Raw genomic sequence first — 50,513 nt, 5'->3', positions numbered from 1 at the left:
CGCCCCAGGCGCTGCTGGCCGCCGCTTCCCAGCCTGGCATCGACGCCGGCCCCGCCCGCAAGGGCGGCACCCTGGTCGCAAGCTGGGGCGGCCTGGAGCCGCAAGCCCTGTTCGTGCCGGGCGGCGGCGGCTCCAGCCCGTTCCAGACCGCGACCAAGGTCCTGGAACGCCTGCTCAAGCTGGACGCCGACCTGAAGTTCCAGCCTGCGCTGGCCCTGTCCGTCACGCCTGCGGCCGACTTCCGCAGCTACACCATCAAGCTGCGCGAAGGCGTCACCTGGCATGACGGCGCGCCCTTCACCTCGGCCGACGTCGTCTACAACGTGCTGCAACACTGGAAGCCGATCTCCGCTGGCATCGCGCTCAAGTCGCTGACGGGCGCCACTGCGTCCGATCCGCTGACCGTGGTGCTTAGCTTCGACGCGCCGGTGCCGGAGTTCTTCCTGAAGTCCACGCTGGCCGGCCAGTTCCAGCTGCTGCTGCCCAAGCACCTGTACGACGGCCGCGACATCATCACCAACCCACTGAACAACACGCCGGTCGGCACCGGCCCCTGGAAATACGGCAAATGGGTGCGCGGCAGCCATGTCGAATACCTGCGCAACGACGGCTACTGGAATGCGGGCCAGCCCAACCTGGACCGCCTCATCATCCGCTGGTGGGGCGACCCCGCCACCCGCGGCGCCGCGCTGGAGACCGGCGAGCTGGGCCTGGCCTACTCCAACCCGGTGCCGGCGCGCGACATCGACCGCCTGCTCAAGACCGGCAAGGTGGTGGTGGACACGCGTGGCTACCAGAACTCGGCCTGGACCGTGACCGCGGAATTCAACCAGCGCCGCGACATCGTCAACCGCCGCGAGGTGCGCCAGGCCATCCTGCACGCCATCGACCGCCAGTTCATCGTCGACACCATCTACTACGGCCGCGGCAAGCCCGCCATCGCCCCGGTTTTCAGCAGCAACCCGCTGTTCTACACCGAGGACGTGCCGCGCTATCTCTTCGATCCCAAGAAGGCTGCCGCGCTGCTGGACGCCGCCGGCCTGCCGGTCAAGGACGGCAAGCGCTTCACCGTGAACCTGGTGGCCGCCGCCTGGTTCGAGGAAAACGCCAAGCTCGGCCAGTACCTGAAACAGGCGCTGCAGGACGTGGGCATCGAGGTCAAGCTGGATTCCGTGGACCGCGCCACGGCGCTCAAGCGCATCTATGGCGACTATGACTACGACATCGCCGTCTCCAACTTCACGGCGCCGCTGGAACTGGTGCCCACCGTGACCCAGTTCTACACCACCGACGGCATCGTCAAGGGCGCCGCCTTCCGCAACGCCACGGGCTATTCCAATCCCGAAATGGACGCGCTGGTCGCGAAGCTGACACAGGAGACCGCCCCGGACGCGCGCCGCGCGCTGGCGCACCAGTTCGCCCGCCTGGCCTCCACCGACGTACCCCACGTACCCTTGGTGGAGATCCAGTCGTTCACGCTGGCCGGCAAGAACGTGCGCAACTTCACCACCGGCGCCAACGTCCAGGGCGAGAGCCTGGCCGACGTCTGGCTGCAGGCCTGAGGCGCGCATGCCGATCCGACTGATCTTGCGCCGGCTGGCCCAGGCCATCCCGCTGCTGCTGGGCGTGGTGGTGCTGAACTTCGCGCTCATCCAATCCGTGCCTGGCACCTTCCTGGACGTGATGACGGCCGAGCAGCAGGTCACCGATCCGGCGCTCATCGAGCGCTTGCGCGTGACCTACGGCATGGACCAGCCGCCCGTGGTGCAACTGCTGAAGTACATCGGCTCGGTGGCGCGCGGCGACCTGGGCTACTCCTACCGCCACAACCTGCCGGTGCTGGACGTGATCCTGGCGCACCTGCCGGCCACGCTGCTGCTCATGGGCGCCAGCCTGGCCATAGCGGTGCTGGTGGGCATGGCGGCCGGCATCGTCTCGGCCGTCAAGGTCAACACCTGGTGGGACAGCGCCGTGTCGGTGTTCGCGGTGCTGTGCTTTGCCGCGCCCAGCTTCTGGCTGGGCATCATGCTGATCGTGCTGTTCTCGGTGAAGCTGGGTTGGTTTCCGGTGGGCGGCATGGTCACCATCGGGCTGGCCGGCGGCGCCTGGCGCCAGGCGCTGGACGTGCTGCATCACCTGGCGCTGCCGGCGCTGGCGCTGGGCCTGTTTTATTCCGCCGCCTATGCCCGCGTGATGCGCGCCTCGATGCTGGAAGTCAGCCGCATGGACTTCGTGCGCACCGCCTACGCCAAGGGCCTGACGCGCAGCGCCGTGGTGTTGCGCCACGTGCTGCGCAATGCCTTCCTGCCGATCGTCACGCTGTTGGGGCTGCAACTCGGCGCGGTGCTGGGCGGCAGCATCGTGGTCGAAGCCGTGTTCAGCTGGCCCGGCATCGGCGCCGTGCTCTTCGACAGCGTCATGAGCCGCAACTATCCCGTGGTCCTGGGCATCCTGGTGCTCAGCTCCTTCGTGGTGATCATCGCCAATATCGCCGTCGACCTGATCTACACGCGGCTGGACCCGCGCATCAAGGCTGCCTGACATGTCCGCATCCCCTACCCTTGCACCTCCCCTGCCCGCGGCGCCCTCGCACCGCCGCGCCTCCTTTGCCTCGCGCTTTGCCCGCAACCGGGGCGCCGTCGCCGGCGCCGCGCTGCTGGCGTTGGTGGCCTTACTGGCGGCCGGCGCCGGCTGGCTGTACCCGGCCGATCCGCTGCGCATCGTTGGCGCGCCGGAGATCTGGCCGTTCGAGTCCTGGCGCCATCCGTTGGGCACCGATTCCATGGGCCGCGACATCGCCGCCATGATTGCCCACGGCGCGCGCGCCACCCTGCTGATCGGCCTGGTGGCCGCCGCCACCGCCACGCTGATCGGCGTGAGCGTGGGCGCGGCCGCCGCCTGGGCCGGCGGCTGGGTAGACGAAGGCCTGATGCGCGTGGCAGAACTGTTCCAGATCATTCCCAACGTCGTGTTCGTGCTGACCGTGGTCTCCATCCTGGGGCCGCGCATCGAACACATCACGCTGGCGGTCGGGCTGGTGTCGTGGCCGCCCATCGCCCGCCTGACCCGCGCCGAGTTCCTGTCCTTCAAGGAACGCGAATTCGTGCAGGCCTGCCGCGCGCTGGGCATGAGCCCGCTGCGCATCGTCGCCGCCGAAATCCTGCCCAACGCCCTGCCACCCGTCATCGTCATGTCCTCGCTGGTGGTGGCCGGCGCCATCCTCTACGAATCGGTCGTGTCCTTCCTGGGCCTGGGCGATCCCAACATCGCCAGTTGGGGCCGGCTGGTCGGCGAAGGCCGCAGCCTGATCCGCTCCTCCTGGTACATCTGCGCCGTGCCGGGCGTGGCCATCATGCTTGCGGTGCTGTCGCTGAACCTGGTCGGCGACGGCCTGAACGACGCGCTCAATCCCAAGCTGCAAAAGCGCTGAGCCGCATATTTTCGGAAACATCCATGACGCATTCCCTGCTCAACTTGGGCCATTTGGCCGATCCCGAACAGTCCTCGGGCCTTCCTGCCATCATCGATCTGCGCCTGCCCGAGGCCCCGCTGCATTACACCCATGCCCAGGTCCGCCTGCTGGCGGGCGGCGTGGCAGCGTGGCTGTCCGCACGCGGCCTGCCGCCAGGCAGCCGCATCGCCATCGCCTCACTGAACCGGGCCGAATACCTGATCGCCTATTTCGGCATCATGCGGGCGGGCTACGTGGCCGTGCCCATCAACATCAAGCAGTCGCAGGAGAACATCGACTACATGCTGCGCGATGCCGGCATCGTGCTCGCGTTGGTGGACGGTCCGCGGCGCGCCGCCTTCGAGGCCAAGGTGCCCGTGCTGGACTTCGACGATGCCGGCCCGCAAGGCTTTGCCGCGCAGATCGCGCCCACGGACTTCGGCTTTGTCAGGCCGCAGGCCGACGACGTCGCCCAGATGCTGTACACCTCGGGCTCCACCGGCAAGCCCAAGGGCGTGCCGCTGACCCATCGCGGCCAGCTCTGGGCGCTGGCAGCCACTTCCGGCGCCGTCGTCGCCCGCGCCGGCACGCAGGAACGCTATCTGCTGGCCCAGCCACTATTCCACATGAATGGCCTGTTCATGGCCAAGCGCGCCTTCGCCGGCAACAGCCTGCTGGTGATCCAACCCTCGTTTGACGTGGCCGCCTACGCCGACGCGCTGGAGCGCTACCGCATCTCGGTCCTGACCGCGGTGCCGACCATGTTCGCCCGGCTGGTCAAGGACCCGGCGCTGTTGCAAGGCCGCGACCTGTCGGCGCTGACCCGCGTCATGCTGGGCTCCGCCCCCATGACCGTGGCGCTGCTGGAGCGCATCCAGCGCGCCTTGCCGGGCGTGCGCGTGACCCATGGCTACGGCACCACCGAGGCCGGCCCTGCCATATTCGGCCCGCATCCCGACGGCCTGCCCACACCCGCGCTGGCGTTGGGCTACCCGCTGGATCCCGCCCAGGTGCGGCTCGCGGACGGCCCCAGCCCGGACCAGGGCGTGCTATTGATGAAAAACCCCGCCGTGCTGGCGGGCTATCACAACCTGCCCGAAAAGAGCGCCCAAGTACTCAGGGACGGCTGGTACAACAGTGGCGACGTGCTGCGGCGCGACGCCGACGGCTTCTATTACTTCGTGGGCCGCGCCGACGACATGTTCGTCTGCTCCGGCGAAAACATCTATCCCGTAGAAGTCGAGAAACTACTGGAATCCCATCCCGACGTGCGCCAGAGCTGCGTGGTGCCGCTGGCCGACGAGGAACGCGGCCATATCCCGGTCGCCTTCGTCGTGCGCCGCGACGGCAGCCAACTGCACGCCGACGCGCTCAAGCGCCACGCGCTTGAGCATGGCCCGGCCTACCAGCACCCGCGCCGCATCCGCTTCTTGGATGAACTGCCCTGGGCCGGCACCAACAAGGTCGACCGCAACGCGCTACTGCTTGCCGCGCGCCAACTCGAAGCGCGGCAAGCATGGACCCAACCCGACACGGAGACCGCATGAACAAGCTTGAATCCCCCGACAGCCTGACGGGCAAGACCGCCCTGGTCACCGGCGCCAGCCGCGGCATCGGCCGCGCCATCGCGCTGGCCCTGGGCCGGCGCGGCGCGCGCGTCGCCGTCCACTACAACGCCGCCAGCGATGCCGCAGATGAGGCCGTGCGCCAGATCCGGGCCGCGGGTGGCGAAGCCTGGACCCTCCGGGCCGACCTGTCGCAAGCCGACGCCGCCGCGACATTGGCGCTGGACCTGCGCGCTTCGCTCAAGGAACGCTATGCCGACGATGGCCTGGACATCCTGGTCAACAACGCAGGCGTGGGCCTGCGCGCGCGCCTGCCCGATGTCACGCCGGAAGCGTTTGACCGGGTGCTGCAAGTCAACCTGAAGACTCCCTTCTTCCTGATCCAGCAAACCCTGCCCTTCCTGCGCAACCACGGCCGCATCGTCAACATCTCGTCCATGGGCACGCGCGCCGCCTACCCCGAGATGAGTGTCTACGCGCCCGCCAAAGCCGGCCTGGAGGCGCTGACCCTGCTACTCGCAAACGAACTGGGCGAACGCGGCATCACCATCAACGCCGTGCTGCCCGGCGCCACCGCCACCGACCTCAATGCCCGCGCCCGCGACCCGGAGCAAAGCAAGGTCATTGCAAAAACCATTGCGCTGGGACGCGTGGGGCAACCCGAGGATATTGCGGACATCGTGGCGTTTCTGGCGTCGCATGAAGGGCGGTGGATCACTGGACAGAACATAGACGCGACTGGCGGGCAGCGGTTGTAAGGTGCACCTTGAAGGCCGCCTCGCCGCCTCGATTCATGCAAGCGGTCTATTTCAAGACGAGCTCATATTGAAGGAGATCTTCCGCTGAAAAGCAGCAGAAGATCACCTCTTGCACGGACGAGTCCTTAGCGAGGCTTTCGCGGACGCTTCCAACGGCCACCTCTGCCGCCAGTTCGATGGGATAGCCGTATATGCCCGTACTGATGCTAGGGAACGCAATCGTAGCGACAGCCCTTTCTTCCGCCAGCGCTATGCATCGGCGATAGCAGCTGGACAGCAGTTCAGGTTCCCCGCTATCTCCGCCCCTCCATACAGGACCCACCGTATGAATAATGTATCGAGCGGAAAGGCGATAGGCTTTGGTCACCTTCGCATCCCCGGTCTTGCAACCGCCAAGCAGCCTGCATTCATGCACAAGGTCCGGCCCTGCGGCGCGATGGATGGCGCCATCGACTCCACCGCCGCCTAGCAACGAGGAGTTTGCCGCGTTGACGATGGCATCCACCTGAAGCTTCGTAATGTCCGAATGGATTGCACGTAGGTTTGTAGGCATGTTGGTGCTCCTGGTAACTGCGTGCGCAGTTGCCACAGTTGCGAACGGTGATGCCAGTCTACAATTTCGCCGGCCTCATACCGTCAAAATTGTAGACCGACACCCATTCCTCACATGAAACGCCGCTATCTGAATGCCCTGCTGATCACCCTTCTCGCCAGCTTCGGCGTGGCTGTTGGTCCGATGCAAGCCCAGGCCCAATCGACGCCAAAGATGCAATCTGGCGAGGGACGCCCATATGAAATCATCGACAGCGAAGTATGGGACGTTCCCGACCCCGTGTCGGGCCGCGGCTACCAAGTCTTCGTTGCCTTGCCGTCGTCGTATGCCAAGCAGCCGCAGCGGCGCTACCCGGTGCTCTATGTGACCGATGCCGATTATGCTTTCCCGGTCATCCGGCAGTTGGCTCGTCGTCTGAACGTCGAAGGGCCACAGATCGAGGACTTCATCCTTGTAGGCCTGTCTTATGGCAAGGGCGAAGACGGCGGAGTCAGCCGCCAGCGCGACTACACGCCGACCCCGAACGGCCCAAGCACTGCGCCAGCCCATGCGATCCATGGCCAGGCGGGCGCCTATCAACAATATCTGCGCGATCAGGTAAAGCCTTTCGTCATGGCTCGCTATCGGGTCGATCCGGCGAGAGCCCTCTTTCTTGGCCATTCCTACGGCGCACTGCTTGGAGCGCAGATCCTTTTCACCGAGCCCGGCATGTTCAACAGCTATATCCTGGGCAGTCCGTCTCTCTGGTACGACCAACGATATGCCTTGAAGCTCGAAGCGCGCTATGCCCGGCAGCATCAGGACCTGACGGCGAACGTTTTTCTTTATGTCGGCGCCTACGAGGCCCTGCGCAAAGGTGACCGGCGCTACAACCAGACGGTGGACATGGTCGCCGACAACCGGGCGCTGGAGACGGCGTTGCAAAGCCGGAAATATCCAGGCTTGAAACTGAAGTCCGTGGTCCTGAACGACGAGGACCATCTCACCGTCGCGCCGCGCGGCTTCACGCAGGCCCTGAAGTATCTGTTGCCGGTGCGCTGAGCAATTACACAGATCTGGCCTGAATCCACGTCGGGTACGCCTGCCCTAGATCGCAGGCCCCTTCAGTTCGATCTGATTGCCGTCGGGATCGAAGCAATAGATCGAAGGCCCTTCGCCTTCCGCGCCATATCGCATTACGGCCTTGTCCGCCGTTACGCCGAAAGTTCGCAGATGCTCCAGGATGGCCGTTTCATCGAACGGATCGACCCGCAGGCAAAAGTGGTCGAGATTGTGCCGGTCTTTCCCTGGGGCTCCGCCGCCTGCCGCCCCCAATGGTCCTTGCACGTCGACCAGATCGATCATGGAGCCGCCTGCGCCCAGATGGATCATGGCGTACTCATCGTTTTTCTTCTTGATGGAACAGCCTAGCACCTTGGTATAAAACTCCAGGCTACGCGCCATGTCTTGCACTCTCAGGACGACGTGGTCCAAGTGCTTGATCTGAAATACCGGCATGATGATCCTCCTGGGCAGAGTGAGATTCGGTTGGATATTGCCAACGCCAGACAGATGGCGGTCCTCAAAGGGATGATCGGAACTTCACGAACACGAGCTCGGGGTCGCCATCGTCCAGATTGTCAATTTGGCCACTTCTGATAAAGCCAAGCTGCCTAAGCAATTGGCGCATCGCGAAGTTTGAAGTATTTGTCGACGTAAACAGTTTTCCTCCTTGGCATTGCAGCTCCAGAGCCTGCATGATTGCCGTGGCGACGCCACGGCGTCGCGCCGAACTCTTGACGACGATCAGCGGGATAAAGTCGTGCTCGAAGAACGAGTGGTCAAGCACCCCATAGCCGATCAGCGCCAAAGCATCCTCCGCTTCCATCGCGACCCAGCAATGGCCAGCAGCCACCGCATGGGCGATAAATTTCCTCCTGTCCGGTTCTTGCTTGGCGATAGGATCCATTTCAACGATCGAATCGATGTCTCCGCGCTGGGCTATTCGAACGATCGTTTGGGGAGACATGGTCGGCGCGCATCAGGATTGGAGGATTCTCAGTCTACCGTGCCAGAAATGCCAGGCCGCATTTTCCCTATTGGCGATTTCGCCGGGGCAAACCCTTGTTACGCGGAAGGTTGAAAGCTGCGGGCCATGAGGATTGTTCCCGGCCGGATTCGTCGGCTGCCGCGCTTCCGGGCCTAGGGATGCATGGTTTCACCGCGATTCAGCATGCCGATGAACTCCTCGATCTTGCGCGCCCGTGTTGCCGGCTGTTTGGCATTCTGTATCCGGAACAGGATGGCGTAGCGGTTGCGGCCGTTCAACGTCGCAAAGAACGCACGGGCCTTGGGATTGGCGTCCAGTGCGGCCTGCAGGTCGTCCGGCACGACTGAATTGCTGGGCGAGGCATAGGCAGCTGCCCAGCGGCCATCCTGTTTCGCATTCTCGATTTCCCGCATGCCCGAAGGAAGCATTCTGCCGGCGGCGATGAGCGCTTCGGCCCGATCCGTGTTGAGCTTGGACCAGATACTTTTTGCGGAGCGCCGAGTGAAGCGCTGCAGCCAGGTTTTATCGCTTTCAGCCTGCTTTTGGCCGTCGATCCAGCCATGGCAAAGCGCGCTTTCCAGCGCCTGTTCGTAGGTCAATGTCCGCTGCCCGGCGCCCTTCCTGGCAAGGCGCAGCCATATCCCGGTCGAGGTGCAGCCGTTCTGCGTCAACCAGTTTTCCCATTCGTTCTGGTCTAGGAATGTCAGACGGGGTTCAGTCATGGAGCGATCCAAGTGCCTGCATTCAAGCAGCGGGCCGTTTCTTGTTCACTGCAATCTCGTAGCTTACCGATAGGCGCGGATTTCTGGGCTGAGCCATGCCAGCCCAACCTCAATAACACCCTCGCCCCGCCCCGCCGACTGCTGCACCGCCGCTAGAACCGATCGAGCTTCAGCCCAGCCGCCAGATAATCGACAAACGCGCGCACCTTGGCAGGCGGAAGCCTGTTCTCCTGCCAAAGCGCGTGTATAGGAACCGGCTTGGACTCGAAATTTTCCAGTATGACTTCCACCTGCCCCGCATCCAGCAGCTGCCTGATCTGCCACAGCGGCGAATAGCCGATACCGAGCCCGGCGCTGACCGCGGAATAGATCGCCGCCATCGTATTGGTCCGGAACGGACCCTGGACCCCGACGTTGCGCCGCTTGCCGTCTATCTGAAAGGCCCATTGCCCCGGCCCTTGATCGACGCTCCTGACGATACAGGCATGCTGGCGCAGTTCCGACGGATGCGCGGGACGGCCGTGCTGTTTGAAGTAGGAAGGCGCTCCGAATACGACTCTGCGCAAGGCTCCCAGTCGCCGCCCTTGCAAGCCGGAGTCCGGCAGATCGGCGATGCGCACGACCAGGTCGAGGCCTGCGGTGGCAAGATCGACAAAGGCATCCGTCAGTTGCAGATCGACCTCGATCTGTGGGTATGCGCGCATGTATTGCGCGATGATTGGAACCAGGAAGTCCGGGCCGAACAGGACCGGGGCGCCGACGCGCAACAGGCCCGACGGCGCGGCTCGACGGTCGGCGACTTCCAGCCGGGCCTCGCCTATCTCTTCCATTGCCGGTTTCACCCGCCGGAAGAAGGCCTCGCCCGCCTCGCTGAGCGAGGAATGCCGCGTGGTGCGATGGACCAGTTGAACGCCGACATCCTCTTCCAGCGCTGCGAGAGAACGGCTGACGGCTTGTAGCGAGCGGCCAAGGTTTCGCGCGGCCTTGGTCAGGCTTCCGGTTTCAGCGATATGGATGAACGCTTCCAGGTCTTCGAGGCGGCTCATTATTTATCTCGATTATCGTGATTCACATTCAATTTCTACAAGCATTGTTCCACTAATCGGTAGAAAATACACTGCCTTCGTACTCACACACATACGAAGGAGAAACCCCGTGAACGGCACTCAACCTATCGTTTTGGTCGTCGGAGCCACCGGCAAATTCGCAAGCCTGGTGGTTCCTGAATTGCAGCGGCGCAAGGTCACGGTCCGGGCGCTCGTGCGCGACGTGGCACGCGCCACCAGGGCCCGCTCGCTGGGCGCGACGGAGACCGCCATCGGCGACCTCCGCGACGTCGACAGTCTCGCGGCCGCCACGCATGGCGTGGACGGCGTGTTTCATATCGGCCCGGCGTTCGCCGCGGACGAAGCACCGATGGGGGTCGCCCTGGTCGAGGCGGCCGAGCGCAGCGGCGTGAAGAAGTTCGTCTTTTCATCGGTCATCCAGCCGACGAACATGCGCCTGGCCAATCACGCCAGCAAGATTCCGGTTGAGGATGCCCTCTATTCCTCACGGCTGGAATATACGATCCTGCATCCCGCCAACTTCATGCAGAACATCGGTTTGGCCTGGCCATCGATCCGCGACCATTCCAGATACGCCGAGCCTTTTCCCCGGGACACAAGAATCGCTCGCGTCGACTATCGCGATGTGGCCGAGACTGCCGCAATCGCCCTGACCGGGGACAGGCTGGCCTACGCGACCTTGGAGTTGTGCGCCGGCATGTACAGCCGCACGGACATCGTCGCGGCATTGACCGAGGAATTGGGATCTCCGGTCGCAGCGCTCGAGCTCGGATTCAGCGCATGGGCGGAAGGCGCGCGCCTGCCTTATGGCGATCCACAGCTGCGTTTACTGTCGAAGGTTTTCGATCACTATCGCGCCTATGGGCTTGGCGGAAATAGTCTGGCACTAAGGGCTGCGCTCGGACGCGAGCCCCGCTCGCTGCGCGCATACATCAAGGACCTGATCGCCGAGAAAAACTCGGCTCGAAACGGCGGGGAGTATTGAAATGTCCAAGAACCCGACTAGGTCCACCCTGAAAAAACTCCCACCGCGCTATGCCCCCTTCCTGATGCCGCTGGTTCTTTCGGTTTTCATGTCGGCCATCGTTTCCGCAGTGGCGACTGCCACGAGCGTGGGCGTGGGCTCCGACTTTGTCATCAACTGGCCCAGCGCCTGGGGCGCCTCCTGGATCGTGGCTTTTCCCAGCCTCTTGCTCCTGCTGCCTTTCGTGCGCAGGATAGTCGCCTGGATGGTCGTCCAGCCCTAGGCTGGGCCGCGCCGGCATCAATCCCGCGTGGCTGCGCCGGCGTGCGTCAACCGGCTGGCCACGCAAGCATCGCGGCATCGATGATCATGTTGAGCTTCTTCACGCCGGCGCCGTCGCGCGCCTGGATCGACAGGCCTTCGAGCACGGTCGTGTAGAACGCGGCAAGCTGACGGACATCGGCGCACGGCGCGAGGTCGCCCTCGGCAATGCCTTGCGCCAGCCGGTCCCTCAGCATCGATTCCCCATCCTTCCGGTTCGCGGCAAGAAACGCGCGCACGCTTTCGTTTTCGGGCGCACCCAGCAGCGATGACAGCACGATCATGCAACCACGCGGCCCCTCGGCCACGGCATAGGCGCGCGCGTTCGATCGCAGCATGGTTTCGACGGCCTCGCGGGCCGTGCGGGCTGCGCTGAGGCTCTGCGACGTCGCCCGCCCCTCGACACGGTCGTAGAGTTCGACTGCCTGCCGGAAGATCTCTTCCTTGCAACCGAAAGTCGCATAGAGGCTGGGTTTGTTGACGCCGGTGGCGCTGACGAGATCCTGGATCGAGGTGCCTTCATAGCCTTGCGTCCAGAAGGTTCGCATGGCCGCCAGCAAAGCCAGGTCTTTGTCGAACTCCTTCGGACGCCCGATTTTCGGCGCGGCGGCCGATTTTGTTTGCTTGCCAGAATTCACGATTCAATTATCCGCAGGCCCGCCACGCCAACGCCGATCAGCCCCAGGAACAACAGTTTGGCCAATGACATCTGCTCGCCGAGCACCAATGTTCCGAAAACCGCCACGCCGAAAGCGCCGATACCCACCCAGATTGCGTAAGCAGTGCCCACTGGCAGATGCTTCAGGGCCAAGGCGAGCAGCACCAGGCTCAGCATGGCGACGCTGATGCCGATCAGGCTCGGCCAGAATCTCGTCAAGCCGTCTGCCTGCTTCAGCGCCAAGGCCCAGACGATTTCAAGCACGCCGGCCAGAACCAGGAGTCCCCAGGCCATTTGCATCCCCATTGCTGTTTGACTGCGATTGGATCATGCCATCAAGGGCTCCGGTCACCCCGAAATCCTAGGCAGTGAAGCCTCCATCAATCGCGAACGATGCTCCGGTGATGAATTGGCTCTCGGCCCCTGCTAGATACGCCACGGCGGCCGCAATTTCCCCGGGTTCGGCATAGCGCTTGACCGCCATGAGCTCCAACTCGGCGGCCACCGTCGGGCCATCGGCGGGATTCATATCCGTGTCGGTCGACCCCGGATCGACAATGTTGACCGTAATGCCGCGGCCGCCGACCTCGCGTGCGAGGCCCTTGGTGAACCCGATGAGGGCGGACTTGCTCATTGCATAGAGCGTCACTCCTCCATACGGCACGCGTTGGGCGAAGCAGGAGCCGATGGAGATGATGCGCCCGCCCGACCCCATGTAAGCCAGCGCGGCTTGCGAGGCCACGAACACCGCCCTGGCGTGAATCGCCAGGGTGTCGTCGATTTCTTCGAGCGTGGCGCCCTCGACTGGCCCGTAGGGGAAAACGCCGGCGCTATTGACCAGTATGTCCAGCCTGCCCAGTTCTCGGGCAGCCTGCTCTACCGCCGCCCGGACGGCGGCCGGATCGCGGCTATCCGCCTTGATGGCCAAGACCTTGGCGCCGGTGTTGCCAAGTTCTTTGGCGTAGTCTTTTGCCGTCTGATCCGACTTGGCGTAGGTGAAGGCGACATCGGCGCCCCGTTCTGCGAACCTTCGAACGATGGCAGCGCCGATGCCGCGCGTCCCCCCGGTGACCAGCGCAACCTTGCCTTGGAATTCCATCGCGAAAGCTCCTTTTATACCGATCGGTTCAAAAAATGCTACGCGAAGCGGAATTCGTCGTCAAGCATCACCGCCCGCGCAGATAGCCATCCCGCGTTTGCGGCAGCTTCATCCCAAGCACGGCGGAAGCGACCTGGGTACGCAGGATCTGCGCGGTGCCGCCCGCGATCGTGAACATGCGCGCATCGCGCACGTGGCGTTCCAGCGGCAGGTCGCGCCCGTAGCCGGACGAGCCATGCAGCTGCAAGGCGTCGTTGGTCACGCGCTGCGCCGTTTCGGCGGCAAAGATCTTGGCCTGCGCGGCCAGCGACAGATCCGGAAAGCCGAAGGTCCGCGGGGTGCCGCTGCGCGCGGCCGCGTGCAGCATGTGCCGCGCCGCATTCAGCTGAATGGCCATGTCGGCAACCATCCACTGCAAGCCCTGGAACTCCGCTATCGGCCGGCCGAACTGCTGGCGTTGCCTGACGTAGTCGACGGCCTCCTCGAAGGCGCCCTGCGCGATGCCCAACGCCACCGTACCCGCGCCCACGCGCTGGGCGTTGTAGGCCTGCATCAGACCGGCGAAGCCGCGCTTGAGCCCCTCGGGCGGGACTACCAGCATGGACTTGTGCACCTTGAGGTCATGGAACTTGATGTAGGTCTCGGGTATGCCTCGCACGCCCATGGCGTAGGAGCGCTTGGCGATCTCCAGCCCATCATCCGCGCCGTCCGGTTCGCGCACGTGGATGAACGCGCCTATGCCCAGATCCTCGCCATCGTCGATGACCCGCGCAAAGATCAAATGCAGGCGCGACACCCCGCCCCCGGTGATCCAGTACTTCTCGCCGTTGATGAGGTAGTCGTCGCCCTGGCGGACCGCCCTGGTGCCCATTTCGCTGGCCGCGCTGCCGGCCTGGGGCTCCGAGATGCAGATGGCGGGCTTGTCGCCCCCCAGCACGCACCCGGCGGCCAATGTCTTCTGCTCATGGCTGCCGTACTGCATGATGGCGCCGATTGCGCCCATATTGGCTTCGACCGCAATGCGCCCCATGGTGGCGCAGGCGCGGGCCATTTCCTCCACGACCAGGACGGTATCGAGATAGCTCAGCCCCTGCCCGCCGTATTCCCGTGGAATCGTCATGCCCATGAAGCCGCTTTCGCGCAGCAGCCGGACATTGTCCCAGGGATACTGTTCGGACTCGTCCGTGGCCGCAGCCGTCGGTTTGAATACGGTCTGCGCCAGTTCGCGCGCGCGCTGCTGCAGCGCCAATTGGTCTTGGGAAAGTTCAGTCATCGTTCATCCTTGCTACGTGCAAAACTCCGGTCAGGCCGAAAGGCCCGCCGGCATCAACCCACCTTGATATCCGCGCGCCGCGCCACCTCGGCCCAGCGTTCGACCTCGCTGCGCGTCAGCGTCGCCAGTTCCTGCGGCGTGCCTCCGCCCGCATCGGCGCCCAGCGCGATCCAGCGCTGCACGAATACTGGATCGGCAAACGCGCCGTTGACCGCCGCGTTGAGCACGCGCACCACGTCCGCGGGCGTGGACGGCGGCGCATAGATGCCATACCAGCTGGTCGCGTCGTAATTGGCCGCGCCGCTCTCCGCCGCCGTGGGCACGTCGGGCAGGCTGGGCGAGCGCACCTTGGAGGTCACGGCGATCGCGCGCACGCTGCCGGCCCGGATGTGCTGGATGGCCGAAGGCATGGTTTCGAACATCATGTGCACGTTCCCCGCAATGATGTCGACGATCGCCGGCGCTGAACCGCGATAAGGCACATGCATCATCTGCGTGCCGGTGACGTTCTTGAAGTATTCGGCCATCAGGTGCTGCATGGTGCCCGCGCCCGGCGTGGCATAGCTGTACTTGTCCGGATTGGCCTTCAGCAGCGCCACCAGCTCCTGCACGTTCTGCGCGGGCAGATCCTTGTTGACGATCAGCGCATGGTTGACGCGCCCCAGAAAGCCCACGGCGGTCATGTCGCGAATGTCGTACCCCAGCTTCGGATACACGGACTGGGCGATCGCATGATGCACCGCGCCGAACAGGATCGCGTACCCGTCGGGACGGGCCTTGGCCACGGCGTCCGCTCCCAGCGTGCCGCCAGCGCCGCCACGGTTTTCCACGATGACCGACTGGGCCAGGCTCGCGCGCATCGGCTCGGCCAGTTGCCGCGACAGGATGTCCACGGTGCCGCCCGGCGCGTAAGGCGCAACCAGCCTGATGCTCTGCGACGGGTACTTGCCTTGCGCAAATGCCCGGCTCAATGGCGTCAATGCGGCAAGCGCCAGCAACTGTCTCCTATCCATGCCTCTCTCCTCGTGTATCCGCCCTCGTCCGGGGCGGTGTTGTCTAAGGTGTGTGACGTCAACCCTGCCGACTGGCGCCCGACCAATCGGCCTGGATCTGCCGCGCGTGCTCGTCCAGGCGGGGCGGCGCCCTGCGGTAAGAAACGGGCGTAGCGGACAGCTTCAAGGGGTTCGCCAGCAGATTCAACTCGCCGCCTTGCGCCCATGCGCAAGGCATGCGCAGATGCGCGCCGCGGGCCTGGACGTGCGGATCATTGAACACATCGCGCAAATCGTTGACCGGGCCGCAAGGCACGCCCACGGCTTCCAGCTGTTCCAGCCAGGTCTTTCTTGGGCGCAGGGTCAGCGCTTCCTGTACCCGCTGGCAAAGCTCGGTGCGGTGGGCGACCCGGGCGGCGTTGGAGGCATAGCGCTCGTCGTCAGCCAGGCCGGCCACGCCGGCCACCTCGCAAAAGCGCCGGAACTGCGCATCGTTGCCCACGGCCAAAATCATGGGGCCGTCCGCGGTGTCGAACACCTGGTAAGGCACGATGTTCGGATGGCCGTTGCCCAGGCGCGCGGGCGGCTCCTGCGCGGCAAGATAGTTCGTCCCCGCGTTCACCAGCCACGCAATCTGGCTGTCCAGCAGCGAGATGTCGATGTGTTGCCCCGAGCCGGTCAGGTCCCGGTGGCGCAACGCCGCCAGGATGCCGACGGCGGCATACATGCCTGTCATCACATCCGCGATGCCCACGCCTACCTTCATGGGCGTACCCTGCGGCTCGCCGGTAAGGCTCATGATCCCGCCCATGCCCTGGATCAGGAAGTCGTAGCCGGCGCGCTTTGCGTAGGGACCCGTCTGGCCGAATCCCGTGATGGAGCAATAGACCAGGCGCGGATACCTGTTCTTGAGCTGTCCATAGTCCAGGCCATACCTGGCCAGGCCGCCAACCTTGTAGTTTTCGACCAGCACATCGGCATGCCCCAGCAGTTGGTGCAACCTGTCGCGGCCCGCTTCAGTGGCGATGTCGAGCGCGATGGACCGCTTGTTGCGGTTGGCGCTCAGGTAGTACGCGCTTTCCGCCGTCGCGCGGCCGTCCTGGTCGTTGATGTACGGCGGCCCCCATTTCCGGGTGTCGTCGCCCTCGCCCGGCTTTTCCACCTTGACCACGTCCGCGCCCAGGTCGCCCAACAGCTGCGTCGCGCTCGGGCCAGCCAGGATGCGCGAGAGGTCCAGGACACGCACGCCGCTGAGCGCGGAAGCTTCCACTGACTGCATACGCCTTCTCCATCAGAGTCGATCGATGCAGTCTAGAATTCGCAATCTTCACCTTCAATTGAGTTTTTTTTCAATATGAAGGCAAACATGGCGCACGTACCGGGCCGTGGCCGCGCGGCGCTACTTGACCGGGAACTTCAGCTTGGGCGCGGCCTCCCTGACCATGGCCCAGAAGGCATGCGCGGCGGGCGACAGCTTGCGTTCGTTCAGGCATGCCAGGCCCATCCTGCGCTTGGAGGCAGGGCTTATTTTCCGGTAGACCAGTCCCTCGTAAACCTGCGGCAGCACCAGCGACGCGAGCACCGAGATGCCCTGTCCGCGCCTGACGAACTCCAGGATGGACATGATCTGCGAGAGGTCGTGCGCGATATGCGGCTTGGCGCCAGCGCGCTCGAACATCCGCGTAATGACCGGTTGCGAGCCCGCGCGCGTCATGATCAGCGGATAGTCGATCAGGTCCTTCACGGCGATCGTCTTGCGCTCGGCCAGCGGATGCCCGACGGGCAGCACTACCATCAGTTCATCGGTGACCAGCGCCAGCGTGTCGAAGTCGGGTTTGGGCAAGGCCACCACGCCTATTTCGATGCGGCGCTCCACCAGCGCGCGCTCCAGCTCAGGATCCGGCTTCTCGGTGACGAAGACGTCGACGCCCGGATAGCGGGCTTTGAACATTTCCAGCAATTGCGGCAGGATGTTCAGCGAAGAACTCGCGCCCAATGATCCGAGATTCAGCAGGCCCGAGCGCAGGCCGGCGCTGGCGCTCGCCGTGGCCCGCACGATCTGCAAGGAGGCAAACACATCCCTGACATGCGGCAGGACCTGCTGCCCGGCATAGGTGAAGTGCACGCCCGAGGCATTGCGGTCGAGCATGGGCGCTCCCAGCGTGGCCTCCAGCGTGCGCAGGGCATGGCTGGTGGCTGACGGCGTCATGCCCAAACGCGCGCCGGCGCCCGCAATACTGTCAGCGGACGCCAACGCCAGCAACAGTTCCAGCTGTCTGAGGGAGAGGGATTTTGCTGCCTGATCCGGCATGGCCGTCGCTCCTTGGTGCTAATTCGCCAGCGCCTGCGCCAGCCCCAACGCCCGCGCCAGAAATGCCGACGCATCGTCCTTGCGATAACTGACGATCACCGGCGACACAAAGGTATCGGCGTCTATCGCCACATGCGCCACGTCCTGGCGCTGCAGCCGCTGCACCGACGCCGGCACCACCGTCACCCCGAGCCCCGCCGCCACCAGGCCGATGGCGGTCTGCAGTTCGTTCGCTTCCTGCACCACCTGCGGCGCATGTCCCGCCGCGCGGAACAGGCCCAGCACATGGTCGGAGAAGTTCGGCCGCGGGCGCGCCGGATACAGCACGAAGGGCTCGCGCGCCAGGCGTTCGACCGATACCCGCCGCAGACGCGCCAGCGGGTGACCCAAAGGGACCGCCGCCATCAGCGGTTCTGTCATCAGCACACGCCGTTCGATGGCGGGGTCGTCGAACAGGATGCGGCCTATGCCCAGGTCGATGCGTCCGGCCTTCAGCGCCTCCAGCTGCGGCAAGGTGGTCATTTCCGTGAGGCCTACTTCGACCTGCGGGTCCGCATTGCGCAGCTGCCGGATCAGCTCGGGCACGAAGCCGTAGAGGGTGGACGGCACGAAACCTATGCCGAACCAGCGCCGCTGGGTCTGTCCCAGCCGGCGCGTGCCCTCCAGCACTTCTTCCAGGCGCGCCGTCAGCAGGCGCGATTGTTCCAACAGGAAGCGGCCCGCTTCAGTGAGGCGCAGCGCCCGCGTGGTGCGTTCGAACAACTGCACGCCCAGTTCTTCCTCGAACAGGCGTATTTGGCGGCTGAGCGGCGGCTGGGCCATGTGCAGCCTCGCGGCCGCACGCGTGAAGCTGCCTTCTTCCGCCACGGCCTGGAAATAGCGCAGTTGCCTCAATTGCATTGCATGGCCCCATACATACCATAAAGGTATCAATCGGAACCCATATAGTCTTGGACTCGCAGGGAAAACGCAAGCCATACTGAGCCATCGCACGAACCTGATCGTAAAAGTATGAATCCCGGGAATTTCCTCCCGCGGGTTCGCGGACCATCGGCGCGCGGCGACACAATAATTCGAGCACTACGGAGACCATCATGCGCTTGCGCCCTGTATTCAAACGACTCGCCCAGGCATGCGTGGGCCTGGCGCTGCTGGGCGGCGCGTCCGCGGCGTTGGCGCAGACCTACCCGGATCACCCAGTCAAATGGATCGTGCCCTTCCCGCCGGGCGGCGCGATGGACAGCATCGCCCGCACCCTGGGCGAATCCATGGGCAAGCAGCTCAACACCACCTTCATCGTGGAAAACCGTGCAGGCGCCGGCGGCAATATCGGCGCGGCCAGCGTGGCCCGCGCCAAACCCGACGGCTACACCATCCTGATCGTGGCCAACGGCATGGCCGTCAATCCGGCGCTGTACACGGACCTGAACTACGACCCGATCAAGGACTTCGCGCCGATCTCGCTGCTGGCCGTGGTGCCGAACGTGCTGGTCACCAATCCCGCGCGCACCGGCGCCACCAGCGTGCAGGACGTGATCGCCAAGGCCAAGGCCCAGCCCAACCACTACACCTATGCCTCGGCCGGCGTGGGCACGTCCATCCATCTGGCGGGCGAGCTGTTCCTGTCCATGGCTCGGGTAGAAATGCTGCACGTGCCCTACAAGGGCAGCGGCCCGGCCATCGCCGACCTGCTGGGCGGACAGGTGGACTACATGTTCGACAGCATCACCTCCGCCAAGCCCCATATCGAGGCGGGCAAGCTGCGGGCGCTGGCGGTGACGACCAGCAAGCGTTCGGCCGCCCTGCCCGATGTGCCCACCGTGGCGGAAAGCGGCTTGCCCGGCTACGAACTGATGCCCTGGTTCGCGGCATTCGCCCCCGCCGGCACCCCGCCGGAAGTGGTGGCCAAGCTGAACGCGGCCATGCGCAAGGCGCTGAACGAGCCGAAGGTGCGCGCCACGCTGGAATCGATCGGCGCGGAGTCCATCGGCGGCACGCCGGATGAATTGCGCGACCACCTGGCGCGCGAAACCGCGCAATGGAAAACGCTGGTCAAGGAACGGAACATCAAGATCAATTGAGGCCCGTGCAGTCTGCGCCTACTCACCCATGATCGCCATCAACGCCACCTCTGTCGGTCAATGCTAAATTCGGCTTCGACCAAGACGGAGGCGGCATGTCTGAACGTTCCATCATCAGAAAGGGAGATCGAACCTCGCATGGCGGGACCGTCGCCGAAGGTCACCCTACGTCGATGCTCCTTGGACGAGAGATAGCGTTGGTGGGGCATAAGGTGACTTGCCCTAAATGCAAGGGAGCCTTTCCCATCCTGGCTGAGCCGGGACGCAATCATTCATTCATGGGCCGGGACACCGCCGTGGAGGGAATGCGCACTGCCTGCGGCGCCGTACTGATAGCGTCACAGATGGTGGCGCGCATCGGCTTTGCCCAAGGATTGTCCGATCCCGCTCCGATGGCGACAGCACAGAGCGACACGCTGTGCCAGGAATGCCTGGAGGCTGCTGCCCGCAATGCCGCAACCACTGTGGCGCGAGGATAGGTCGGTGGAGATGCAGGCACAGGAGTACTACGCGGCGCGTCTGAAGCAGACCAATTTCCCCTTGCGGCTTTACGGTCTGGTCGACGCGCTGCTGCACGATGAGGTTTTGCCCACCCATCCCTTATCCCGCTCCTCATCCTGCATCGCGCTGTTCGACGGCACGCCTGATGAAGCGCTGGCCCATGCCGGCCCCTGGCTGCTTGATTGCTCCGCTCCCGGGAATCCCCACATCACTGCGCTGCAACGTCTGGCCGATAGCGAGCCTGGATGCATTTGGGTCGTCAGCAGCTACGCCATGGACGATCTGGCCGAAGCCTTGCGGGCGCGATTGACTGTGCGCATGCCCAGCGGGGCAACAGCCTTGCTGCGCTACTACGACGCAAGACTCGCGGACGACATCGCAGCGCTGCTAACCCCCGAGCAACGAGCCGCGTTCTTTGCCCCCGTCCAGGACTGGCTGGCGCAACGCAACGGCGAACTCATCAGGATTCATCCCACCCATGGTGCTTGAACTCACCCCCCAGCAAGTCGCCGGCCTTTGCGCGATCGACGCCAAGGGATTTGTGCAGGGAGTCACGCAGGACATCCTGCGCGACTACCCCGGGCTGGCCGAGGCTGGCTTGAGCGCAAGACTTGCCACTGCTCTCGCGCAGGCGCGGGCCTTGGGAATAGACGAGGACGCGAATCTTGTCGAATTTCTCAGGACCGAGGCGCTGGTTCCTGGATTCTATAAACAGCCCGGGTTCCTTGCCTGGATTCGCAAGCCCGGACGCCCCGCGGATCAACGGTTTCATGACTACATGCAGGTGATGAAATGGCAGTCGCGCCAACAGCTCCGACAAGAGCATAGGGATTAAGGGAAATGCCTGGACCTCTCGCAATACCAATCGCAGGATGGGTGGTGGAAGCCATGGCAGCCGCGTTCGCCCGGGCGGCAGCAAGCGCCGCGGCAGGTGCCGTGCTGGGCGGCGTGGCCACTTTGCCGGGCGATACGCCTCGCGAAGACAGCGAAGCCAAACCAATCGACCGCGCCTTGCCCAGGACCGAAGAACCCTGCAAGAAATGTCCGCCGGACCTGGGGATGAAAGTCAGGCGCAGGCATGGGGAAAATTGGAACGCCTATGCCTATCAAGCCCGGATTACCGGGTTCGACTACGACACCGAGTATTGTTTGTGGAGCGATGAATGGAATTGGAAAGGGGTAGCCCTAGGCCAGAAGTTTGATATCGACTTCGATGGTTTCGTGTCCGCGGAATGCCTGTTGCAGGAAACAAAGGGCAACTACGATCAGTTCATCGGAAAAAATGGCAATACTGAACCGTGGTTTGGTGGATTCAAAAATATGTCAGAAATCATCGAGCGACAGGCCGTTCCCGTTCATTCAAACCCTCCGACAAAACTCCGTTGGTACTTCCAGACGCCGCGGACTCGCGAGAGAATGCTGCCCATCCTGCAACGATACCGCGTAGAGTCCATCTATCATCCCTGAGGGAAAATCATGCTGATTACCGCGCAATTCAGAGACCCCTCGCTACGCCCCGAAGATTTTTCATCTCAACTGGAAAAACTGCTTCCTCTCACTCTCTCTATGGACTCTCATTCCCGGCAACATAAGGGATGGTATGCACAGGGGGACAGTCTGGAGGAAGCTCTGCTCTATCCCGCGTTCGACAAGAGCGCTCCATCTGCGGCCCTTTTGGCCATGTTGAAGCACAAGTATCGGAAAGATGCGTCGGTGACACACATAGCCCTCTGGAATGGAGAAACAGAACGTGACCAAGGCATTTCCATATCGATTCAAGTTGGTAGCGCGTTTTTTCCAAGCTCATTGGATATCGACACCATGGACGATGCTGCGGTCGGATCCCTAGATGAAATGGCAACCATCATTGGCGTCATTATCGATGTGCTACGACCGCTGTACGTCGTCGCTCACCCTCGCGCCTACTCTGCCCAAAAAGTTTTCGACGACAAACCTGGCGTCGGCTGGATGCTATACCTTCCGCAAGTGATCACCGCCGAGCAAGTCCCGGAAGCCCAGGCGCTGATTCCCGTTCCCGTCGCCGGGAAAAAACAGACCGGCACCATCATCGTCAGCGTCGCGAACGAAGTGTTTTCGCTGGACAACGCCAGCCATGTGGAACTCGCGAACCGCATCGAGATGCGCCTGGTGGACCAGGACCTGCTGCCGCGCTACGCGGATCTCTAGCCCAGCCGCCGCTTCGGCCTGGCCCCGTCCCAGGGATAGCCGTCAAACGTATCCTTCACTAGTTCCCGCAGCCAGATAATGGCCGGATCCTGGTGAAAGCGCGGATGCCAATGCTGGCGCAGCGCGAAGGACGGCAGCGGCAATGGCGGCTCCAGCACCTTGACCACGCCGTAGCTACCGAACACATTGCCCAGCTCCTGCGGCACCGTGGCGATCAGGTCCGGATGCTGGTCCAGCAATAGCGGCACCACCAGGAAGTGCGGTGTCGACAGGAAGATGTTGCGCTTGACGCCCTGCTCCTCCAGCGCGCTGTCATAGGCTTCGGAAGAACGCCCCGCCAGCGTCACGACGATGTGCGGCATGCGCTGGAATTGTTCCAGCGTCAGCTCGTCGCCCACCTCCTTGTTCTTCACGCTGACCAGCGTCACGAAGCGATGCATGAACAGCTGCTGCTGAAACAGGCCCTGCGGCGCCGCGCGCAGCGATCCCAGCACCAGGTCCACCTCGCCCGAGGCCAGCAGCGGCTCGACCTGCTGCAGCGGCACCTGGCGCGTGCGCAGGGTGCAGTGCGGCGCCAGTTCGCGCAGGCGCTTGATCAGCGGCGGCAGGAACACCAGTTCACCCATGTCCGTCATGCACAGGGTGAAGACGCGCATGGCCGAGGCCGGATCGAATTGCGCCTGCGACAGCACCTGTCCGCGTATGGTCGCCATCAACGCCAGGATGGTCGGCGCCAGGCTCTCTGATTTCGGCGTGGGTTGCATGCCCTGGCCGGTCTTCACGAACAGCGGATCGTCGAAGAATGCGCGCAAGCGGTTCACGGCATGGCTCATGGCGCTTTGCGACAGGCCCAGCTGTTCGCCGGCGCGCGTCACGCTGCGTTCGCGCATCAGGCTGTCGAAGACGGCGAGCAGGTTGAGGTCCAGTTTCTCGTTATGCATAACGTGCATTTCCAGAATCAGGTTCATGATATTGACGCATATTCCGCCGCTATCTATCGTCTTGTCAAACGCCGCGCAGACCGGCGTTTCCACAAGGAGACAAGATCTTGAAACCCCTTCTACACCCCGTGCGCGCGGTGCTGGTTTCGTGCGCCCTGCTGTCCTGTAGCGCCGCCTCGGCCGATGTCGGCGTCGGCGTCGGCGTCATCCTGTCGCTCACCGGTCCGGCCGCGTCGCTGGGCGGCCCGGCCAAGAATGCGATAGACCTGCTGCCGCGCGAAGTCGCGGGCGAGGCGGTGCGCTACATCGTGCTGGACGACGCGTCCGACGCCACCGGCGCAGCCCGCGCCTTCCGCCGGCTGGTCGACGAGCACAACGTGGACGTGGTGCTGGGCACCTCGGTCACGCCCGCCACCCTGACCCTGCTGCCCATCGCCCAGGAGAAGAAGGTGCCCTTGATGAGCCTGGCGGCCGGGGCCAAGCTGGTCGAACCCATGGACGCGCAACGCCATTGGGTGTTCAAGGTGGTGCAGAACGAGAATCTGATGGTGGCCAGCACCGTCGCGCATATGCAGGCCGCCGGCGTGAAGTCGCTGGGCTACATCGGTTTCGCCGACGCCTACGGCGACAGCTGGCTGGCCGAAGTCTCCGCGCAGGCTGCGCGCGCCGGCATCAAGCTGGTCGCCACCGAACGCTACGTGAAGACCGACACCAGCGTCACGGCGCAGACCCTGAAGCTGCTGGCCGCGAAGCCGGACGCGGTCATCGTGGCGGCGTCCGGCACGCCCGGGGCACTGCCGCAGAAATCGCTGCGCGAACGCGGCTATGCCGGCCGCATCTACCAGACCTACGGCATCGCCAACCGCGAGTTCCTGCGCATCGCCGGCAAGGACGCCGAAGGCGCGCTGTTCGCGGTGGGCCCGGTCGTGGTCGCCAGCCAGCTGGACGAGTCCAACCCGGTGCGCGCGGTCGCCATGGACCTGACCCAGCGTTATGAAGCCGCCCACGGCAAGGACTCCATGTCGGTGTTCGCGGCCAACGCCTGGGACGCCGCCATCGTGCTGCAACAGGCCTTGAAGGCCACGCTGCCCAAGGCCAAACCTGGCACGCCGGAATTCAGGGCGGGCCTGCGCGACGCGCTGGAAGCCACCCGCGACGCCGTCACCTCGCAAGGCGTGTCCACCATGTCGCCCACCGACCACGTCGGCTATGACGAACGCGCCGCTGTCATGGTGCAGATCAAGGACGGCGCCTGGCGCTACGTCAAGTAAACACAGGAGCAAACCCATGTTCATCAAAAACACCTGGTACGTCGCGGCCTGGGACCAGGAAGTCAGCGCGGACGGCCTGTTCTCGCGCACCATCATCGGCGTGCCCGTGCTGATGTACCGCGATAGCGCGGGCCGGCTGGTGGCGCTGGAAGACCGCTGCTGCCACCGCGGCGCGCCCTTGTCGGTGGGCCGGCGCGAAGGCGATTGCGTGCGCTGCATGTACCACGGCCTGAAGTTCGACCCGACCGGCACCTGTGTCGAAGCGCCAGCGCAGGCGCGCATTCCGCCGCAGGCCAGGGTGCGCACCTTCCCGGTGGTGGAGCGGCACCGCTGGATCTGGATCTGGATGGGCGACCCGGAACGCGCCGACCCGGCCCTCATCCCCGACACCCAATGGCTGGACCATCCGGACTGGCGCAGCCTGGACGGCTACATCCATTACGACGTCAACTATCTGCTGATCGCCGACAACCTGCTCGATTTCTCGCATCTGCCCTTCGTGCACCCCACCACCCTGGGCGGCAGCGAAGACTATGCCTCGGTATCGCCCAAGGTCGACCGGCTGCCCGATGGCGTTCGTATCACGCGCTGGACGCTCAACACCGAAGCGCCTGCCTTCGCAAAGAAGGTCCGCGAGTGGCCAGGCCTGGTGGACCGCTGGAACATCTACAACTTCACGCTGCCCGGCATCCTGCTGATGGATTCGGGCATGGCTCCGGCAGGCGGCGGCGCGCAGGAAGGCAATCGCGCAGGCGGGATCGAATTCCGCGGCTGCCAAGCCCTGACGCCGGAGACCGCGACATCCACCCACTATTTCTTCGCGCATCCGCACAACTTCTCCATCGACCGGCCCGACATCACCGCGTCCATCCATCAGAGCGTGGTGGACGCCTTCGACGAAGACCGCGACATCATCACCGCGCAGCAGCGCTCCTTGTCCCTGGCGCCCGACTTCAAGATGGTGCCGCTGTCCATCGACGCCGCGTTGTCCCAGTTCCGCTGGGTGGTGGCGCGCCGCGTCGAGGAAGAGCAGCAGCAGGCCGCGGCTGGCGGGTCCGCCGTGCACGCGGCTCAGGCGGTGGCCTGAGATGCGGCGGTTGATGGTCAGCCGCATCGTGCGCGAGGCGAGCGGCGTGCTGGGCCTGCATCTGCGCAGCCCCGACGGCGCCATGCTGCCGGCATTCGAAGCCGGCGCGCATGTGGATGTGGCGCTGGGCAATGGCCTGCTCAGGCAGTACTCCCTATGCGGCGATCCGGCGGAGCTGGGCGTCTACCGGCTGGGCGTCGGCCTCGCGGCCAATTCGCGCGGCGGCTCGCGCTACGTCCATGAACAGCTGCGTGAAGGCGACCTGGTGGATATCGGCGAACCCAGGCAATTGTTCGGGCTGCATGCGCAGGCCGCATGCCACGTCTTCATCGCGGGAGGCATAGGCATCACGCCCATACTCAGCATGATCCATGCATGCGAAAAGCGCGGCGAGCCCTGGCGCCTGCTGTATTGCGCGCGCGATCGCGACGCGGCCGCCTATCTGCCCGAACTCGCCGTCCACGGCGAACGCGTGCATCTGCATGTCGACAGCGAACGAGGCGGCGCGCGCTGCGACCTGGACCGGTATCTGAGCGAGCGGCAAGCGGCGGGCCTGCATGTCTATTGCTGCGGGCCGGGGCCGCTGATGGATGCGGTGGCCGCCGCCTGTGAACGCGGCGGCATCCTCCCAGCCCGCGTGCATTTCGAGCGCTTCGCCGCTGCCGCGCCCCCCGTGGCGGAAGCCGCCGCGACTTTCAAGATCAGGCTGGCGCGCAGCGGCGGCTGCCACGAAGTGCCGGCGGACAAGTCCGTGCTGGACGTCTTGGAGGCGGCGGGCGTCGCCTGGCCCCACTCCTGCCGCGAAGGCCTGTGCCGCAGCTGCGAGGCCGGCGTGCTATCCGGCGAGGTCGAGCATCGCGACTATGTGCTCAGCGACGAGGAACGCGCCGCCAACCGCAGCATGATGGTCTGCGTGTCGCGCGGCTGTGGCACGCTGGAGTTGGACGTCTAGGCCGGTTCCTGCAAGGCCGACGCATCCAGCAGATGGTCGACGATGGCGAGTATCTGCTCGGCGGCCTCGGCGATGTGCCGTTCCAACGCGGCCTCGGCCTGTTCGGCCCGGCCCTGCCGGGCGAGCGCAATCAGTTCGCTGTGTTCGTCGTGGGCCTGTTGGCGGATCGGCGCGTTGACGATCTGGAAGCGGAAATAGCGTTCGGATTTTTCATGCAGCGCGCGCACCATGGCCAGCGCGGCGGGCCGTTGCGCCGAGCGGTACAGCAGTTCATGCAGCTGCCAGTTCAGGCGGCCCCATTGCTCGGGCTCGGCGGCGTCCATCTGCGCCACCACCTGGCTGGCCAGGTCCAGATCCAGGACCTCGCGCTGCTGCACGGCCAGGCGGAACAGCCACGGCTCCAGCCGCAGGCGGATATCGAAGAACTCCTGCACCTCGGCCCGCGACAGCATGGACACATAGGCGCCGCGGTGCGGGATCATGTCGATCAGCCCTTCGGCGCTGAGCTGGCGGATGGCCTCGCGCACGGGCAGGCGGCTCACGCCCAGTTCCTCGGCGAACAATTCCTGGCGCAGCGCGGAGCCGGGAGGAATCGCGCCCGACAGGATGCGGTCGCGCAATTCGTCGACCACCAGTTCGACGGCGGTCTTGCGCACGAGACGGCCGGGAGTAGCGGCCTGGGGACGGGACTGCGGAGGAGCGGAAAGCGGCGAATTCTGGGACACGTATAACCTGCCTGGTTGAGCCGCCGGGCGGGAGCCGCACGGCGTAGGGTTGCCGGAACCGGCCCCGTCCATGCCCAGGAAAACCCCGAGAGACAGCCGGTGCCCGCAGCCCGTTTAATGTGAGTATATTGGATCCATGATCCAGTTCAAGCCGCCACTCCCTGAGCGACGGCCCGAGGCCCCAGCCTCGTTTTTTTAAGTCCCATATTTTTGGATCCAATATCCAATAACCAACATCCAACCGGAACAAGCCGGATGGACCACGCATCAGGAGTCGCAGCATGAGCATTCAATGGCAAGGCGTATTCCCCGCCGTCACCACCAAGCTGAAACCCGATTTTTCACTGGACCTGGAGGCTATTGGCCAGGGACTGGAACGCCTGATCGAGAACGGCGTGGGCGGCGTGGTGATGATGGGCATGGTGGGCGAAAACGCCCAGCTCTCGCCCGAAGAGAAACTGCAGGTGCTGCGCACCGCCGTGGACACCGTGCGCGGCCGGGTGCCGGTGGTCTCGGGCGTGGCGGAAACCGGCACCGCGCGCGCCGCCGCCTTCGCCCAGGAAGCCGCGCGCATCGGCGTGAACGGCCTGATGGTGTTCCCCGGCCTGACCTACAAATCCGACGCCCGCGAGACCGTGGCCTTCTACCGCATGGTGGCGCGGGCCAGCGCCCTGCCCATTCTGCTCTACAACAACCCGCGCGGCTACGGCGTGGACCTGACGCCGGACCTGGTGGCGGAACTGCTGGAAGAGCCCACCATCGTCGCCATCAAGGAGGAATCCTACGACACCACCCGCGTGACCGACCTGATCACGCGCTTTGGCGACCGGCTGGCCGTGGTCTGCGGCGTGGACGACCTGATTCTGGAAAGCGCCGCGCTGGGCGTGACCGCCTGGGTGTCGGGCATGGCCAATGCGGTGCCCAAGGCCTCGGTCGACCTGCTGAAACTGGCCGTCGAAGGAGATTTCGTGCGGGCCCGCAAGCTCTATGCCGCGCTGACGCCGTTGTTCCACCTGGACACGGTGGTCAAGCTGGTGCAGCACATCAAACTGGCCGAACACCTGATCACCGGCAGCGCCGAAGCCGTCAAGCCGCCGCGCCTGGACCTGGCCGGAGCCGAACGCGAACGCACCATCGCCATCACCAAGCAGACGCTCGCGGACCTTTCCGCCTTGGGCTACTGATACCGGAGCCGCCACCATGCGCCCCTACCGCCTGTCCGCGCTGGCCATCAGCGCCCTGTCCGCAGTTTCCGTCCTGTCCGCCGCGCATGCCGCGGACTACCCCGCCCGCTCGATGGAACTGGTGGTCGCCTACCAGCCCGGCGGCGGCAGCGACAACACCGCGCGCGCCATCGCCGAGGCGGTGCGCCCGCCGCTGCTGGCGCAGCCCACGGTGGTGATCAACAAGCCCGGAGCCAGCGGTTCCATCGGCTGGGCCTACGTCGCCAACGCGCAGCCCGACGGCTACCGGCTGGTGCTGATGACGCCCGAAATGCTGGTGGTTCCCTTGATGGGCATAGGCAAGACCACGGTTGGCGACTTCCAGCCCATCGCCCGCTTCACCGACGATCCCTCGTCGGTCACGGTGCGCGCCGATGCGCCCTGGAAGACGGTGGAGGAATTCCTGGCGGACGCGAAGAAGAATCCCGAGCGCGTTGCCGTGTCCAATGCCGGCATAGGCACCGTGCCGCACATGGCGGCCGCGGCCCTGGGCGAACAGGCCGGCGTGAAGTTCGTGCACGTGCCCTACCAGGGTTCGGCCCCGGCCATCATGGGCCTGCTGGCGGGCGACGTGCAAGCCACGACAGTCGCCTACGCCGAACTGCAGCAGCACGTCGAAACCGGCAAGCTGCGCACCCTGGCCGTCATGGCGCCCAAGCGCCTGGACAACCTGCCCGCCGTGCCCACCATGAAGGAAAAAGGCGCGGACCTGCAGTTCAGCGTCTGGCGCGGCATCGGCCTGCCCAAGGCCACGCCCGCGGCCGCGGTGGAGAAATGGCGGGCCGCAGCCCGCCAGGTGGCGCAATCGCAGGACTTCCAGGCGCTGATGCGCAAGCAGAACCTGACGCCCTCCTACGCCGACCTGCCGCAGTTCACGGCCGACGTGCCGCGCCAGGAGGAGGCGTTCAAGGCGCTGGTGCCGAAGCTGAATTTGAAGCCGTAGGCTTGAAGCCCTGATTGTTGAACCCTGAACGGCAGCGGGCGCGGCGCCGACGCGTCACGCCCGCAAGCCTGGCCCGTCTACTCGACCGTCGCGCCCGACTTCTTCACCACTTCCGCCCAGCGCGGGATTTCAGTCGCCATCAGGTCGCGCAGCTGATCCGGCGTGCTGCCGACCAGTTCCATCCCCATGGTCTTGCCCAGCTTCTCCTGCACGTCCGGCTCTTTCAGGATCACCGCGATTTCCTGCGCCAGCTTGTCGAGGATGGGCTTGGGCGTGCCCTTGGGCGCGTACACGGCCTGCCAGGACGCCATCTGGAAGCCCGGCACGCCGGCTTCCTGCATGGTCGGCACCTCGGGCGCGAGCGCGATGCGGTCCTTGGTCGTCACGGCCAGCAGCTTGAGCTTGCCGGTCTGCAGCAAGGGCAAGGCCGCGGTCATCTGGTCGAACATGAAGGTCACCGCCCCCGACGACACGTCCACCATGGCGGGCGGCGTGCCCTTGTACGGCACGTGCGTCAGCGGCACGCCTATCATGCTGGAGAACAGTTCGCCGGCCAGGTGCGTGGAGGTGCCCGCGCCGGAGGACGCGAAGGTGCGCTTGCTCGGGTCGCGCTTCAACAGGGCGATCAGGTCGGCAACGGAATTCACGCCCAGGTTGGGATCTACCAGCAGCACGTTGGGCAGGTAGGCGATCAGCGAGACCGGCTCGAAATCCTTGACCGGGTCGTACTTCAGGTTCTTGTACAGGCTGGCGTTGATGGCGTGCGTGCTGATGGTGCCGCCGAACAGCGTATATCCATCCGGCGGGGCCTTGGCCACATAGGTCGCGCCGATGCCTCCCGCCGCGCCAGGCTTGTTTTCGACGATGACGTTCTGGTGCAGGCGGTCGCCCAGCTTCTGCGCCAGCACCCGGCCCACCACGTCGGTCGAACCGCCCACGGTGAATGGCACCACATAGGAAATCGGCTTTTGCGCGGGCCAGTCGGCAGCCTGGGCGGGCAATGCCAGCGCGCCCAATACAGTGGTGGCCAGCAGCGCGGCCAGCGCGCCGCGTCGTTGCGTATTCATGGTTGTCTCCTGCCTCTTGTTTGGCTTATGGGTTGCCGGCTGCGCCGGCGGCAAGGCTCAGCGGCCCTGTTGCTTGCGCCAGGCGGCGAACTTGTCCTTGGCGCCCGGATCGGTGGGCGGATACAGCCCGAGAATGGACGCGCCCTGCTGCACCTCGCTGGTCACGAAATCCTCGAAGGCCGTCATCTCCACGGCCTCAATGGCGATCTCATCGGCCAGATTGGCGGGTATCACCACCACGCCCTCGCGGTCGCCCACGACGATGTCGCCTGGCCACACCGCCACGTCGCCGCAGCCGATGGGCGCGTTGATGTCCAGCGCCTGATGCAGGGTCAGATTGGTCGGCGCCGACGGCCGCTGGTGATAGGCGGCAAAACCCAGTTCGGCGATCTCGGGCGAATCGCGGAAACCGCCGTCCGTCACCACGCCGGCCACGCCGCGCTTCATCAGCCGCGTGACCAGGATGGAGCCTGCGGACGCCGCGCGCGCGTCCTTGCGGCTGTCCATCACCAACACCGCGCCTTCCGGGCAGGTCTCGACCGCAACGCGCTGCGGATGGGCGCGATCCTCGAACACCTTGATGGTGTTCAGGTCCTCGCGGGCGGGAATGTAGCGCAGGGTAAAGGCCGGACCGACCATATTCGGCAGCGCGGCATTCAACGGACGCACGTCCTGGATGAACTGGTTGCGCAAACCGCGCTTGAACAAGGCCGTGCACAGGGTGGCGGTGCTGACGCCAGCCAGGCGGGCGCGGGTTTCGGGATTCATTTGGGACACGATGGCTCCGGGGGGGGGGCTGAAGACTGTGGGGATGGAACTCGGGTGGCGCCTAGAAGATCTCGGGCTCGGGCACCGGCGCGCCGAAGCCGGTTTCCAGGAAATCGAAATCGCAGCCGTCATTGGCCTGCAGGATGTGCTTCGAGTACATCCAGCCATAGCCGCGTTCGTAGCGCCTGGGCGGCGGCGTCCAGGCGGCGCGGCGCGCCGCCAATTCGTCGTCGCTGACGTTCAGGTGGATGCTGCGCGCGGGCACGTCCACGGAGATCAGGTCGCCCGTCTTGACCAGCGCCAGCGGGCCGCCGACATAGCTTTCCGGCGCCACGTGCAGGATGCAGGCGCCGTAGCTGGTGCCGCTCATGCGGGCGTCGGACAGGCGCAGCATGTCGCGCACGCCCTGCTTCACCAGCTTGGTCGGAATCGGCAGCATGCCCCATTCCGGCATGCCGGGACCGCCTTGGGGACCGGCGTTGCGCAGGATCATGATGTGGTCGGCGGTGACGTCCAGGTTTTCGTCGTCCACCGCGGCCTTCATGCTGGGATAGTCGTCGAATACCAGGGCCGGACCGGTGTGGCGCAGATACTGCGGCGCGCAGGCGCTGGGCTTGATGACGCAGCCGTCAGGCGCGATGTTGCCGCGCAGCACGGCCAGCGCGCCTTCGTCGTAGATGGCGCGGTCCAGCGGGCGGATCACGTCGTCGTTGTAGACCTCGGCGCCGGCGATGTTCTCCCCCAGCGTCTTGCCGGTGACCGTCATGGCGGACCTGTCCAGATGATCGTGCAGCCGCGACATCAGCGCCGGCAGCCCGCCCGCGTAGAAGAAGTCTTCCATCAGATAGGTGTCGCCGCTGGGCCGGATGTTGGCGATCACCGGCACCTTGCGGCTGGCGGCGTCGAAGTCGTCCAGGCCCACGGCGCAGCCGGCACGGCGCGACATGGCGACCAGGTGCACGATGGCGTTGGTGGAGCAGCCCATGGCCATGGCCACGTTGATGGCATTCTTGAAGGACGCCAGGCTCAGGATGCGCTGCGGCGTAAGGTCTTCCCAGACCATCTCGACGACGCGCCGGCCGCACTCGGCCGACATGCGCATATGGTTGACGTCTGCCGCCGGGATCGACGATGCGCCCGGCAGAGTCATGCCTATGGCTTCGGCGATGGCGGTCATGGTGCTGGCGGTACCCATGGTCATGCAGGTGCCGTAGCTGCGGGCGATGCCGCCTTCGACCTCGGTCCATTGTTCCTGCGTGATCTTGCCGGCGCGGCGCTCGTCCCAGAGCTTCCAGGCGTCGGAGCCCGAGCCCAGTATCTTGCCCTTCCAGTTGCCGCGCAGCATGGGGCCGGCCGGCACGTAGACACAGGGCAGCCCGGCGCTGACCGCGCCCATGAGCAGGCCTGGCGTGGTCTTGTCGCAGCCGCCCATGAGCACGGCGCCATCCACCGGATGGCTGCGCAGCAGTTCCTCGGTCTCCATCGCCAGGAAGTTGCGGTACAGCATGGTGGTCGGCTTGACGAACGATTCCGACACCGAGATCGCCGGCAGTTCCACCGGAAAGCCACCTGCCTGGAACACGCCGCGCTTGACGTCCTCGACGCGCTGCTTGAAGTGGCTGTGGCAGGGATTGAGGTCCGACCAGGTATTGATGATGGCGATGATGGGGCGGCCCGCCCAGTCGTCGGGGCCGTACCCCATTTGCATCATGCGGGAACGGTGGCCGAAGGAGCGCAGGTCGTCCCTGGCCATCCAGGCGGCGCTGCGCAGGCTTTCGTAAGAGCGTTTCATAGGGCGTGGCGGTGTTTCGTGATGGCGACCGGGCCATTTAAACACTAATACATTAGTGCGTCAGCTAGGTAAAAACCCGCTAAACTCCGTTACTCTTCAGGCCCCATTCCGCACGCGACCCGATGCAAAGCACCAAGCTCAGACTGGACCGCTCGCGCCACGCCGCGCCGCAGGTCTTCGAACACCTACGCGAACAGATCGTGTCCCTGGAACTCGCGCCCGGGGCGCCGCTGTCGCGCATCACCCTGGCGGAAACCTACGGTCTGAGCCAGACCCCGATCCGCGACGCGCTGATGCGCCTGGCCGAGGAAGCGCTGGTCGAAATCTACCCGCAGCACACCACGGTGGTCAGCCGCATCGACGTCGCCGCCGCCCGCGAGGCGCATTTCCTGCGCCGCTCGCTGGAACTGGAGATCGTGCAGGTGCTGGCGCAGCGCCCCGACCCGCTGCTGTTCAAGCGCCTGCAGGCCAGCATCGACCTGCAGCGCGCCAGCCACGCCAGCGGCCAGTACCAGCATTTCATCGACGCCGACCAGGCCTTCCACCGCGACATGCACGAAGCCGCCGGCGTGGCCCGGCTGTGGGAACTGGAGCAGCGCTACAGCGGCCACCTGGACCGCCTGCGCCGCCTGCACCTGCCTGAAGCCGGCAAGGCCGAACGCATCCTTGACGATCACCAGCGCCTGCTGGACGCCATCGTCGCGCAGGATCCCCTGCGCGCCCAGCAGGTGCTGCGGGAACATCTGTCTGGCACCCTCAGCCAGGTGGCCGAGATCTGCAAACGTTATCCGGAATATGTGCAAACGGCTTAGCGCCCATCAACACTAAGGCGTCTCTCTTAGCGTCAACACGTCCTAAGGCGCATTCGCGCCGCGTGCGCCCGCCCTGCCCGGTATGATCGGGTACACGCCACGGCCACAAGCCTGGCGACGGCGCGTAGCGCCCCCACCGGAAAACACCAATGACCGTTAGGCACGCATCCCTCATCGCGCTGGCCGTGGCCGCTTGGGTCCACCCCGCGCAGGCCGCCCCGCCCGGCGCCTGCGAAACCATTACCGTCCGCGAAGGCGATCCGGTACCCGCCGGCGCCTGCGCCGTGAACATCGTGCCGCACGATCCAGGACCCGGCGGCATGCTGTCCGCCGAAGCCGACTGGCTGCCGGTGGACCCGCAAGCCATGCCGGGCGTGTTCTACGACAGCGCATCGATCAAGATGGTATCGGAGCGTCCAGCCGTCATGGCCGTTAACGTGGCCTGGTTCTACGCCCAGCCCAAGATCTCCGCGGCCAATGGGCAACCCTACCGCTCCGTGACCCAGCCGGTCACCATGAACTGCTCCGCCGGCACCTATACCGTCAGCCAGGTCGTGCACCACGCGGGCGAGAATGCCACCGGCCCCATTGTGGAGTCGCTGCCCCCGCCCGGCATCCGCAATGCGCCAATCGCGCAAGACCCGGTGCAGCGCAAGCTGCGCGAGATGGTTTGCCCGGCGAATGGCAAAGGCCCACGCAAGTAAGACTGCACCGTTCCGATAACGCCGCGCTGCCGCGCAGGCGCAGTCATCCGGCGGTGTTGGCCGCCAACCGCGCCTGGCGCTTGACCAGCTCGGTTTTCAACTGCACCAGGCTGGGCGTGACGATGGGCAGGAACGCGGCTTCGCGCCAGCGCCGCGCAAAGCCCGCTCCCGCCGGCAGCAGATAGGCCGCGCCGCCGCTGGCCTGCAATTCCAGCTGCACTGCCTGCTGGGCCGCTTCCGCCAATGCGATGCGGATTTCGAACAGCCGCCACGGCTCGGCCACGAAGCCGCCGTTGCGCACCCCTTCGATCAATCGGGAGGTCAAGGTCTCCACCTGCGCCGCCAGCGCTTGCAGCGGCTGGCCCAGGATGCCGCGCGAGGACTGCCCCAGGCCTGCCTGTTGGGCGGCGCGCAGGGCGCCCCGCGCCAGGCCGATGGACAGCGCGCACTGCATGCCGGCGAAGGCCGGCCTGGCCTGCGGCAGATACTGGCGCGCATCGGGATGGATCAGCCACTGCGGGCCGATGCGCACGCCGCTCACTTCCAGCGCCGCGGTATTGGTCGACTGCAGCGCCAGCAAGGACAGGTCCGGGCTGCGTTCCAGCCCCGCGATGCCATGCGGCAGCGCCACCACCGCCGGCGTGCCATCCGGCGCGGAAACGGCGGCGGCCACCAGGAAGCCCTGCGTCCGCAGGTTGGTGACCCAGGGCATCTGGCCATCCAGCACCCACTCATCGCCATCCTCGCGCGCGGCGATCTGCAGCGATTCGATGCCGCTGAGGTACTTCATGGCATTCGAGAGCGCGGTCGCGCCCGCCTGCTCGCCTTCCAGCAACGGCGCCAGCCATGCGTCCGTCAGGTCGGCGTTGGGGCTGCGCAGCAGGTACTCGATGAAGACGCGCTGGCTCCAGGCCACGAAGGCGGCCGCGACGGACAGCTCCGCCAATTGCGCTATCGCTTCGATGGCATCGCCGATATCCGTGTCCGGCAAGCCGCCGCGCGCCGCCGGCACGCCATGGCGGAAGGCATCGGCGGCGGCCAGCCGGGGCAGCACGGTCGCCGCATCCAGGCTGCCGTCGTCCAAGGCATCGGCGTGCTGACGCAGCCAGGCCTTCAGATCTGCCGGCAGCGCGGCGTGGGCGGGCGAACGGGCCATGAGGATCTCCTGCGGGTCATGATGGAAGCCAGTGCGCGCGCGTACTCGCGCACTTCCCCATGATGCCCGCAAACTGCTCTGCCCGGTCGACCGTATCAGCAGCCGGCGCGGGCAGCCCCGCGGCCGGCTTCAGCACGTGGCCCGGCTGGTCACACCTGCGCCAAGGCCTGGTCCAGATCGGCCAGCAGATCGTCGATGTGCTCGATGCCGATGGACAAGCGCACGGTTTCCTCGCGCACGCCGGCCTTCTGCAGCTCTTCGGGGTTGAGCTGGCGGTGCGTGGTGGACGCGGGGTGCGTGGCCAGCGACTTGGAATCGCCGATATTCACCAAGCGGGTGAACAGCTGCAGCGCATCCTGGAAGCGCGCGCCCGCCTCGCGGCCGCCCTTCACGCCGAAGGTGAACAGGCCGGGCGCCTTGCCGCCCAGGTACTTCTGCGCCAAGGCGTGGTCGGGATGGTCCGGCAGGCCGGCGTAGTTGACCCATTCCACCTTGGCATGCTCGCGCAGGTAGTTGGCGATCTTGACGGTGTTCTCGACGATGCGGTCGACGCGCAGCGCCAGGGTCTCGATGCCCTGCAGGATCTGGAACGAATTGAAAGGCGAGATCGCCGCGCCGGTATTGCGCAGCGGCACCACGCGAGCGCGGCCAATGTAGGCGGCCGGGCCGAAGGCTTCGGTGTAGACCACGCCGTGGTAGCTGACGTCCGGCGTGCTCAGGCGCTTGAAGCGCTCCTTGTGCTCGCCCCAAGGAAACTTGCCGGAGTCGATGATGGCGCCGCCCAGGCTGGTGCCGTGGCCGCCCAGGTACTTGGTCAGCGACTGCACCACGATGTCGGCGCCGTGCTCGATGGGACGCAGCAGGTAAGGCGACGGCACGGTGTTGTCGACGATCAGCGGCAGGCCGTGGCGGTGCGCCAGCTCGGCCAATGCGGCGATGTCGGTGATGTTGCCCAAGGGGTTGCCGACCGATTCCGCGAAGATGGCCTTGGTACGGTCATCGATCTGGGCCTCGAAGGCGGCCAGGTCGGACGGATTGGCGAAACGCGTGGTGATGCCGTATTGCGGCAGCGTGTGCGCGAACAGGTTGTAGGTGCCGCCGTACAGCGTGCTCGACGAGACGATGTTGTCGCCCGCTTCGGCGATGGTCAGGATAGCGTAGGTCACGGCCGCCTGGCCCGAGGCCAGCGCCAGCGCGGCGATGCCGCCTTCCAGCGCCGCCACGCGCTGTTCCAGCACGTCCGTGGTCGGGTTCATGATACGGGTGTAGATATTGCCCGGCACCTTGAGGTCGAACAGGTCGGCGCCATGCTGCGTGTCGTCGAACGCATAGGCCACGGTCTGGTAGATGGGCACCGCCACGGCGCGCGTGGTCGGATCGGGGCGGTAGCCGCCATGTACGGCAATGGTCTCAAGTCGCCAGGGCTTGTCTGGTTGGGTCACGCGTGTCTCCTTTATTGATGCTGATAGCGGTGTATGCCGTCCAGGCCGATTGTAGTTATGCGGGCTCGATATGGATACCGCCCGGCGCTCATAACCATATCACCGCAAGGCGCGCCGTTCAGAAGCGCTCGTCCATCAGCGCCGGCATCACGATTTCCCGCACGAACGATGCGTCCGACAGATGCAACAGCGTGCGCGTCATCGCCACCACGTCGTGCATGGGTATCAGGCTGCCCTCTCCCCGCAGGCTCGCGGTTTCCCTCGGCACCTCGAGGCCGTCATCCGTGTTCAGGTAGCCCAGCTGCAGGCAGGTCACCGCCAGCCGTCGCGCCCGGAAGCTCTCGCGCAAGGCGTCGGCGATGCCTCGCAGCGCGTGCTTGGATGCCGCGAACGTGACCTCCGGACGGCCGCTGCCGGCCAGGCCGGAAGTGGAGCCGGTCAGGATGATCTGCGGCTTGCGCGCGCCGAGAACGCGGGGAATCAGGCGCTGAAGCAACAGGATGGTTGCAGTGACGTTGATGTCCACCATGCGCGCGATTGCCGTCGGGGAGTCCGCCAGGAAATCGTAGCCTTCGGTGAATGCGTGCTCTTCCCACACGCCCAGGTTGTAGAGGATGGCATCGAGCGCTTCCGGCGCCTGCGCGGCAATCTGCTCGACGGCAGCCTCCGGCCGCGACAGGTCCGCTTCGATCCAGCGGAGTTCGCAGCCCGGCGATGCCGAGATGTCCAACGGCGCGCGACGCGCCACGCCCGCAATCAACGCGGCGTCCTGGCTCAACCCCTCCACGAACGCCTTGCCCAGCCCCTTGCTGGCGCCTACCACCATGACCCGCATGCCAACCTCCGTCATACACGCCCGGGAAAACGGCAACGCTCCCTACGGCAACGACGCACGGTATAGCACGATCCTTCATGGCTTCCCGCAATGCCCGCAAGCAGCGGCGGGCATCGCGCAAGCATCAACGCGCTGCGCCAGCGCTTTGCAGCCACGCCGGCCGCGGCGCGGCATCGAGCCAGTTCTTGACGATCAGCCCCAACTCGGTGTCGCCCGAGATCCGCAGCCGGCGTTGGAAGAACAGGGTATCGGCGTCCGTCTCCGAACGCATCAAGGCCAGCAGATCGGCCAGCCTTGCGCCCAATTCCAGTTCGGCGGCAGCCCCGCCCCATACCGGGCGAAAAGCCCCTTGCCGCACGGCGAAGCTGCTGCGCAGGCCCAGATCCTCGACGGTGATGGCGAAGCTGCGGCCCTCCAGCTCGGCCGGCGGCGTCAGCCATTTCAACCGTCGCGCCACCTCCAGCCCGGCGGTGAAGTGCAGCGAGATGAACGGCGCGGGCAGGCGCCGGCCCAGCCTGGCAAACACCGCGGGAACTTGGATCGCGGCGCTCATGCCGCCGCCTCCAGCAGATCGATGCCGGGCTGTCCATAGAAGTAGCCGTTGCAGCGGACCATGCCCGCAGGCGGCTGCGCCTCGAGCGGCGCCAGGCCGCGCCGCGTCGCATCCAGCGCGGCGATCGCTTCCAGCGTACCGGCCGATTGCGGACTCACCCGCAGCACCTGCACGCCCATGGCAGCGAGCTCTGGCGCCTGCGACAGCAGGTCCAGACAGGCGCCCGACTGCACCTGGATGCCGTTGATCGCGAGAAAGTCGCGCGATTCCCGCGTGCGCATGTCCAGGCCGTCCGGATGTTCGATGCAGCGAAAGCCGCAATCGTCCTTCTTCAGACGAAAGTGCCGCGCAGTGAAGCAGCGCGCCGAGAATGCCAGCGCCATGCGGCCCCACACCATGACTTCCGCCTCCAGGCCGGCGGGCTTTTCAGCCATCAGGCGGGCCAGCGTCTTGCTGTCCATTTCCAGCGGCGCGACGAAGCGCGCCGCTCCGCGCCCGGCCAGCCATTCCAAGGTGCCGCCGTGATAGGCATTGATATGGGGACCGGCCACGAAGGCGCGGCCGTTCAGGTGCCGCACCGCGCCCAGTTCGCCAGCCTCGACCATGAAGTCGTCCTGCCCGCAAAGCTTCTTCAGCGCGCTGGCTTCCGCGCCGGTCTCGATCAAGGTGCGGCCCGCCAGCACCACCGTCTTGCCGGCGTCGCGCAGGTCGCGCGCCAGCTCCAGCCAGTCCTCGGCGCGCAGCTCGTGCCTGCGGCTGCAGACGGTTTCGCCCACGTAGATGATGTCGGCCGGGCTGTCGGCCAAGGCCGCGTAGAAATCCAGCGTGTGCTGGCGCGGCCAGTAGTACTGCAGCGGTGCGACCGAGATCCGGTATGCGCTAGGTTTCATTTCCATGGACGTTCGAAGGCGCCTTGCGTGACTTGGGAACCCTCGGAATGGCGCGCCAGCATGGCGTTCCATTCGGGACGGGGCGAAAAGCGGGAGGCGTCCGCGTGCGCGCTATCCAAGGCCGCGCGCAGCGTCGACACCACCTGGGTGACATAGGCCGGGCTGCGCTGCCGCCCTTCGATCTTGACGGCCGACACGCCCATCTCCGCCAGGCGCGGCAACAGGCCGATGGCGTTCAGGCTGGTGGGCTCCTCCAGCGCGTGGTCGGACTGGCCGTCCACATCGAAGCGGCCCTTGCACAGGGTGGGATAGGCCGCCGGTTCACCCGGCTCGTAGCGGTCGATCAGGATGCCGTTCAGGCGCGCGTCCATGCGGCCGTTTTCCTCCGACCAGCGCACCGCATGCGCGGGCGAACAGACGCCCTTGTTGTTGGGGGAATCGCCGGTGGCGTAGGACGACAGCAGGCAGCGGCCCTCGGCCATGACGCACAGGCTGCCGAAGCCGAACACCTCGACCTCGACGCTGACGTTGGCGCAGATGCGCGCGACCTCGGCCAGCGTCAGCACGCGCGGCAGCACCACGCGGCGGATGCCGAACTGTTCCTTCATCAGCTCGATGGCGTCGGCGTGGGTGGCGGAGCCCTGCACCGACAGGTGCAGGCGCAGGTCGGGATAGCGGTCGCTGGCGTAGGCCAGGAGCCCGGCGTCGGCCATGATGACGGCGTCCGCGCCCAGCCCGTGGGCAGCGTCCACGGCGGCGCGCCACTCCGGCGCCCTGCCCGCCTGCACAAACGTATTGATCGCGAACAACACTTGCCGCCCGCGGCTGTGGGCCAGTTCCACGCCCGCGCGGATATCGCTTTCGGTGAAGTTGAGCCCGGCGAAGTTGCGGGCATTGGTGGCGTTCTTGAGCCCGAGGTAGACGGTATCGGCGCCGGCGTCGATGGCGGCCTTCAGCGCGGCCAGGCTGCCGGCGGGGGCCACGAGCTCCATGGGAGAGGTTCGAGTTTCCATGCCGGCCAGTCTATGGGGCCGCCACGCCCACGGCCTTGTCGCAGATCAAACGGCGACATCACCCTAGTCGCCATGGATCGCGGCGGAGGAATCCTTCAGCAATTTGATGAATCGATCTAGCAGCATGGGCCTCAAGCTCGGCGCCCGGCGCGCCAGCAGGGCCAAGGGAGGCAACTTGGGTTCAGAAACCATCGACAGGACTTTCAGGCCGCCCAGCCGCGCTTCCTCCTTGGCATGCGCCATGCGTAGCAATCCCAGCTCGACCGTATTCAAGGTGATCAGCGACCGGGTAGTCAACGGGGACAAGGCTTCCACCCTGTGCTCGGGCGGACTCATCCCGAGCTCCAGATAGACTCGCATGAAAGCCCGCCGCAACACCGACTCCGGCGGAGGAAGAATCCAGCGTTCGCCGCTGAGATCGCCCCATTTGATACGCCGACGCCTGCACCAGGGGCTCTTCGGCGACGCGACCACGGCCATCGAATCCTCAACCAGCCGTTCCAGACGCAACTCATCAATGCGCGCATTGCGCAGTTCCTCGTCCGTGATGGGACCGACCACGCAATCCAGCTCCCCCCCGAGCAACGCCGCAATCAGAAGGTTGATCTGTCCTTCCCGTACCGACACTTGCACCGCCGGCGCCTGCTTGAGCAACTGGGCCACGGCGAGCGTCGCATTGAGGTTGCCGCTGAGAGCGCCGACACGCAGCAGCCCCTGCTGCCCTTGGCGCTCGAGCTCAACTTCCTTCTCGATCGTCGCCAGTTCGCGCATCAGTATCGCCGCGCGCGCGATCAGCGCGGCGCCCGACCGGTTCGCCGCAATGCCTCGCGCGCTCCTTTCAAACAGCTGGCCGCCGAACATCTCTTCCACTTCGCGGAGCATGCGCGTGGTCGCCGGCTGCGACAGGTTCATCTGCTTGGCGGCCGCGTGAACCGTCGAGACTTCTCCGAGGATCTGCAACAACTCCAGATGGCGTGCGCGCAGACGGCGGACAAGTGAAGTGGGCATGTTCATGGCAATACCTAAAACGTATCGATTGATAAAAACAAATGACTAATACCGGATCAATCGCAAGCCTACACTTCTTCGCAGAGCTCGGGAATAGCGAGTTCGGCGCTACAGCTGGATGCCGAACTCGCACCCTGCCGAAGCAATGACGGCGGGCCGACATCAAACGAAAAATCAGGAGACCAGCCATGCCTTCCTCAATTCCGCCTGCAGTCAAGGGCAGCGCGATCGCGCGTGCCCTGTCGGACTGTGGCATCGATTCCGCGACCGTCGTGCCCGACTTCGTGCAGATCGCCACCCATCAATACCTGGATGCCGACCGCGGCCGCATCGACGTCACCTACTGCGCCAATGAGAATCAGGCATTGCACGTCGCCTCCGGCTTGTACGTCGGCGGCCGCCAGCCGGTGATCATGATGCAGAACCAGGGGCTCTATAACTGCGTCAATTCATTGAGGGCCTGCGGACTGGACGCGCGGATCCCTATGCTCCTGATGATTGGCCAGTTCGGACGGGAGTTCAGCAACTTCGGCCAGGAGATGCGGGCGTCCCGGCGCCACATGGTGAGTTTGCTGGAGCCGGTACTGGACGCGCTGACCATCGCCCATTGGAGCATCGAGACCGAGGCGGACCTGGGCGCGGTCGAAACAGCGTGGAACCACGCAAAACGCTCGCATACACCCGCTGCCGTCATTGTCGGCCGCCACACCGAATGGGATTGAACCGCATATGCCTATGACTACATTGGAAGCCTGCCGCGCCATCCACGCGGCCCGCGGCGACGCCGTCGTGGTAAGCACCATGAGCGCCATGAAAGCCATGGACGAGGTCGCCCCGGGTGCCCCCCTCGCCTTGTCGTCCGTCCCGCTGATGGGGGGAGCGGCGGGGCTGGCGCTAGGCATCGCGCTGGCGCAACCAGCACGTACCGTTGTTGTCCTGGACGGCGACGCCAGCCTGCTCATGGAACTGGGCGTCCTGGCTACCGTGGCGGGCGCGGCGCCGCCGCGCTACATCCATTTTGTATTTGCCAATGGCGTGCAATTCAACGGTAACGCCAATCTCGGCATGCCAGGTTGCGGAAGGGTCGACTTCGCCGCCGCGGCGATAGCTGCGGGATACGCCGCCGCATTCCACATCGGCGACGCGGCGCAGCTGGCTGCCGCGCTGCCTGACATCATGGCCGCCGCTGCGCCCGTCATGGTGGAACTGGCCATCACGCCCTGCCCCCCCGTCCTCGGGAAGGACAACCCCTTTCCGGAACAGCCGGACAAGCGCTTCCAGCGCATGGGCGACGAAGCCGCGCGACTGCGCGAGCGGTTGGGAGCAGACTGGTGAATCGGCCCGAGAACTATGAGTACATCGTCGTGGGCGCAGGCTCGGCGGGTTGCGCGCTGGCAGCCAGGCTGGCCGCGAGCGGCCGTTCGGTGCTGCTGCTGGAGGCGGGCGAGGATGACCGGTGGATCTGGATCCGGATACCCGCAGGCGTGGCATACATTCTTCGCGGCGAACGCGGGCTGCGCCGGTTCCACACCGAGGCCGAAACACACATGAACAACCGCAGCATTTTCTGGCCGCGCGGCAAAGTCGTGGGCGGCTCGTCTTCGGTCAATGGCATGATATGGGTGCACGGCGACCCGGCCGAATTCGACCGCTGGCGCGATGAATTCGGCGCGACCGGCTGGGGCTACGATGACCTGAAGCCGATTTTTCGTGAGATCGAGGGCTATGCGGGCGGTGATCCCGCCGTGCGCGGGCGCAGCGGGCCGGTTTCAGTCACTGAGTTCCGGTCGCGCCATCCGCTCATGGACGCCTTCGTCGATTCCTGTGTTTCCGCGGGCATCCCGCGCAATCCTGATTACAACGGTGTCGACTACGAGGGCGTGGGCTATATCCAGCACAACATCCGCAAAGGCTGGCGCTGGAGCAGCCGCGAGGCGTTCATCCGCCCCTTGGCGAAAGACGCAAACCTGCGCCTGCAAACGGGCGCGCTGGTATCCAGGATCCTTTTTGACGGAACCACGGCCACGGGCGTCGAATACCGGCATGGTGGCCAGCTCGTCAAGGCCAACGCTAGCCGTGAGGTAATCCTCTGCGCCGGCGCAATCCAATCGCCCCAGATACTGGAACTATCTGGCATCGGCCAGCGCCACTTGCTGGACAGACTTGGCATCCCGGTCCTGCAAGATGCGCCCGCGGTTGGCGAGAATCTGCAAGACCATCTCCATACGCGGGTGACCTATGAATGCCGCAATGCCGTCACCCTGAACCAGATCATGCGAAATCCGCTACGCAAAGCCTGGATGGCCGCGGATTTCGCGCTGCGCGGACGCGGCATGATGAGCTGCGCCAGCGCCGTCGCGCACGCATTGGCCAAATCCGACCCAGCGCAGGCGCAACCGGATGTCAAGCTACAGCTGCATTGGCTATCCAGCCCAGATGCGCGCGACCCCAAGAAACTCGTGCTGGACGACTTTCCCGGCTTCTCCATCGGTACCTTCCCCTTGCGGCCGACGTCACGCGGCTCGGTGCACATCCGATCACGGGAACCGGGCGAAGCACCGGCAATCCGCGCCAACTATCTCTCCAGCGACGAGGACCAGCGAATTACCGTGGCTGCCATCGAATTGGCGCGCAAGGTCGCGGCGCAACCCGCGCTCGCCCCTTTCGTCGTCAGGGAAACCCGCCCAGGTCCCCGGCAGTTGCAAGGATCCGATCTGCTGGACTATGCAAAAACCATCGGACAGACCTCATACCATCCGGTGGGCACGTGCAGGATGGGAGCGGACGCTCAAGCCGTGGTGGACCCCTGCCTCAGGGTCAGGGGAGTTTCCTCGCTACGGGTGGCAGACGCATCAATCATGCCGACCATGTGTTCCGCCAACACAAATGCGCCCTCAATGATGATAGGGGAAAAAGCCGCACGCCTGATCCAGTCAGGCAATTGATTCAGGCCAGACCTGAGCAACACGAGGAGAAAAAAATGCCGACGACAACGTTCACCCGCATGCTGGCCCCGGCCATCTTATGCACCACCCTGCTTGGAGCTGGGCCGGCCCAGGCCGAGTCTGAATACCCAACGCGCCCGATCACGCTGGTCGTGCCCTTGCCTGCAGGCAGCGATACCGACACCATCGCCCGCCTGATGGCGGACGGGCTGGGACGCAGCCTGAAACAGCCGGTCGTGGTCGAGAATCGCGTCGGCGCTGGCGGCCAGATCGCGATGAAGTACGTGGCTACCGCCAAACCGGACGGCTATACCCTGGCCGCCCCGTTTCAAGCGGCCCTGACCTTGGTTCCGCACATCCGCAAGACGCCGCCCTACGATCCCCGGACGGATTTCACGCCGATCGGCCGTTTCGGCAGCCTGGGCATCGCCCTCGTGGTCCCGGAAGACTCGCCCTTCAAATCCTTTGACCAGCTTATCGCCAAAGCCCGCGCCGAGCCGGGAAAACTGACGTTCGCCTCGTTCGGCGTCGGTAGCGGCGGCCATCTCGCAGGGGAAATGCTGAACGCCGCAGCCGGCCTCAGCATCGTCCACGTGCCCTACAAGGGCACCTCCGAAGCCCGCGTCGGCTTGCTGCGCAAGGAAGTCGACATGGCGATTCTGGGCGACGGACTGGCGGCGCTGCTGGTCCACGACGGCAAAGCCAGGGCACTCGCCGTGCCCCAGGCGGCGAGATCCCCCCTGTTCCCGGACGCGCCCACTTTCAGGGAAGCGGGCATTCCCCTGGCTACTCAAGGTTGGGTGGGCCTGGCGGGACCGGCTGGCCTGCCCGCCGATGTCGTCCAAAAGCTTGAGGCGGCCCTGAAGGAGGCCGCAAGCACTCCCGGCCTGAGCGAACGCCTGGGGAAAATCGGACTGCAACTCGCGCCGACGGACGCCGCCGGATTCTCCAGGATCATTCAGGACGACTACGCGCTTTGGGGCAAGGCCGTCGATATCGCCGGCATAGAAAAGAACTAGGTCGCGAGACCCCTTTGGGCCTCCTGAAACCGTCCGGTGACAGCCGCCCTATTCTTCCGTGTACAACCCGTGCTCCACCGCATACACCGCGACCTGAACGCGGCTGGTCAGGTTGAGTTTCTTGAGCACGTTCTGCACATGGATCTTGACCGTGCTTTCGCTCACGTCCAGTTCGCGGGCGATGACCTTGTTGCTGGCGCCGCGCGCCAGCCACTGCACGATCTGGGTCTCGCGCGCGGTCAGGCGATGGCGCTCGGCGCTGCCCGCATTCTGCGGCGCCTGCGCCGCCAGGCTGGCTTGCCCGCGGAACTGCTCGACCAGCTTGGCGGTCATGCTGTCGGCGATGACCGGCTCGCCGCCTGCGGCGCGGCGGATCGCGGAGGTCAAGGCCTCGGCATCGATGTTCTTGACCAGGTAGCCGCGGGCGCCATCGCGCAGCGCCTGCCCCAGCTCGTCGGCCTCTTCCGACACCGTCAGGATGATGACCGCGCACGAAGGCAGTTCCTGGGTCAGCAATTGCAGCGTTTCCAGTCCGGACAGGCCCGGCAGGTTGAGGTCCAGCAAGACTACGTCGGGCTTGAGTTCCTTGGCGCGCTTCAGGCCTTCGACGCCGTCGCCGGCCTCGGCCACGACCTCGAAGTCGGGCTGGCGTTGCAGCAGCAGGCGCACGCCCGAGCGGAACAGGGTATGGTCGTCGACGAGGAGGATACGGATGGGCATGGTCAGAAAGTTCAGGCGGCCTGGCGTTCGCTGCCAGGCAGGGTCAGCGCGACGCGCGTGCCGGCGCCGGGCTGCGATTCGAGTTTTATCACTGCGCGCATGCGCGCGGCGCGCTCGCGCATGATGTGCAGGCCCACATGCGATTCGCCGCGCTCCGCGACCTCGGCCGGGTCGTAACCCTGGCCATCGTCGGCGATAACCAGGCTGAAGTCGCGGTCATTGGCGACTTCGATGCGCACATGGCTGGCTTCGGAATGCTTGCGGACATTGGACAGTGCCTCTTGCAGGATGAACAGCACCTGCAACTGCTCATCCGGCGGCAGCGGCGCGCCTTCGCCCCGGCCGAAGCGCAATTCGGTCTCGATCCCGGTCTGGCGCCGGAAACGCGCCACGGTGTCTTCGATGCCGGCCTGCAGGTCGCCCTGCGACAGCTTGGTGCGGAAGTTGGTCAGCAGCTCACGCACGTCCTGGTAGCTTTCGTCCACGCCGGTGCGCAGCAACGGCAGGATCTCGTCGATCTCCGCCTGGTCGCCGCGCTTGACGGCGGCGTCCAGCATCTGCAATTGCAGATTCAGGAAGTTCAGGCCTTGGGCCAGGCTGTCGTGCAGCCCCTGCGCCACCAGCCCGCGCTCGCGCACCACCGCCAACTGCCGCGCCTGGGCGCTCAGGCGGCGGTTGTCCAGGGCCACGCCCAGATGCTGGCCCAACGTTTCCAGCAGCTGGGATTCAGCCGGCGACAGGCGGCGTTGCCGGCGGAAATGCAGGGAGTACGACCCCAGCACCTCGTCGCGCGTGACGATGCGGAACACAGCCACGCTGGCGAAGCCGTCGCGCTGGCAGTTCAGCTCCGTCGCAGGCGGCGACTCGCGGAAATCCTGGATGACGATGACGCCGGCCTGCCGCGTGGCGACGCCGCAATAGCAGTCGTCCACCCGCATGCAATGCTCGGATTCGACCAGCTCGTCGGACAGCCCCACCGACACCATCAGGTTGAGCTGCTCGTTGTTGGGGTCCAGCGCCCGGATGCTGCCGCCCTCCGCGTCGAACTGCAGCATCACGCGCCGCAGGAAGCCGTCGCACAGCGCTTCGATCTCGTTGGGCTGGTTCAGGAAGGCGGCCATGTCATAGAGCGCGCCGATGTCGCGGTTCTGCGCGGCCAATTGGGCGGTCTTCTCTTCGACGCGCCGCTCCAGGCCGGTGTACAGATCCTGCAGTTCGTCGGCCATGCGGTTGTAGCCGCGCGCCAGCACGCCGAATTCGTCCTTGCTTTCCACCGGCAGGCGGGTGCTGAATTCCCTGGCGGCCATGCGCTGCAGGCCGTCGCGCAGGCGCAGCACCGGCGAGATGATCCAGAGATAAAGCAGGTAGATCATCGCCAGCGTGCCGGCGCTGGCGATCGCCGCCAGCACGCCCTGCGACAGGCGCAGCGAGGTCGTCTTGCCGGCGTTGTCCTGTTCGATCATGCGCACCAGCATGTCCGCCCGGGACACGAATTCCGGCAAGGTTTCCAGATAGGTGGCGGCGTCCGGCTGCGCCAGGGCGCGCCGGGCTGCCGGTTTCATGATGTCGTACCAGTAGGCAGCCACATCGCGCCATTGCTTGCGGATGGCCTCGTCGTTGGGGATGAACAACGGGCGGGCAGGATTGCCACGCGCCAGCCGGGCGATGGTGTCGTCCATCTGCTGGACCTGTTCATTGGTGCGGAACTCGCGCCCGGCCTGCGGACGCATCAGCTCCACCGCCACGCGGTTGGCCCGCATGCGCAGGCTGCCCGTGTCGTTGATGGCGGCGCCCGCGCCTTCCAGCTGCCAGGACAGCCACAGCGTCCAGCTGACCATGGACAGCACCACCACCAGCGCCACCAGGGAACTGATGACGATGCGCGTGGACAGGCGATGCCGGGGCGAAGGCAGGCCGTCGGCTTCGGCGGCGGTATCGGTGGGCTTCATGGCTTTCAACGCGGGCTTGCTCGAGGAATGCTGCGGGTTCCAGTGTAGCCGCTGCGCCGCCTTTCCCCGGCGGCTCTTCAGTCCAGCCCGAGCGTGCGGCAAATGAAATCCGCGACTTGCGCCGGTTCGTTGACCGGCAGGCAGGGCCAGCCGGCCTCCAGCGGTACATCGGTGACGACCGCCAGGAAACTGCTGTCTTCCGCATGCAGAGGGGGTTTGCCCAGCGCGGGCCGGTAGACCTCGATGCGCGGGATCGCGGCCTGCTTGAACCCTTCGACCAGCACCAGGTCGGCCGGCGCCAGGCGCGCCAGTTGCTCTTGCAAGGTGGGTTCGGGCGCATCGCGCAGCTCGTGGACGATGGCGTAGCGGAACGGCGAGGCCACCATCACCTCCAGCGCGCCAGCCTGCCGGAAGCGCGCGCTATCCTTGCCTGGCGGCTCCATCTCGAAATCGTGGTGGCTGTGCTTGATGACGCTGACCCGCAGGCCGCGCGCGGCGAGCAAGGGCAGCATGGCCTCGATCAGGGTGGTCTTGCCGCTGCCGGAACGGCCGGCGATGCCGAAAACTGGGGTCATGCAAGCTCCGTGAACAAGGGGCACACGATGGGCAGGAAGGCGTCCGCCCGCGCCGAGTATGCCAGCAAAGCGCCCGCCACCAGGTCGAAATACCAGCCGTGCAGGGTCAGGCTGCCCGCCTCCACCCCGCGGCGGACAAAAGGCAGGTCTTCCAGGTTGCGCAGCGAAATCAGGATGGACGCCTGCTCGCAGGCCCGCCGGCGCTCGGCGGCCGTCGCCTGCGGCATCTGCTGCAGCACCTGCCTGCGCGCCGGCTCGGCGATGTCCATCCAGCGCTCCAGGTAATCGGTCTCGCCGTCGCCCCGCGTGCGCCGGTCCATCAGCGCGCGTATGCCGCCGCAATGGGCGTGGCCCAGCACAATGATGCGGCTGACCTGCAGCTGCTCGACCGCGAACTGTATCGCGGCCAGCACGCCCTGCAGGCCGCGGTCGGTGCTGGCCGGCGGCACCAGGTTGGCGACATTGCGCACGGTGAAGATGTCGCCCGGATCGCAACCCAGCAGCATGGCCGGATCGACCCGCGAATCGCAGCACCCGACCAGCAGCGTGCTGGGGTGCTGGCCTTCGCAAAGATTGCGGTAGAGCGACGGCGCGTCTTCGTAATACTGCTGCTGGAAGCGCTGGAAGCCGTCGACCAGCCGTTCGATATCGCGCATCTCAACCTCCCGTCTGCGCCATGAAGCGCACGATGCGTTCGGGACGGGCCAAGAAGTCGTGGCGCTCGGGCTTGGCGGCGATGCCGGCCCGGATTGCCTGGATCAGCTCGGCATCGCTGGCGCCTTCGCGCAGCATCCGGCCCAGCGGCACCTGGTCTTCCTGGCCCAGGCACAGGTACAGGGTGCCGTCCACGCCCAGCCTGACGCGGTTACAGGCGGCACAGAAGTGGCGCGACATGGGCGTGATCACGCCCAGCACCGGTGTTCCATGGCCCGTGGTCCAGTAGCGCGCCGGGCCCGCGCCCGTTCCGCCCAGGGCGGGCACCAGGCCAGCGTCGGCCGCCAGCCGCGCACCCATGGCGTTCAGGTCGGTATGGGCGTAGCCCTGGCCGCAGCTGCCCATGGGCATGGGCTCGATCAGGCGCAGCACGAAGCCCTGCTCCACCGCATAGTCCAGCAGCCTGCGCACCTCGGACGCGGGCGTGGCCGCGTGCACCACGCTATTGAGCTTGATGGGCGCAAAGCCCGCGTCCTTAGCCGCGGCCAGGCCCGCCAGCACCGATTCCAGGCAGTCCCGGCCGGTGATCTGGCTGAAGGCGGCGGCGTCCAGCGTGTCCAGGCTGATGTTCAGTCGGTCAACCCCGGCGGCGCGCAGGTCCTGCGCGTGGCGCGCCAGTTGGGTGCCGTTGGTGGACACGGACAGATCCTGCAATCCAGGCATGGCGGCGATGACGCCCGCCAGCCCAACCACGCCGCGGCGCAGCAGGGGCTCACCGCCGGTCAGCCGGACCTTGCTGACGCCCAGGCCGACGAATAGCCCTGCCAGCCGCGCCATTTCCTCGTGGCGCAGCCAATTGGCGGGGGTTTCGAAGCCCTTGAAATCCTTGGGCAGGCAGTAGCTGCAACGCAGGTCGCAGCGGTCCGTGACGGACACG

The 50,513-nt window shown here is 65.6% G+C and carries 55 protein-coding genes (1 of these 55 only partly in view); 25 read left to right on the top strand and 30 right to left on the bottom strand.

From position 1 onward, the window contains the following. The 5 genes from WBB14_RS30275 to WBB14_RS30255 form a co-directional block, all read left to right on the top strand. A partial coding sequence (locus WBB14_RS30275) for an ABC transporter substrate-binding protein (RefSeq protein WP_424243039.1) occupies window positions 1–1,562 on the top strand: 1,562 nt, incomplete at its 5' end. Between the two features lie 7 nt (window positions 1,563–1,569). Beyond that, window positions 1,570–2,541 carry an ABC transporter permease gene (locus WBB14_RS30270; RefSeq protein WP_424243038.1) on the top strand — a complete coding sequence of 324 codons (972 nt, stop codon included), beginning with the start codon at window positions 1,570–1,572 and terminating at the stop codon, window positions 2,539–2,541. Between the two features lies 1 nt (window position 2,542). Continuing rightward, entirely contained in the window at window positions 2,543–3,430 is an 888-nt protein-coding gene (locus WBB14_RS30265) for an ABC transporter permease (RefSeq protein ID WP_424243037.1), read from the top strand. Between the two features lie 23 nt (window positions 3,431–3,453). Next, entirely contained in the window at window positions 3,454–4,998 is a 1,545-nt protein-coding gene (locus WBB14_RS30260) for a class I adenylate-forming enzyme family protein (protein ID WP_424243036.1), read from the top strand. Next, entirely contained in the window at window positions 4,995–5,774 is a 780-nt protein-coding gene (locus WBB14_RS30255; protein WP_424243035.1) for an SDR family oxidoreductase, read from the top strand. Before WBB14_RS30260 ends, WBB14_RS30255 begins: the two co-directional genes overlap by 4 nt. A gap of 46 nt (window positions 5,775–5,820) precedes the next feature. Here WBB14_RS30255 and WBB14_RS30250 read toward each other — a convergent pair whose 3' ends face one another. Then, the gene (locus tag WBB14_RS30250; protein ID WP_424243034.1) at window positions 5,821–6,327 is read right to left on the bottom strand and encodes an O-acetyl-ADP-ribose deacetylase; all 507 of its coding nucleotides are present in this window, start codon (window positions 6,325–6,327) and stop codon (window positions 5,821–5,823) included. A 114-nt stretch (window positions 6,328–6,441) separates the two neighbouring features. On the opposite strand from WBB14_RS30250, the gene WBB14_RS30245 reads away from it, so the two are divergent. Then, window positions 6,442–7,368, top strand: coding sequence for an alpha/beta hydrolase (locus tag WBB14_RS30245; protein WP_424243033.1), 927 nt, complete (start codon window positions 6,442–6,444; stop codon window positions 7,366–7,368). 45 nt (window positions 7,369–7,413) lie between these two features. Here the strand turns inward: WBB14_RS30245 and WBB14_RS30240 are convergent, their stop codons facing one another. From WBB14_RS30240 to WBB14_RS30225, 4 genes are all read right to left on the bottom strand, one after another. After that, on the bottom strand, window positions 7,414–7,824 hold the full coding sequence (locus WBB14_RS30240) for a VOC family protein (RefSeq protein ID WP_424243032.1): 411 nt from the start codon (window positions 7,822–7,824) through the stop codon (window positions 7,414–7,416). 64 nt (window positions 7,825–7,888) lie between these two features. Further along, window positions 7,889–8,335 carry an N-acetyltransferase family protein gene (locus tag WBB14_RS30235; protein ID WP_424243031.1) on the bottom strand — a complete coding sequence of 149 codons (447 nt, stop codon included), beginning with the start codon at window positions 8,333–8,335 and terminating at the stop codon, window positions 7,889–7,891. Between the two features lie 173 nt (window positions 8,336–8,508). Beyond that, entirely contained in the window at window positions 8,509–9,078 is a 570-nt protein-coding gene (locus WBB14_RS30230; protein WP_424243044.1) for a YdeI/OmpD-associated family protein, read from the bottom strand. A 152-nt stretch (window positions 9,079–9,230) separates the two neighbouring features. After that, window positions 9,231–10,124: a LysR family transcriptional regulator gene (locus tag WBB14_RS30225; protein ID WP_424243030.1), complete on the bottom strand. Its 894-nt coding sequence runs from the start codon at window positions 10,122–10,124 to the stop codon at window positions 9,231–9,233. Between the two features lie 109 nt (window positions 10,125–10,233). Here WBB14_RS30225 and WBB14_RS30220 point away from each other — a divergent pair, with 109 nt between their 5' ends. Both WBB14_RS30220 and WBB14_RS30215 read left to right on the top strand, forming a co-directional pair. Then, entirely contained in the window at window positions 10,234–11,130 is an 897-nt protein-coding gene (locus WBB14_RS30220) for an NmrA/HSCARG family protein (RefSeq protein ID WP_424243029.1), read from the top strand. Between the two features lies 1 nt (window position 11,131). Then, complete coding sequence (locus WBB14_RS30215) at window positions 11,132–11,392, top strand: DUF2798 domain-containing protein (protein WP_424243028.1); 261 nt, start codon at window positions 11,132–11,134, stop codon at window positions 11,390–11,392. 46 nt (window positions 11,393–11,438) lie between these two features. On the opposite strand, the gene WBB14_RS30210 is transcribed toward WBB14_RS30215, so the two are convergent. From WBB14_RS30210 to WBB14_RS30175, 8 genes are all read right to left on the bottom strand, one after another. Then, a complete protein-coding gene (locus WBB14_RS30210) occupies window positions 11,439–12,068 on the bottom strand; it encodes a TetR/AcrR family transcriptional regulator (protein WP_424243027.1) in 630 nt (209 codons plus the stop codon). Continuing rightward, window positions 12,065–12,382 (bottom strand): DMT family transporter, encoded by a 318-nt coding sequence (locus WBB14_RS30205; protein WP_207467727.1) that lies wholly within the window; start codon window positions 12,380–12,382, stop codon window positions 12,065–12,067. Before WBB14_RS30205 ends, WBB14_RS30210 begins: the two co-directional genes overlap by 4 nt. A 67-nt stretch (window positions 12,383–12,449) precedes the next feature. Further along, a complete protein-coding gene (locus WBB14_RS30200) occupies window positions 12,450–13,187 on the bottom strand; it encodes an SDR family oxidoreductase (RefSeq protein WP_424243026.1) in 738 nt (245 codons plus the stop codon). A 67-nt stretch (window positions 13,188–13,254) separates the two neighbouring features. Next, window positions 13,255–14,460 carry a 3-sulfinopropanoyl-CoA desulfinase gene (gene acdA / locus WBB14_RS30195; RefSeq protein ID WP_424243025.1) on the bottom strand — a complete coding sequence of 402 codons (1,206 nt, stop codon included), beginning with the start codon at window positions 14,458–14,460 and terminating at the stop codon, window positions 13,255–13,257. 53 nt (window positions 14,461–14,513) lie between these two features. Continuing rightward, the gene (locus tag WBB14_RS30190) at window positions 14,514–15,473 is read right to left on the bottom strand and encodes a Bug family tripartite tricarboxylate transporter substrate binding protein (RefSeq protein WP_424243024.1); all 960 of its coding nucleotides are present in this window, start codon (window positions 15,471–15,473) and stop codon (window positions 14,514–14,516) included. A gap of 58 nt (window positions 15,474–15,531) precedes the next feature. After that, window positions 15,532–16,731 carry a CaiB/BaiF CoA transferase family protein gene (locus tag WBB14_RS30185; RefSeq protein WP_424243023.1) on the bottom strand — a complete coding sequence of 400 codons (1,200 nt, stop codon included), beginning with the start codon at window positions 16,729–16,731 and terminating at the stop codon, window positions 15,532–15,534. Between the two features lie 120 nt (window positions 16,732–16,851). Then, window positions 16,852–17,763 carry a LysR family transcriptional regulator gene (locus tag WBB14_RS30180; RefSeq protein WP_424243022.1) on the bottom strand — a complete coding sequence of 304 codons (912 nt, stop codon included), beginning with the start codon at window positions 17,761–17,763 and terminating at the stop codon, window positions 16,852–16,854. Between the two features lie 18 nt (window positions 17,764–17,781). Beyond that, on the bottom strand, window positions 17,782–18,663 hold the full coding sequence (locus tag WBB14_RS30175; RefSeq protein WP_424243021.1) for a LysR family transcriptional regulator: 882 nt from the start codon (window positions 18,661–18,663) through the stop codon (window positions 17,782–17,784). Between the two features lie 194 nt (window positions 18,664–18,857). Between WBB14_RS30175 and WBB14_RS30170 the strand changes: the two genes are divergently transcribed. The 6 genes from WBB14_RS30170 to WBB14_RS30145 all read left to right on the top strand — a co-directional run bounded on the left by WBB14_RS30170 (window position 18,858) and on the right by WBB14_RS30145 (window position 22,532). Continuing rightward, the gene (locus tag WBB14_RS30170) at window positions 18,858–19,844 is read left to right on the top strand and encodes a Bug family tripartite tricarboxylate transporter substrate binding protein (RefSeq protein WP_424243020.1); all 987 of its coding nucleotides are present in this window, start codon (window positions 18,858–18,860) and stop codon (window positions 19,842–19,844) included. Window positions 19,845–19,939: 95 nt separating this feature from the next. Beyond that, complete coding sequence (locus WBB14_RS30165; RefSeq protein ID WP_424243019.1) at window positions 19,940–20,323, top strand: PAAR domain-containing protein; 384 nt, start codon at window positions 19,940–19,942, stop codon at window positions 20,321–20,323. A gap of 10 nt (window positions 20,324–20,333) precedes the next feature. After that, on the top strand, window positions 20,334–20,834 hold the full coding sequence (locus WBB14_RS30160; RefSeq protein WP_424243043.1) for a DUF4123 domain-containing protein: 501 nt from the start codon (window positions 20,334–20,336) through the stop codon (window positions 20,832–20,834). After that, window positions 20,824–21,180 (top strand): hypothetical protein, encoded by a 357-nt coding sequence (locus WBB14_RS30155; RefSeq protein ID WP_424243018.1) that lies wholly within the window; start codon window positions 20,824–20,826, stop codon window positions 21,178–21,180. Before WBB14_RS30160 ends, WBB14_RS30155 begins: the two co-directional genes overlap by 11 nt. A 53-nt stretch (window positions 21,181–21,233) precedes the next feature. After that, window positions 21,234–21,812 carry a restriction endonuclease fold toxin 5 domain-containing protein gene (locus WBB14_RS30150; RefSeq protein WP_424243017.1) on the top strand — a complete coding sequence of 193 codons (579 nt, stop codon included), beginning with the start codon at window positions 21,234–21,236 and terminating at the stop codon, window positions 21,810–21,812. Window positions 21,813–21,821: 9 nt separating this feature from the next. After that, window positions 21,822–22,532: an immunity 52 family protein gene (locus tag WBB14_RS30145; RefSeq protein ID WP_424243016.1), complete on the top strand. Its 711-nt coding sequence runs from the start codon at window positions 21,822–21,824 to the stop codon at window positions 22,530–22,532. On the opposite strand, the gene WBB14_RS30140 is transcribed toward WBB14_RS30145, so the two are convergent. After that, entirely contained in the window at window positions 22,529–23,473 is a 945-nt protein-coding gene (locus WBB14_RS30140) for a LysR family transcriptional regulator (RefSeq protein ID WP_424243015.1), read from the bottom strand. The genes WBB14_RS30145 and WBB14_RS30140 overlap by 4 nt on opposite strands. A gap of 107 nt (window positions 23,474–23,580) precedes the next feature. Here WBB14_RS30140 and WBB14_RS30135 point away from each other — a divergent pair, with 107 nt between their 5' ends. The 3 genes from WBB14_RS30135 to WBB14_RS30125 are packed head-to-tail and all read left to right on the top strand — an operon-like array spanning window position 23,581 to window position 26,783. Beyond that, window positions 23,581–24,744 (top strand): ABC transporter substrate-binding protein, encoded by a 1,164-nt coding sequence (locus tag WBB14_RS30135; RefSeq protein WP_424243014.1) that lies wholly within the window; start codon window positions 23,581–23,583, stop codon window positions 24,742–24,744. A 16-nt stretch (window positions 24,745–24,760) separates the two neighbouring features. Continuing rightward, a complete protein-coding gene (locus WBB14_RS30130; RefSeq protein ID WP_424243013.1) occupies window positions 24,761–25,831 on the top strand; it encodes a Rieske 2Fe-2S domain-containing protein in 1,071 nt (356 codons plus the stop codon). 1 nt (window position 25,832) lies between these two features. Continuing rightward, the gene (locus WBB14_RS30125) at window positions 25,833–26,783 is read left to right on the top strand and encodes a PDR/VanB family oxidoreductase (protein WP_424243012.1); all 951 of its coding nucleotides are present in this window, start codon (window positions 25,833–25,835) and stop codon (window positions 26,781–26,783) included. Here the strand turns inward: WBB14_RS30125 and WBB14_RS30120 are convergent. Continuing rightward, window positions 26,780–27,439: a GntR family transcriptional regulator gene (locus WBB14_RS30120; RefSeq protein WP_424243042.1), complete on the bottom strand. Its 660-nt coding sequence runs from the start codon at window positions 27,437–27,439 to the stop codon at window positions 26,780–26,782. The genes WBB14_RS30125 and WBB14_RS30120 overlap by 4 nt on opposite strands. A 350-nt stretch (window positions 27,440–27,789) precedes the next feature. Between WBB14_RS30120 and WBB14_RS30115 the strand changes: the two genes are divergently transcribed. Both WBB14_RS30115 and WBB14_RS30110 read left to right on the top strand, forming a co-directional pair. After that, window positions 27,790–28,692 (top strand): dihydrodipicolinate synthase family protein, encoded by a 903-nt coding sequence (locus WBB14_RS30115; RefSeq protein ID WP_424243011.1) that lies wholly within the window; start codon window positions 27,790–27,792, stop codon window positions 28,690–28,692. A gap of 16 nt (window positions 28,693–28,708) precedes the next feature. Then, complete coding sequence (locus WBB14_RS30110; RefSeq protein WP_424243010.1) at window positions 28,709–29,674, top strand: Bug family tripartite tricarboxylate transporter substrate binding protein; 966 nt, start codon at window positions 28,709–28,711, stop codon at window positions 29,672–29,674. Between the two features lie 77 nt (window positions 29,675–29,751). Here the strand turns inward: WBB14_RS30110 and WBB14_RS30105 are convergent, their stop codons facing one another. The 3 genes from WBB14_RS30105 to araD form a co-directional block, all read right to left on the bottom strand. Further along, a complete protein-coding gene (locus WBB14_RS30105) occupies window positions 29,752–30,741 on the bottom strand; it encodes a Bug family tripartite tricarboxylate transporter substrate binding protein (RefSeq protein ID WP_424243009.1) in 990 nt (329 codons plus the stop codon). A gap of 57 nt (window positions 30,742–30,798) precedes the next feature. Next, window positions 30,799–31,509, bottom strand: coding sequence for a ribonuclease activity regulator RraA (locus WBB14_RS30100; protein ID WP_424243041.1), 711 nt, complete (start codon window positions 31,507–31,509; stop codon window positions 30,799–30,801). A 61-nt stretch (window positions 31,510–31,570) separates the two neighbouring features. After that, complete coding sequence (gene araD / locus WBB14_RS30095; protein ID WP_424243008.1) at window positions 31,571–33,301, bottom strand: L-arabinonate dehydratase; 1,731 nt, start codon at window positions 33,299–33,301, stop codon at window positions 31,571–31,573. 122 nt (window positions 33,302–33,423) lie between these two features. On the opposite strand from araD, the gene WBB14_RS30090 reads away from it, so the two are divergent. Both WBB14_RS30090 and WBB14_RS30085 read left to right on the top strand, forming a co-directional pair. Continuing rightward, window positions 33,424–34,113 (top strand): GntR family transcriptional regulator, encoded by a 690-nt coding sequence (locus tag WBB14_RS30090; RefSeq protein ID WP_424243007.1) that lies wholly within the window; start codon window positions 33,424–33,426, stop codon window positions 34,111–34,113. A gap of 149 nt (window positions 34,114–34,262) precedes the next feature. Continuing rightward, a complete protein-coding gene (locus WBB14_RS30085) occupies window positions 34,263–34,817 on the top strand; it encodes a surface-adhesin E family protein (protein ID WP_424243006.1) in 555 nt (184 codons plus the stop codon). 43 nt (window positions 34,818–34,860) lie between these two features. Here WBB14_RS30085 and WBB14_RS30080 read toward each other — a convergent pair whose 3' ends face one another. The 7 genes from WBB14_RS30080 to WBB14_RS30050 form a co-directional block, all read right to left on the bottom strand. Continuing rightward, the gene (locus tag WBB14_RS30080; protein WP_424243005.1) at window positions 34,861–35,973 is read right to left on the bottom strand and encodes an acyl-CoA dehydrogenase; all 1,113 of its coding nucleotides are present in this window, start codon (window positions 35,971–35,973) and stop codon (window positions 34,861–34,863) included. A gap of 149 nt (window positions 35,974–36,122) precedes the next feature. Next, window positions 36,123–37,415, bottom strand: a complete 1,293-nt coding sequence (locus tag WBB14_RS30075) for an O-acetylhomoserine aminocarboxypropyltransferase/cysteine synthase family protein (protein ID WP_424243004.1) — start codon at window positions 37,413–37,415, stop codon at window positions 36,123–36,125. Between the two features lie 118 nt (window positions 37,416–37,533). Next, entirely contained in the window at window positions 37,534–38,250 is a 717-nt protein-coding gene (locus WBB14_RS30070) for an SDR family oxidoreductase (protein ID WP_424243003.1), read from the bottom strand. Window positions 38,251–38,374: 124 nt separating this feature from the next. Then, window positions 38,375–38,803: a ubiquinone anaerobic biosynthesis accessory factor UbiT gene (gene ubiT / locus WBB14_RS30065; protein ID WP_424243002.1), complete on the bottom strand. Its 429-nt coding sequence runs from the start codon at window positions 38,801–38,803 to the stop codon at window positions 38,375–38,377. Continuing rightward, window positions 38,800–39,693 carry a U32 family peptidase gene (locus WBB14_RS30060; protein ID WP_424243040.1) on the bottom strand — a complete coding sequence of 298 codons (894 nt, stop codon included), beginning with the start codon at window positions 39,691–39,693 and terminating at the stop codon, window positions 38,800–38,802. The genes ubiT and WBB14_RS30060 overlap by 4 nt, the downstream gene beginning before the upstream one ends. Beyond that, complete coding sequence (ubiU, locus tag WBB14_RS30055) at window positions 39,690–40,706, bottom strand: ubiquinone anaerobic biosynthesis protein UbiU (protein WP_424243001.1); 1,017 nt, start codon at window positions 40,704–40,706, stop codon at window positions 39,690–39,692. Before ubiU ends, WBB14_RS30060 begins: the two co-directional genes overlap by 4 nt. Before the next feature lie 63 nt (window positions 40,707–40,769). Beyond that, window positions 40,770–41,720, bottom strand: a complete 951-nt coding sequence (locus WBB14_RS30050; protein ID WP_424243000.1) for a LysR family transcriptional regulator — start codon at window positions 41,718–41,720, stop codon at window positions 40,770–40,772. 182 nt (window positions 41,721–41,902) lie between these two features. On the opposite strand from WBB14_RS30050, the gene WBB14_RS30045 reads away from it, so the two are divergent. From WBB14_RS30045 to WBB14_RS30030, 4 genes are read left to right on the top strand one after another with little or no spacing between them, the layout of a single operon-like run. Continuing rightward, window positions 41,903–42,436, top strand: coding sequence for a thiamine pyrophosphate-binding protein (locus WBB14_RS30045; RefSeq protein WP_424242999.1), 534 nt, complete (start codon window positions 41,903–41,905; stop codon window positions 42,434–42,436). Between the two features lie 13 nt (window positions 42,437–42,449). Further along, the gene (locus WBB14_RS30040; protein WP_424242998.1) at window positions 42,450–43,049 is read left to right on the top strand and encodes a thiamine pyrophosphate-dependent enzyme; all 600 of its coding nucleotides are present in this window, start codon (window positions 42,450–42,452) and stop codon (window positions 43,047–43,049) included. After that, complete coding sequence (locus tag WBB14_RS30035; protein WP_424242997.1) at window positions 43,046–44,659, top strand: GMC family oxidoreductase; 1,614 nt, start codon at window positions 43,046–43,048, stop codon at window positions 44,657–44,659. Before WBB14_RS30040 ends, WBB14_RS30035 begins: the two co-directional genes overlap by 4 nt. 35 nt (window positions 44,660–44,694) lie before the next feature. After that, the gene (locus tag WBB14_RS30030; protein WP_424242996.1) at window positions 44,695–45,678 is read left to right on the top strand and encodes a Bug family tripartite tricarboxylate transporter substrate binding protein; all 984 of its coding nucleotides are present in this window, start codon (window positions 44,695–44,697) and stop codon (window positions 45,676–45,678) included. A gap of 48 nt (window positions 45,679–45,726) precedes the next feature. Here the strand turns inward: WBB14_RS30030 and WBB14_RS30025 are convergent, their stop codons facing one another. From WBB14_RS30025 to moaA, 5 genes are all read right to left on the bottom strand, one after another. Further along, window positions 45,727–46,398 carry a response regulator gene (locus WBB14_RS30025; RefSeq protein ID WP_424242995.1) on the bottom strand — a complete coding sequence of 224 codons (672 nt, stop codon included), beginning with the start codon at window positions 46,396–46,398 and terminating at the stop codon, window positions 45,727–45,729. Window positions 46,399–46,409: 11 nt separating this feature from the next. Then, window positions 46,410–48,347 (bottom strand): type IV pili methyl-accepting chemotaxis transducer N-terminal domain-containing protein, encoded by a 1,938-nt coding sequence (locus WBB14_RS30020; RefSeq protein WP_424242994.1) that lies wholly within the window; start codon window positions 48,345–48,347, stop codon window positions 46,410–46,412. Between the two features lie 77 nt (window positions 48,348–48,424). Beyond that, on the bottom strand, window positions 48,425–48,922 hold the full coding sequence (gene mobB, locus WBB14_RS30015; protein ID WP_424242993.1) for a molybdopterin-guanine dinucleotide biosynthesis protein B: 498 nt from the start codon (window positions 48,920–48,922) through the stop codon (window positions 48,425–48,427). Then, a complete protein-coding gene (locus WBB14_RS30010; protein WP_424242992.1) occupies window positions 48,919–49,578 on the bottom strand; it encodes a carbonic anhydrase in 660 nt (219 codons plus the stop codon). Before WBB14_RS30010 ends, mobB begins: the two co-directional genes overlap by 4 nt. Window position 49,579: 1 nt before the next feature. Further along, window positions 49,580–50,513 carry the 3' portion of a GTP 3',8-cyclase MoaA gene (gene moaA / locus WBB14_RS30005; protein WP_424242991.1) on the bottom strand. It continues 65 nt past the right edge of the window, so 934 of the gene's 999 nt are visible here — the last part of the coding sequence; its start codon lies beyond the right edge, outside the window — the gene reads right to left on this strand; it ends in the stop codon at window positions 49,580–49,582.

The organism is Achromobacter sp. (genome assembly GCF_049647645.1).
Classification (GTDB): domain Bacteria; phylum Pseudomonadota; class Gammaproteobacteria; order Burkholderiales; family Burkholderiaceae_B; genus Achromobacter.
The sequence above is the reverse complement of the archived record's forward strand: the minus strand, read 5'-3'. Positions and strand labels throughout refer to the sequence as shown.

Excerpts from the sequence above, each read along its gene's own strand:
- WBB14_RS30270 (WP_424243038.1), top strand. The coding sequence starts at position 1,570 with ATGCCGATCCGACTGATCTTGCGCCGGCTGGCCCAGGCCATCCCGCTG.
- WBB14_RS30265 (WP_424243037.1), top strand. The coding sequence starts at position 2,543 with ATGTCCGCATCCCCTACCCTTGCACCTCCCCTGCCCGCGGCGCCCTCG.
- WBB14_RS30260 (WP_424243036.1), top strand. The coding sequence starts at position 3,454 with ATGACGCATTCCCTGCTCAACTTGGGCCATTTGGCCGATCCCGAACAG.
- WBB14_RS30255 (WP_424243035.1), top strand. The coding sequence starts at position 4,995 with ATGAACAAGCTTGAATCCCCCGACAGCCTGACGGGCAAGACCGCCCTG.
- WBB14_RS30250 (WP_424243034.1), bottom strand. The coding sequence starts at position 6,327 with ATGCCTACAAACCTACGTGCAATCCATTCGGACATTACGAAGCTTCAG.
- WBB14_RS30245 (WP_424243033.1), top strand. The coding sequence starts at position 6,442 with ATGAAACGCCGCTATCTGAATGCCCTGCTGATCACCCTTCTCGCCAGC.
- WBB14_RS30240 (WP_424243032.1), bottom strand. The coding sequence starts at position 7,824 with ATGCCGGTATTTCAGATCAAGCACTTGGACCACGTCGTCCTGAGAGTG.
- WBB14_RS30235 (WP_424243031.1), bottom strand. The coding sequence starts at position 8,335 with ATGTCTCCCCAAACGATCGTTCGAATAGCCCAGCGCGGAGACATCGAT.
- WBB14_RS30230 (WP_424243044.1), bottom strand. The coding sequence starts at position 9,078 with ATGACTGAACCCCGTCTGACATTCCTAGACCAGAACGAATGGGAAAAC.
- WBB14_RS30225 (WP_424243030.1), bottom strand. The coding sequence starts at position 10,124 with ATGAGCCGCCTCGAAGACCTGGAAGCGTTCATCCATATCGCTGAAACC.
- WBB14_RS30215 (WP_424243028.1), top strand. The coding sequence starts at position 11,132 with ATGTCCAAGAACCCGACTAGGTCCACCCTGAAAAAACTCCCACCGCGC.
- WBB14_RS30205 (WP_207467727.1), bottom strand. The coding sequence starts at position 12,382 with ATGGCCTGGGGACTCCTGGTTCTGGCCGGCGTGCTTGAAATCGTCTGG.
- WBB14_RS30200 (WP_424243026.1), bottom strand. The coding sequence starts at position 13,187 with ATGGAATTCCAAGGCAAGGTTGCGCTGGTCACCGGGGGGACGCGCGGC.
- acdA (WP_424243025.1), bottom strand. The coding sequence starts at position 14,460 with ATGACTGAACTTTCCCAAGACCAATTGGCGCTGCAGCAGCGCGCGCGC.
- WBB14_RS30190 (WP_424243024.1), bottom strand. The coding sequence starts at position 15,473 with ATGGATAGGAGACAGTTGCTGGCGCTTGCCGCATTGACGCCATTGAGC.
- WBB14_RS30185 (WP_424243023.1), bottom strand. The coding sequence starts at position 16,731 with ATGCAGTCAGTGGAAGCTTCCGCGCTCAGCGGCGTGCGTGTCCTGGAC.
- WBB14_RS30180 (WP_424243022.1), bottom strand. The coding sequence starts at position 17,763 with ATGCCGGATCAGGCAGCAAAATCCCTCTCCCTCAGACAGCTGGAACTG.
- WBB14_RS30175 (WP_424243021.1), bottom strand. The coding sequence starts at position 18,663 with ATGCAATTGAGGCAACTGCGCTATTTCCAGGCCGTGGCGGAAGAAGGC.
- WBB14_RS30170 (WP_424243020.1), top strand. The coding sequence starts at position 18,858 with ATGCGCTTGCGCCCTGTATTCAAACGACTCGCCCAGGCATGCGTGGGC.
- WBB14_RS30165 (WP_424243019.1), top strand. The coding sequence starts at position 19,940 with ATGTCTGAACGTTCCATCATCAGAAAGGGAGATCGAACCTCGCATGGC.
- WBB14_RS30160 (WP_424243043.1), top strand. The coding sequence starts at position 20,334 with ATGCAGGCACAGGAGTACTACGCGGCGCGTCTGAAGCAGACCAATTTC.
- WBB14_RS30155 (WP_424243018.1), top strand. The coding sequence starts at position 20,824 with ATGGTGCTTGAACTCACCCCCCAGCAAGTCGCCGGCCTTTGCGCGATC.
- WBB14_RS30150 (WP_424243017.1), top strand. The coding sequence starts at position 21,234 with ATGGCAGCCGCGTTCGCCCGGGCGGCAGCAAGCGCCGCGGCAGGTGCC.
- WBB14_RS30145 (WP_424243016.1), top strand. The coding sequence starts at position 21,822 with ATGCTGATTACCGCGCAATTCAGAGACCCCTCGCTACGCCCCGAAGAT.
- WBB14_RS30140 (WP_424243015.1), bottom strand. The coding sequence starts at position 23,473 with ATGCATAACGAGAAACTGGACCTCAACCTGCTCGCCGTCTTCGACAGC.
- WBB14_RS30130 (WP_424243013.1), top strand. The coding sequence starts at position 24,761 with ATGTTCATCAAAAACACCTGGTACGTCGCGGCCTGGGACCAGGAAGTC.
- WBB14_RS30125 (WP_424243012.1), top strand. The coding sequence starts at position 25,833 with ATGCGGCGGTTGATGGTCAGCCGCATCGTGCGCGAGGCGAGCGGCGTG.
- WBB14_RS30115 (WP_424243011.1), top strand. The coding sequence starts at position 27,790 with ATGAGCATTCAATGGCAAGGCGTATTCCCCGCCGTCACCACCAAGCTG.
- WBB14_RS30110 (WP_424243010.1), top strand. The coding sequence starts at position 28,709 with ATGCGCCCCTACCGCCTGTCCGCGCTGGCCATCAGCGCCCTGTCCGCA.
- WBB14_RS30105 (WP_424243009.1), bottom strand. The coding sequence starts at position 30,741 with ATGAATACGCAACGACGCGGCGCGCTGGCCGCGCTGCTGGCCACCACT.
- WBB14_RS30100 (WP_424243041.1), bottom strand. The coding sequence starts at position 31,509 with ATGAATCCCGAAACCCGCGCCCGCCTGGCTGGCGTCAGCACCGCCACC.
- araD (WP_424243008.1), bottom strand. The coding sequence starts at position 33,301 with ATGAAACGCTCTTACGAAAGCCTGCGCAGCGCCGCCTGGATGGCCAGG.
- WBB14_RS30090 (WP_424243007.1), top strand. The coding sequence starts at position 33,424 with ATGCAAAGCACCAAGCTCAGACTGGACCGCTCGCGCCACGCCGCGCCG.
- WBB14_RS30085 (WP_424243006.1), top strand. The coding sequence starts at position 34,263 with ATGACCGTTAGGCACGCATCCCTCATCGCGCTGGCCGTGGCCGCTTGG.
- WBB14_RS30080 (WP_424243005.1), bottom strand. The coding sequence starts at position 35,973 with ATGGCCCGTTCGCCCGCCCACGCCGCGCTGCCGGCAGATCTGAAGGCC.
- WBB14_RS30070 (WP_424243003.1), bottom strand. The coding sequence starts at position 38,250 with ATGCGGGTCATGGTGGTAGGCGCCAGCAAGGGGCTGGGCAAGGCGTTC.
- ubiT (WP_424243002.1), bottom strand. The coding sequence starts at position 38,803 with ATGAGCGCCGCGATCCAAGTTCCCGCGGTGTTTGCCAGGCTGGGCCGG.
- WBB14_RS30060 (WP_424243040.1), bottom strand. The coding sequence starts at position 39,693 with ATGAAACCTAGCGCATACCGGATCTCGGTCGCACCGCTGCAGTACTAC.
- ubiU (WP_424243001.1), bottom strand. The coding sequence starts at position 40,706 with ATGGAAACTCGAACCTCTCCCATGGAGCTCGTGGCCCCCGCCGGCAGC.
- WBB14_RS30050 (WP_424243000.1), bottom strand. The coding sequence starts at position 41,720 with ATGAACATGCCCACTTCACTTGTCCGCCGTCTGCGCGCACGCCATCTG.
- WBB14_RS30045 (WP_424242999.1), top strand. The coding sequence starts at position 41,903 with ATGCCTTCCTCAATTCCGCCTGCAGTCAAGGGCAGCGCGATCGCGCGT.
- WBB14_RS30040 (WP_424242998.1), top strand. The coding sequence starts at position 42,450 with ATGACTACATTGGAAGCCTGCCGCGCCATCCACGCGGCCCGCGGCGAC.
- WBB14_RS30030 (WP_424242996.1), top strand. The coding sequence starts at position 44,695 with ATGCCGACGACAACGTTCACCCGCATGCTGGCCCCGGCCATCTTATGC.
- WBB14_RS30025 (WP_424242995.1), bottom strand. The coding sequence starts at position 46,398 with ATGCCCATCCGTATCCTCCTCGTCGACGACCATACCCTGTTCCGCTCG.
- WBB14_RS30020 (WP_424242994.1), bottom strand. The coding sequence starts at position 48,347 with ATGAAGCCCACCGATACCGCCGCCGAAGCCGACGGCCTGCCTTCGCCC.
- mobB (WP_424242993.1), bottom strand. The coding sequence starts at position 48,922 with ATGACCCCAGTTTTCGGCATCGCCGGCCGTTCCGGCAGCGGCAAGACC.
- WBB14_RS30010 (WP_424242992.1), bottom strand. The coding sequence starts at position 49,578 with ATGCGCGATATCGAACGGCTGGTCGACGGCTTCCAGCGCTTCCAGCAG.